45 protein-coding genes and 1 tRNA gene (1 of these 46 only partly in view) are annotated in these 57,671 nt (G+C 65.5%); 33 read left to right on the top strand and 13 right to left on the bottom strand.

Going from position 1 to position 57,671, the window contains the following annotated elements; translation table 11 throughout:
- On the bottom strand, window positions 1-208 hold the start of the coding sequence (locus AC1AYP_RS04505) for a glycoside hydrolase family 3 N-terminal domain-containing protein (protein ID WP_476546887.1). 989 nt of this gene lie to the left of the window's left edge; 208 of the gene's 1,197 nt are visible here — the first part of the coding sequence; it begins with the start codon at window positions 206-208; the stop codon falls past the left edge of the window.
- Between the two features lie 219 nt (window positions 209-427).
- On the opposite strand from AC1AYP_RS04505, the gene AC1AYP_RS04500 reads away from it, so the two are divergent.
- The 4 genes from AC1AYP_RS04500 to mfd all read left to right on the top strand — a co-directional run bounded on the left by AC1AYP_RS04500 (window position 428) and on the right by mfd (window position 8,978).
- A complete protein-coding gene (locus tag AC1AYP_RS04500) occupies window positions 428-3,775 on the top strand; it encodes a UPF0182 family membrane protein (protein WP_476546886.1) in 3,348 nt (1,115 codons plus the stop codon).
- 313 nt (window positions 3,776-4,088) lie between these two features.
- Window positions 4,089-4,673, top strand: coding sequence for an N-acetyltransferase family protein (locus tag AC1AYP_RS04495; protein ID WP_476546884.1), 585 nt, complete (start codon window positions 4,089-4,091; stop codon window positions 4,671-4,673).
- A 101-nt stretch (window positions 4,674-4,774) separates the two neighbouring features.
- Window positions 4,775-5,374, top strand: coding sequence for an aminoacyl-tRNA hydrolase (pth, locus tag AC1AYP_RS04490; protein WP_476546882.1), 600 nt, complete (start codon window positions 4,775-4,777; stop codon window positions 5,372-5,374).
- The gene (gene mfd, locus AC1AYP_RS04485) at window positions 5,364-8,978 is read left to right on the top strand and encodes a transcription-repair coupling factor (RefSeq protein ID WP_476546880.1); all 3,615 of its coding nucleotides are present in this window, start codon (window positions 5,364-5,366) and stop codon (window positions 8,976-8,978) included. The genes pth and mfd overlap by 11 nt, the downstream gene beginning before the upstream one ends.
- A 44-nt stretch (window positions 8,979-9,022) precedes the next feature.
- Here the strand turns inward: mfd and AC1AYP_RS04480 are convergent, their stop codons facing one another.
- Complete coding sequence (locus AC1AYP_RS04480) at window positions 9,023-9,508, bottom strand: N-acetyltransferase family protein (RefSeq protein WP_476546878.1); 486 nt, start codon at window positions 9,506-9,508, stop codon at window positions 9,023-9,025.
- A 205-nt stretch (window positions 9,509-9,713) separates the two neighbouring features.
- On the opposite strand from AC1AYP_RS04480, the gene eno reads away from it, so the two are divergent.
- The 5 genes from eno to AC1AYP_RS04455 all read left to right on the top strand — a co-directional run bounded on the left by eno (window position 9,714) and on the right by AC1AYP_RS04455 (window position 13,512).
- Window positions 9,714-11,012, top strand: coding sequence for a phosphopyruvate hydratase (gene eno, locus AC1AYP_RS04475; protein ID WP_034526353.1), 1,299 nt, complete (start codon window positions 9,714-9,716; stop codon window positions 11,010-11,012).
- A 110-nt stretch (window positions 11,013-11,122) separates the two neighbouring features.
- Window positions 11,123-11,695, top strand: coding sequence for an FtsB family cell division protein (locus tag AC1AYP_RS04470; RefSeq protein WP_476546877.1), 573 nt, complete (start codon window positions 11,123-11,125; stop codon window positions 11,693-11,695).
- Window positions 11,692-12,252 carry a DUF501 domain-containing protein gene (locus AC1AYP_RS04465; RefSeq protein WP_476546875.1) on the top strand — a complete coding sequence of 187 codons (561 nt, stop codon included), beginning with the start codon at window positions 11,692-11,694 and terminating at the stop codon, window positions 12,250-12,252. The genes AC1AYP_RS04470 and AC1AYP_RS04465 overlap by 4 nt, the downstream gene beginning before the upstream one ends.
- Before the next feature lie 94 nt (window positions 12,253-12,346).
- The gene (locus AC1AYP_RS04460; protein WP_476546874.1) at window positions 12,347-13,345 is read left to right on the top strand and encodes a Ppx/GppA phosphatase family protein; all 999 of its coding nucleotides are present in this window, start codon (window positions 12,347-12,349) and stop codon (window positions 13,343-13,345) included.
- A gap of 87 nt (window positions 13,346-13,432) precedes the next feature.
- A tRNA-Leu gene (locus AC1AYP_RS04455) sits at window positions 13,433-13,512 on the top strand.
- A 237-nt stretch (window positions 13,513-13,749) separates the two neighbouring features.
- Here the strand turns inward: AC1AYP_RS04455 and AC1AYP_RS04450 are convergent.
- Window positions 13,750-14,565 (bottom strand): HAD family hydrolase, encoded by an 816-nt coding sequence (locus AC1AYP_RS04450; protein WP_476546872.1) that lies wholly within the window; start codon window positions 14,563-14,565, stop codon window positions 13,750-13,752.
- Between the two features lie 199 nt (window positions 14,566-14,764).
- Between AC1AYP_RS04450 and AC1AYP_RS04445 the strand changes: the two genes are divergently transcribed.
- The 16 genes from AC1AYP_RS04445 (at window position 14,765) to AC1AYP_RS04370 (ending at window position 34,686) form a co-directional block, all read left to right on the top strand.
- On the top strand, window positions 14,765-15,463 hold the full coding sequence (locus AC1AYP_RS04445; RefSeq protein ID WP_476532792.1) for a GntR family transcriptional regulator: 699 nt from the start codon (window positions 14,765-14,767) through the stop codon (window positions 15,461-15,463).
- Between the two features lie 250 nt (window positions 15,464-15,713).
- Window positions 15,714-17,075, top strand: coding sequence for a PTS sugar transporter subunit IIC (locus AC1AYP_RS04440; protein WP_051922756.1), 1,362 nt, complete (start codon window positions 15,714-15,716; stop codon window positions 17,073-17,075).
- A gap of 169 nt (window positions 17,076-17,244) precedes the next feature.
- Window positions 17,245-17,547 (top strand): PTS sugar transporter subunit IIB, encoded by a 303-nt coding sequence (locus tag AC1AYP_RS04435; RefSeq protein WP_476546870.1) that lies wholly within the window; start codon window positions 17,245-17,247, stop codon window positions 17,545-17,547.
- A gap of 57 nt (window positions 17,548-17,604) precedes the next feature.
- A complete protein-coding gene (locus AC1AYP_RS04430; RefSeq protein WP_033889656.1) occupies window positions 17,605-17,931 on the top strand; it encodes a PTS sugar transporter subunit IIA in 327 nt (108 codons plus the stop codon).
- Between the two features lie 32 nt (window positions 17,932-17,963).
- Window positions 17,964-19,400 (top strand): 6-phospho-beta-glucosidase, encoded by a 1,437-nt coding sequence (locus tag AC1AYP_RS04425; protein WP_476502135.1) that lies wholly within the window; start codon window positions 17,964-17,966, stop codon window positions 19,398-19,400.
- Between the two features lie 60 nt (window positions 19,401-19,460).
- Complete coding sequence (locus AC1AYP_RS04420; protein ID WP_100513134.1) at window positions 19,461-19,721, top strand: HPr family phosphocarrier protein; 261 nt, start codon at window positions 19,461-19,463, stop codon at window positions 19,719-19,721.
- Complete coding sequence (ptsP, locus tag AC1AYP_RS04415; RefSeq protein ID WP_476546868.1) at window positions 19,721-21,346, top strand: phosphoenolpyruvate--protein phosphotransferase; 1,626 nt, start codon at window positions 19,721-19,723, stop codon at window positions 21,344-21,346. Before AC1AYP_RS04420 ends, ptsP begins: the two co-directional genes overlap by 1 nt.
- 48 nt (window positions 21,347-21,394) lie before the next feature.
- Window positions 21,395-22,342, top strand: coding sequence for an ROK family glucokinase (locus tag AC1AYP_RS04410; protein ID WP_476502137.1), 948 nt, complete (start codon window positions 21,395-21,397; stop codon window positions 22,340-22,342).
- A gap of 391 nt (window positions 22,343-22,733) precedes the next feature.
- The gene (locus AC1AYP_RS04405) at window positions 22,734-28,187 is read left to right on the top strand and encodes a carbohydrate-binding protein (protein ID WP_476546867.1); all 5,454 of its coding nucleotides are present in this window, start codon (window positions 22,734-22,736) and stop codon (window positions 28,185-28,187) included.
- 131 nt (window positions 28,188-28,318) lie between these two features.
- The gene (locus AC1AYP_RS04400; protein ID WP_476546865.1) at window positions 28,319-30,301 is read left to right on the top strand and encodes a glycoside hydrolase family 3 protein; all 1,983 of its coding nucleotides are present in this window, start codon (window positions 28,319-28,321) and stop codon (window positions 30,299-30,301) included.
- A gap of 117 nt (window positions 30,302-30,418) precedes the next feature.
- Entirely contained in the window at window positions 30,419-30,640 is a 222-nt protein-coding gene (locus tag AC1AYP_RS04395) for a hypothetical protein (RefSeq protein ID WP_476546863.1), read from the top strand.
- A gap of 527 nt (window positions 30,641-31,167) precedes the next feature.
- Window positions 31,168-31,392, top strand: a complete 225-nt coding sequence (locus AC1AYP_RS04390) for a hypothetical protein (RefSeq protein ID WP_476532785.1) — start codon at window positions 31,168-31,170, stop codon at window positions 31,390-31,392.
- Between the two features lie 49 nt (window positions 31,393-31,441).
- Window positions 31,442-32,011: a cadmium transporter gene (locus AC1AYP_RS04385; RefSeq protein WP_476546862.1), complete on the top strand. Its 570-nt coding sequence runs from the start codon at window positions 31,442-31,444 to the stop codon at window positions 32,009-32,011.
- 52 nt (window positions 32,012-32,063) lie between these two features.
- Window positions 32,064-33,524, top strand: coding sequence for an L-serine ammonia-lyase (locus tag AC1AYP_RS04380; protein ID WP_476546860.1), 1,461 nt, complete (start codon window positions 32,064-32,066; stop codon window positions 33,522-33,524).
- Between the two features lie 153 nt (window positions 33,525-33,677).
- On the top strand, window positions 33,678-34,082 hold the full coding sequence (locus AC1AYP_RS04375; RefSeq protein WP_476502144.1) for an FKBP-type peptidyl-prolyl cis-trans isomerase: 405 nt from the start codon (window positions 33,678-33,680) through the stop codon (window positions 34,080-34,082).
- Window positions 34,083-34,203: 121 nt separating this feature from the next.
- Window positions 34,204-34,686: a GreA/GreB family elongation factor gene (locus tag AC1AYP_RS04370; RefSeq protein WP_476502145.1), complete on the top strand. Its 483-nt coding sequence runs from the start codon at window positions 34,204-34,206 to the stop codon at window positions 34,684-34,686.
- 100 nt (window positions 34,687-34,786) lie between these two features.
- Here the strand turns inward: AC1AYP_RS04370 and trhA are convergent, their stop codons facing one another.
- Window positions 34,787-35,683 (bottom strand): PAQR family membrane homeostasis protein TrhA, encoded by an 897-nt coding sequence (gene trhA, locus AC1AYP_RS04365; RefSeq protein ID WP_476546859.1) that lies wholly within the window; start codon window positions 35,681-35,683, stop codon window positions 34,787-34,789.
- 143 nt (window positions 35,684-35,826) lie between these two features.
- Here trhA and AC1AYP_RS04360 point away from each other — a divergent pair, with 143 nt between their 5' ends.
- Window positions 35,827-37,317 (top strand): sensor histidine kinase, encoded by a 1,491-nt coding sequence (locus AC1AYP_RS04360; RefSeq protein WP_476502147.1) that lies wholly within the window; start codon window positions 35,827-35,829, stop codon window positions 37,315-37,317.
- 131 nt (window positions 37,318-37,448) lie between these two features.
- Here AC1AYP_RS04360 and AC1AYP_RS04355 read toward each other — a convergent pair whose 3' ends face one another.
- The 4 genes from AC1AYP_RS04355 to AC1AYP_RS04340 all read right to left on the bottom strand — a co-directional run bounded on the left by AC1AYP_RS04355 (window position 37,449) and on the right by AC1AYP_RS04340 (window position 42,982).
- Window positions 37,449-37,727, bottom strand: a complete 279-nt coding sequence (locus AC1AYP_RS04355) for a WhiB family transcriptional regulator (RefSeq protein WP_034526413.1) — start codon at window positions 37,725-37,727, stop codon at window positions 37,449-37,451.
- Between the two features lie 128 nt (window positions 37,728-37,855).
- Window positions 37,856-39,598 carry an FtsK/SpoIIIE domain-containing protein gene (locus AC1AYP_RS04350; protein ID WP_476547011.1) on the bottom strand — a complete coding sequence of 581 codons (1,743 nt, stop codon included), beginning with the start codon at window positions 39,596-39,598 and terminating at the stop codon, window positions 37,856-37,858.
- A gap of 206 nt (window positions 39,599-39,804) precedes the next feature.
- On the bottom strand, window positions 39,805-41,379 hold the full coding sequence (locus tag AC1AYP_RS04345) for an LCP family protein (RefSeq protein WP_476546857.1): 1,575 nt from the start codon (window positions 41,377-41,379) through the stop codon (window positions 39,805-39,807).
- Between the two features lie 178 nt (window positions 41,380-41,557).
- Complete coding sequence (locus tag AC1AYP_RS04340; protein ID WP_476546856.1) at window positions 41,558-42,982, bottom strand: LCP family protein; 1,425 nt, start codon at window positions 42,980-42,982, stop codon at window positions 41,558-41,560.
- Between the two features lie 242 nt (window positions 42,983-43,224).
- On the opposite strand from AC1AYP_RS04340, the gene AC1AYP_RS04335 reads away from it, so the two are divergent.
- Genes AC1AYP_RS04335 through AC1AYP_RS04325 form a run of 3 tightly spaced genes read left to right on the top strand, consistent with a single transcriptional unit; the run spans window position 43,225 to window position 48,187 of the window.
- Entirely contained in the window at window positions 43,225-43,527 is a 303-nt protein-coding gene (locus tag AC1AYP_RS04335; RefSeq protein WP_476502151.1) for a WhiB family transcriptional regulator, read from the top strand.
- On the top strand, window positions 43,524-46,679 hold the full coding sequence (locus AC1AYP_RS04330) for a glycosyltransferase family 2 protein (protein WP_476546854.1): 3,156 nt from the start codon (window positions 43,524-43,526) through the stop codon (window positions 46,677-46,679). The genes AC1AYP_RS04335 and AC1AYP_RS04330 overlap by 4 nt, the downstream gene beginning before the upstream one ends.
- Window positions 46,676-48,187 carry a DUF5719 family protein gene (locus tag AC1AYP_RS04325; RefSeq protein WP_476532779.1) on the top strand — a complete coding sequence of 504 codons (1,512 nt, stop codon included), beginning with the start codon at window positions 46,676-46,678 and terminating at the stop codon, window positions 48,185-48,187. Before AC1AYP_RS04330 ends, AC1AYP_RS04325 begins: the two co-directional genes overlap by 4 nt.
- Before the next feature lie 18 nt (window positions 48,188-48,205).
- Here the strand turns inward: AC1AYP_RS04325 and AC1AYP_RS04320 are convergent, their stop codons facing one another.
- On the bottom strand, window positions 48,206-48,634 hold the full coding sequence (locus AC1AYP_RS04320; protein ID WP_476502154.1) for a metallopeptidase family protein: 429 nt from the start codon (window positions 48,632-48,634) through the stop codon (window positions 48,206-48,208).
- Window positions 48,635-48,735: 101 nt separating this feature from the next.
- On the opposite strand from AC1AYP_RS04320, the gene AC1AYP_RS04315 reads away from it, so the two are divergent.
- Window positions 48,736-49,545: an HAD-IIB family hydrolase gene (locus AC1AYP_RS04315; RefSeq protein ID WP_476546852.1), complete on the top strand. Its 810-nt coding sequence runs from the start codon at window positions 48,736-48,738 to the stop codon at window positions 49,543-49,545.
- Between the two features lie 10 nt (window positions 49,546-49,555).
- Entirely contained in the window at window positions 49,556-50,314 is a 759-nt protein-coding gene (locus tag AC1AYP_RS04310; protein WP_476546850.1) for a ComF family protein, read from the top strand.
- Here AC1AYP_RS04310 and AC1AYP_RS04305 read toward each other — a convergent pair.
- From AC1AYP_RS04305 to glgB, 3 genes are read right to left on the bottom strand one after another with little or no spacing between them, the layout of a single operon-like run.
- The gene (locus tag AC1AYP_RS04305; protein WP_476547009.1) at window positions 50,283-51,350 is read right to left on the bottom strand and encodes a sensor histidine kinase; all 1,068 of its coding nucleotides are present in this window, start codon (window positions 51,348-51,350) and stop codon (window positions 50,283-50,285) included. The genes AC1AYP_RS04310 and AC1AYP_RS04305 overlap by 32 nt on opposite strands.
- A 39-nt stretch (window positions 51,351-51,389) precedes the next feature.
- Entirely contained in the window at window positions 51,390-52,115 is a 726-nt protein-coding gene (locus tag AC1AYP_RS04300) for a response regulator transcription factor (RefSeq protein ID WP_476502157.1), read from the bottom strand.
- A 50-nt stretch (window positions 52,116-52,165) separates the two neighbouring features.
- The gene (gene glgB / locus AC1AYP_RS04295; RefSeq protein WP_476546848.1) at window positions 52,166-54,397 is read right to left on the bottom strand and encodes a 1,4-alpha-glucan branching protein GlgB; all 2,232 of its coding nucleotides are present in this window, start codon (window positions 54,395-54,397) and stop codon (window positions 52,166-52,168) included.
- A gap of 140 nt (window positions 54,398-54,537) precedes the next feature.
- Between glgB and AC1AYP_RS04290 the strand changes: the two genes are divergently transcribed.
- Together AC1AYP_RS04290 and ispF are read left to right on the top strand one after the other, a co-directional pair.
- The gene (locus AC1AYP_RS04290; protein ID WP_034526438.1) at window positions 54,538-55,134 is read left to right on the top strand and encodes a CarD family transcriptional regulator; all 597 of its coding nucleotides are present in this window, start codon (window positions 54,538-54,540) and stop codon (window positions 55,132-55,134) included.
- 80 nt (window positions 55,135-55,214) lie between these two features.
- Window positions 55,215-55,700 carry a 2-C-methyl-D-erythritol 2,4-cyclodiphosphate synthase gene (gene ispF, locus AC1AYP_RS04285; protein ID WP_476546846.1) on the top strand — a complete coding sequence of 162 codons (486 nt, stop codon included), beginning with the start codon at window positions 55,215-55,217 and terminating at the stop codon, window positions 55,698-55,700.
- Between the two features lie 580 nt (window positions 55,701-56,280).
- Here the strand turns inward: ispF and AC1AYP_RS04280 are convergent.
- Entirely contained in the window at window positions 56,281-57,114 is an 834-nt protein-coding gene (locus AC1AYP_RS04280) for a hypothetical protein (protein WP_476546843.1), read from the bottom strand.
- Window positions 57,115-57,671 lie beyond the last annotated feature (557 nt).

Raw genomic sequence — 57,671 nt, 5'->3', positions numbered from 1 at the left:
GTTCCTCCACATCCATGCCGTCGACGATCCGCCGCGCCCGCATCGACGTCGGATCCCCGGGCGTGGGGACGGCCGAACGCGACACATGCGCGGTCCGGCCCGACGGAGCCGCCAGATGCCGGACGGCACGCACCCGCGGCAGGACCACCAGCACGACGACCAGCACGACCGCGAGCGCCGCGGCGACGGCCGTCACGAGCGTCGGCATCGCGCCTCCGCGCCTCGTCGCACCACCGTCCCGACGATTCCCCGTGAGCACAGACGTCCCCTTTCCATCATTTTCCGTCATCGATATCGGTCATCGGCCACCGGCCATCGGATATCCGATGACCGTCCGTATCCGCGCACGAGAATACACGCCGGCACGGCTCGGCTCCCGGCGAACGGACGCGAATTGACATTCCCCACCTGTTTGTAGGCTGGGAACATGTCATTCGCAGATATATTCGGTATGTTCGACCCCGATTTCGACCCGCGCGGCGATCGCGGGCGGTCCGGTCGGAACGGATCGCGGGCGCGGGCGGAACGCTCCGACGACGATCCGATCATCATCGACGTCGAGACGGACGGCGACGACGCAAGGCCGTCGGGCGCCGGAGCGGGCGCCGGTGCCGCCGGCTCCGGAGCGCGACACGGCGGGGGAGCGGGACGACCCCCGTTCGGCCCCGGATTCCCGCGCATCACGCGCAGACCCTCGCGTCCGGGCAAAGGCCCGCATGGCGGCCCGGACCGCGGCACGAAGATCCTCATCGGCGTGGTCGCGGCGCTCGCCATCCTCGTCGGCCTGTTCTTCGGCCTCGCCCGGTTCCTCACCGACCTCATGTGGTACGGGCAGCTCGGCTTCCAATCCGTCGTCTGGACGCAGCTCGGCGTGAAGGTCGGCCTGTGGGTCGCGTACGCACTGCTCATGGGACTCGTCGGATTCCTGTCCGCATGGCTGGCGATCCGCGCCCGCCCCGACGCGGCCGACGGCTCGCGCGTACGCGTCGACGGCGACGTGGTCGAAGTGAAACAGACCGTCAGCTCGAAGACCGCGCGACGCGTCGCCGCCGTCATCTCCGTGATCGTGGGCGCCGTGTTCGGCGCGCAGTTCAACGCGAACTGGGCCGACGTGCTGCTCATGTTCCACGCGCAGAGCTTCGGCGTCAAGGACCCGCAGTTCGGTCTCGACAACGGCTTCTACGTGTTCGTGCTGCCCGGCCTGAGGCTCGTCATGTCCGCCGTGTCGATGCTGCTGCTCGTCGGCATCGTCTTCTCCGTCGCCACGCACGTGATGATGGGCGGCATCCGCCTGACCATGCCGGTGAACGGCCGTGGCCTGTTCGCCATCACGAAGCGGGCCCGTCGCCAGATCGCCGTGTGGCTCATGCTCAACATGTTCGCGCTCGCCGCGTCCACCGCGCTCGGCGTGTTCGCGCATCTGACCCAGCAGGGTTCGCGCATCACCGGCGCCACGTACACCACCGTCAACGCGACCATCCCGGTCACGTTCATCATGGCCGCGCTCATCGCGATTCTCGGCGTCGTGCTCGGCGTGTGGCTCATGCGCTCGCACGCGCTGGAGGGCGCGCAGCCGCTCGGCGTGCGCGCCTCCGCCGCCTTGAAGGCGTGGCGCACCCCGATCGTCGCCATCGCCGTCGTGGTCGTCGTCTCCATGGTCCTGACCATCGTGTGGCCGGCGGTGCTGCAGCGCTTCCGCGTCAACCCGAACGCGCAGGAGATGGAATCCACGTACATCCAGCGCAACATCGACGCCACGCGCGCCGCCTACGGCCTCGACAAGCTCAAGACCGAGAACTACAAGGCCACGACGAAGGGCGAATCCGGCGCGTTGAGCTCGGAGGGCGAGACCACGGCGCAGATCCGACTGCTCGACCCGCAGGTGGTCTCCCCGACGTTCAAGCAGCTCCAGCAGTCCAAGCAGTACTACACGTTCGCCGACACGCTCGCCGTCGACAAGTACGAGATCGACGGCAAGAGCCAGGATACGGTGATCGCCGCCCGCGAGCTCGACCTCGCCGGCAACGACAACCGCAACTGGGTGAACGACCACACCGTGTACACGCACGGCTACGGCGTCGTCGCCGCCTACGGCAACAAGGTGACCGCCGACGGCCAGCCCGAGTTCTTTGAATCCGGCATCCCCACGCAGGGCAAGCTCACCGAATCCGAGAAGTACGAGCCGCGCATCTATTTCTCGCCGAACATGGGCGAATACTCGATCGTCGGCGCGCCGGAGGGCACCGCCGCATGGGAGTTCGACTACCCGACCGGGTCGAAGGGCGCGACCAACACGTTCAAGGGGAACGGCGGCCCGTCCGTCGGCAACCTGTTCGCGCGTCTCCTGTACGCGATCCGCTTCGGCTCCGACCAGATCCTCTTCTCCGACCGCGTGACCTCCGCCTCGCAGATCCTCTACGACCGTTCGCCGCGCGAACGCGTCGCCAAGGTCGCCCCGTACCTGACGCTCGACGGGCGCGTCTACCCGGCGGTGGTCGACGGCCGCGTCAAGTGGATCGTCGACGGCTACACCACGTCCGACGCCTACCCGTACTCGCAGATGACCGACCTCGGGTCGGCGACCAAGGACTCCACCACCGTCTCGTCGTCCACCGTGACCGGACTCGGCACGCAGCAGGCGAACTACATCCGCAACTCGGTGAAGGCCACCGTCGACGCGTATGACGGTTCCGTCGACCTGTACGTGTGGGACAAGTCCGATCCGGTCATCAAGGCGTGGGAGCAGATCTTCCCCGGCCAGTACCACCAGCTGGGCGAGATCAGCGGCGACCTGATGAGCCACATGCGCTACCCGGAGAACCTGTTCAAGGTGCAGCGCGAACTGCTCGCCAAGTACCACGTGACCTCCGCCAGCCAGTACTATTCGGGCGAGGACTTCTGGCAGACGCCGGTCGACCCGACCGAATCGCAGTCGCAGCAGGACCAGGACATCCTCCAGCCGCCCTACTATCTGACCCTCCAGACCGGCGGCACCAAGGAGCCGGTGTTCTCGCTGACCTCCTCGTACATCCCCGCCGGCACGTCGACGCGCGAGATCCTCACCGGATTCCTCTCCGTCGACTCGGACGCGGGTTCGACGAAGGGCGAGATCGGGGCGAACTACGGCACCCTCAGATTGCAGGAGCTGCCGAAGGATTCGAACGTGCCCGGCCCCGGACAGGCGCAGAACAACTTCAACGCCGACGCCGACGTGTCCAAGGAGCTGAACCTCCTGCAATCCGGCTCCACGAACGTGGTGCGCGGCAACCTGCTCACCCTGCCCTTGGGCGGCGGCCTGGTCTACGTGCAGCCCGTGTACGTGAAGTCCTCGGGCGCCACGTCGTTCCCGCTGCTCAAGAAGGTGCTCGTCGCGTTCGGCGACCAGGTCGGGTTCGCCGACACGCTCGACGAGGCGCTCGATCAGGTGTTCGGCGGCGACTCCGGCGCGTCCGCCGGCGACGCGGCGAACGTCGCGGGCGGTTCGGGCGGTTCCGGCTCGGGTGACTCCGGTTCGGATTCGTCGGGTTCGTCCGGTGACACGTCGAAGGGCGGTGCCGGCGACGGCAAGGATTCCGGTTCGTCCGGTTCGGCGTCGTCCGGTTCTTCCGGTTCGTCCACGGCACGCAGTCCCGAGCTCAAGCAGGCGCTCGATGACGCCGCCCAAGCGATGAAGGACAGCCAGGACGCCATGAAGAACGGCGACTGGACCGCCTACGGCGAAGCCCAGAAGGCCCTTGAGGACGCCCTTAACAAGGCCATCGAACTGGAGCAGTAGTTTCGGGTCGGGGCGTCGGAAACCCCGTATCCGAGGCTCCGATGCATCCCGCTCCAACGCACGGCGCAAGAAATCCCGGGAATCGGCGTGATTCTCCGGGATTTCTTGCATTGACCCATCGTCAGCGCGACTTTTCCCGGACGATAGGGGTGTTTTCCGGGAAATTTTGCGCTGAGTGGGGGCCAGCGCAAGGATTCCCGGGTGACGGGGACATTCCCCGGGATTGTTTGCGCTGGCGACGCGCCAGCGCGACTTTTCCCGGACCGAGCCGGTTTCCTCCGGGATTTCTTGCGCCGGGTGCTAGGCTGTCGGCATGTCCTATCTGTTCCGGGCCGCGACCGCATCCGATCTCCAGGCCATCACCGACATCTACAACGCGTCCGTCGTCGAAGGCGGCGCCACCGCCGACCTCGCGCCCCGCACCCTCGACCAACGCCGCGCATGGGTGGAATCGCACCAGCCGCCCTACGGGGTGTTCGTCGTCGAGGCGACGGACGACGGTGACGATGCCTCCCGTGGCGACGAAGAGGTCGCATGCGACGGTGGTCAGACCGTTCAGAGGGATTGCGACGGCGCCCGTCCCCGCGAGGTCGTCGCCTTCGGCGCGTTGTCCGTGTTCTATGACCGCGCCGGATACGACGGCGTCACCGACCTCGCCTACTACATCGCGCCGCGATGGCGGCACCGCGGCGTCGGCACGTTCCTGCTCGACCATCTGCTCGACGAGGCGAGGGCCCACCGCATGCGCAAGGCCATCGGCATCATCTTCGCCGACAACGCCGGATCGACCGCCCTGATGCGCCGCTTCGGCTTCACCCGGTTCGGGCTCCTCCCCGCCGCCGCCACCGACGCGACCGGCCTCATGCACGACATGTCCTATTGGTACCTCGACCTGTGACCGGCGGGGCGCCGGCTCTTCGCCGACGGCTGCCTTGACTGAGGCGGTGGGTACAATCTGTTCGGTCGAAAACGAGTAAGGCGCAGTAAGGAGCAACGCATATGGCATCGGATTTCTGGCTGATCGCGGGACTGGGCAACCCGGGCAAGAAGTATGAGGACACGCGGCACAACATGGGCTTCATGACCGCCGACGTGCTCGCGGAACGCTGGTCGGTCGCCTTCTCCGACCACAAGGGGCTCGCCATGCTCGGCAAGGGCGCGATGCACCTCGACGGCCGCGCCGTCAAGTTCTTCCTCGCCAAGCCGCTCACCTACATGAACGAATCCGGCAACGCGGTCTCCTCGATCTGCTCCTACTACCAGATCCAGCCCGACCACGTCATCGTCATCCACGACGACATGGACCTCGACTTCGGCCGCATCAAGGTCAAGGCTGGCGGCTCGGCCGGCGGCCACAACGGCATCAAATCCATCGACAAGTCGCTGGGCACGCCGAAGTACGCGCGCGTGCGCATGGGCGTCGGCCACGCGCGCCGCGGCGCCAACGCGCACGACAACACCATCAACTGGGTGCTCGGCGGCTTCGGGCCCGACCAGCGCAAGCAGCTGCCCGAATTCCTCATGGACGGCGCGGACGCCGCCGAGGACATCATCTTCAAGGGACTCGCCAAGACCCAGGAGAAGTTCAATGGCCGCTGACGCCAAGGAGACGCCCGCGTCCGTCACGTCCGAACTCGGCCTCGTCGACGGCTCGCTCGCCGGGCTGCTCGAACGGCTCGCGGACGGCGATCCCGCGTTCCGCAAGGTCGCGTCCGGCGACATCGAACCGCCGGAGGGCGTCGACGACGCGATCGTCGTCGGCATGCCCGAAGGCATGCGCCCGGCGCTCGCCGCCGCCATCGCACAGGGTGTGGGCGGCACAGACGGCACAACAGGCAAGGCCGGCAAGCCGGTCGTGCTCGTCGTCGCCTCCGGGCGCGAGGCCGAGGAGACCGTCGGCGCGCTGCGCTCCTGGTATGACGGGAATCCGGACGACATCGCCCAATTGGAGGCGTGGGAGACGCTGCCGCACGAGCGGCTCAGCCCCCGCGCCGACACGGTCGCCAGCCGCATGGCCGTGTTCCGTCGCCTGAAGCATCCGAGCGACGCCGATCCGATGTTCGGGCGCATCCGCATCCTCGTCATGCCGGTGCGCTCGCTCATCCAGCCGATCGTCGCCGGCCTCGCCGACGTCGAACCGCTCGTGTTCACGCGGGGCGAGGACCTGCCGCTCGACGAGGCGGCGGCCCGTCTCGTCGAGAACGCGTACACGCGCGTCGAGCTCGTTATGGACCGCGGCGAGTTCGCGGTGCGCGGCGGCATCCTCGACGTGTTCCCGCCGACCGCGCCTCACCCGGTGCGCATCGAGTTCTTCGGCGACGAGATCGACGGCATCAGGGAATTCCACGCCTCCGACCAGCGCACCTACGGCGACGGCCTTACGACCATCTGGGCGACGCCATGCCGCGAGCTGCAGCTCACCGACCGGGTGCGCGCCCGCGCGAAATCGCTGATCGGCTCCATCCCGAACGCCGACGACATGCTCGAATCCATCGCGAACGCCGTCCCCGTCGAAGGCATGGAATCGCTGATGCCGGCGCTCATCGACGACATGGAGCCGGTCGCCGGCCTGCTGCCCGGGAACGCCGTCATCCTGCTGAGCGACCCGGAGAAGCTGCGCCGCTCCGCCGAGGACCTCGCCAAGACGGCGAACGAGTTCCTCGCCGCCAGCTGGCACGTCGCCGCGTCCGGCCACGGCGCCGGCGCGCCCATCACCTTCGACCAGGCGAGTTTCATCGACTATGACGAGGCGATATCCGCGCTCGAGAACTCGAAGCACGACGTGATCCGCCTCACCAGCTTCACCGTCGACGGTTCGCGCCCGGGGCGCGTGCAGGTCGACGCGACGAATCCGGGGGAGTACCGCGGCGACGAGTCGAAGGCCGCCGCCGGCATCGAAGGCCTCATCGACGCCGGATTCGACGTCGCCATCACCGCGGCGGCCAAGGGCACGCTCGCACGACTCAAGCGAGCCGTCAACGCGACCGGCATCACGCGGTTCGACGCGATTCGCTCGCAGGCCGTCGACGGTTTCGTCGACAGACAGGCGAAGACCGCCCTGCTCACCGAACGCGACCTTACCGGCCGCACCTCGGCGATGGCGCAGGCGAAGACCCCGAAGCGCCGCCGCAAGGCCATCGACCTGATGGAGCTCAAGGCCGGCGACTACGTGGTGCACGAGCAGCACGGCATCGGACGGTTCGTCGAGATGCGCCAGCGCACCATCGGCACCGGCGCGAACCGCACCACGCGCGAATACCTCGTCATCGAATACGCGCCGAGCAAGCGGGGCGCCCCGACGGACAAGCTGTTCATCCCCACCGACCAGCTCGACCAGGTGAGCAAGTACATCGGCGCCGAAGCGCCCAAGCTCAACAAGCTGGGCGGATCCGACTGGGCGGCCACCAAGGCGAAGGCGCGCAAGCACGTCAAGGAGATCGCCGACGACCTGGTGAAGCTGTATTCGGCCCGCCAGCGCACGCCCGGCTTCGCGTTCAGCCCGGACACCCCGTGGCAGAAGGAGCTGGAGGACGCGTTCCCCTACCAGGAGACCGCCGACCAGCTCACCACCATCGACGAGGTCAAGCACGACATGGAGCAGCCGCGTCCGATGGACCGTCTTATCTGCGGCGACGTGGGCTTCGGCAAGACCGAGATCGCGGTGCGCGCCGCGTTCAAGGCCATCCAGGACGGCAAGCAGGTGGCCGTGCTCGTGCCCACCACGCTGCTCGTCCAGCAGCACTACGAGACGTTCACCGAACGCTACGAGGGCTTCCCGGTCAACGTGGCGGCGATGAGCCGCTTCCAGAAACCCAAGGAGATCAAGGAGACCATCGAGGGGCTGGCGGCCGGCACCGTGGACGTGGTCATCGGCACGCACAAGCTGCTCAACCCGAAGATCAGGTTCAAGGACCTGGGCCTCGTCATCATCGACGAGGAGCAGCGTTTCGGCGTCGAACACAAGGAGACGCTCAAGGCCCTGCGCACCAACGTGGACGTCCTGTCCCTCTCCGCGACGCCGATCCCGCGCACGCTGGAGATGGCCGTCACCGGCATCCGCGAGATGTCGACGCTCGCCACCCCGCCGGAGGACCGTCTGCCGGTGCTCACCTACGTGGGCGCCTACGAGGACGCGCAGGTCACGGCCGCGGTGCGCCGCGAGCTGCTGCGCGGCGGACAGGTGTTCTACGTGCACAACCGCGTGGAGGACATCGCGCACATCGCCGACAGGATCCACACGCTCGTGCCTGAGGCGAAGGTCGGCGTCGCGCACGGCAAGATGGGCGAGAAGCAGCTCGACCAGATCATCCGCGACTTCTGGCACCGCGACATCGACGTGCTCGTGTGCACGACGATCATCGAGACGGGCCTCGATATCTCGAACGCGAACACGCTGATCGTCGACCATGCGGACCGTTTCGGCCTCTCGCAGCTCCACCAGCTGCGCGGACGCGTCGGCCGCGGCCGCGAACGCGCGTACGCGTACTTCCTGTACGATCCGTCCAAGCCGATGACCCAGCAGTCGCACGACAGGCTCGCGACGATCGCGCAGAACACGGCGTTGGGCTCCGGCTTCGACGTGGCGATGAAGGACCTGGAGCTCAGGGGCACCGGCAACCTGCTCGGCGACCAGCAGTCCGGCCACATCGAGGGCGTCGGCTTCGACCTGTACGTGCGCATGGTCTCCGAGGCCGTCGAGAAGTACAAGGAGCCGGACAAGGCCGCCGAACCGGTGAACGTGTCGATCGACCTGCCGGTCGAGGCGTCGATCCCGGTGGACTACATCGACTCGGACAAGCTGCGCCTCGAGGCGTACCGCAAGCTCGCCGCCGCCCGCGACGAGAACGACCTCAAGGACCTCGCCGAGGAGCTCGCCGACCGCTACGGCCCGCTGCCGGAGGAGTTCGAGATGCTGTTCGGCGTGGCGCGCCTCAAGTTCAGGGCCAGGAAGCTCGGCATCTCCGAGATTCTCGCCCAGTCGAACCGTCTGCGCGTCGGCCGCGTCGACCCGCCCGAGTCGATGCTCATGCGCATGTCGCGCATCTACAAGGGATTCCAGTACCGGCCGGTCACGCACCAGATGATCATCCCCACGCCGTTCGGCGGCTCCCTTGGCAAGGGGCCGATGCCCGGCGAGCAGGTGATGGACTGGGTGTCCGACCTGCTCAACGACCTGGCCTACGTGCCGGGCAAACGCCGGTAGCCGGGCGGCGGGGGAGCGGGGCGGGGCGCGGACCCTGCAAGGCCCTACAGGATCGTCTCCATGCCGATCTTGTAGGGCTTGAGACCCATCCGCTCGTAGAACGCCTGCGCGCCGGGATTGCACGACCAGACGTTGAGCGTCACGTTGTAGCAGCCGGCGCCGCGGGCGAAATCGAGCACATGCCGGTAGACGACGGTGCCCACGTGCCGCCCGCGCGCCGCCTCGTCGACGCAGATGTCGTCGATGTAGAGCGTCGTCACGTCGGTGAGCACGTGGTTGCCCGGATGCCGCTCGAACACGCAGAACGCGTAGCCGTAGAGCGTCGCGTCGTCCGCGTCCGAGAACGCGCCGAAGACCGGGCGTTCGTCGTCGGCGAGGATTCCCGCGAGTTCGTCGTCGGTGTATTTCGTCGCGTCCGCCTTGAACAGGTCGGGGCGGCCGGCGTGATGGACGTCCGCCACCTGCCGCAGCAGGCGGTGGAGTTCGGGGATGTCGCGCTCCTCGGCGCGGCGGATGTGCATGTCGTTCATGCGCGCCAGTCTAGTCGGCGGACGTGGCGCCTGTCCGGACCGTGGAACGTCGGCGGGAGTCGAACGGGGCGTGAAACAACGTTGAAATATCGGTGAACAGTGGGATGTGAACGCTCACAACACGCAATGCGCAACCCTTGCGCGTAGTCCATCAATCACACTATTCTTGACGATGTCATCACAACCTAACGTTAAAGGAGTAGTTGTGGCAGCAATTGAAAGCGTCTACGCGCGTCAGATTCTCGATTCCCGCGGCAACCCGACCGTCCAGGTCGTTCTGGACACCGAGGACGGCGCCCGCGGTCTGGGTCTGGTCCCGTCCGGTGCCTCCACCGGTGAGGCCGAGGCCTGGGAGCGTCGCGACGGCGACAAGTCCGTCTACGGCGGCAAGGGCGTTCTGAACGCGGTCAAGGCCGTCAACGAGGAGATCGCTCCGAAGGTCATCGGCATGGATGCCTCCGACCAGCGCGCCCTCGACGACCTGATGATCGAGCTCGACGGCACCCCGAACAAGGGCCGTCTGGGCGCCAACGCCATCCTCGGCGTCTCCCTGGCCGCCCTGTACGCCGCCGCCGAGTCCGCCGACGAGCCGCTGTACCGCTACATCGGCGGCACCAACGGCCACATCCTGCCGGTGCCGAACATGAACATCATGAACGGCGGCGCCCACGCGGACTTCGCCACCGACATCCAGGAGTACATGATCTCCCCGTACGGCTTCGACACCTACTCCGAGGCCCTCCAGGCCGGCGTCGAGGTCTACCACACCCTGAAGAACGTCCTCAAGAAGGAAGGCCTGAACACGGGCCTCGGCGACGAGGGCGGCTTCGCTCCGAAGATGAAGTCCAACAAGGACTCCCTCAACTACATCATGGACGCCATCTCCGCCGCCGGCTACGAGCCGGGCAAGCAGATCGGCATCTCCCTCGACGTCGCCTCCTCCGAGTTCTACAACAAGGAGACCGGCAAGTACCACTTCGAGGGCGACGAGCGCGACTCCCAGTACATGCTCGACTTCTACGAGCAGCTCATCGAGGAGTACCCGATCGTCTCCATCGAGGATCCGTTCAACGAGGAGGGCTGGGAAGACTGGACCGCCATCACCAAGCTGCTCGGCGATCGCCTGCAGTTCGTCGGTGACGACCTGCTCGTGACCAACCCGGCCCGTCTGGCCAAGGCCATCGAGCTCGGCGCCGCCAACTCCCTGCTGGTCAAGCTGAACCAGATCGGCACCGTGACCGAGACCCTCGACGCCATCGAGCTGGCCACCGCCAACGGCTACACCTCCATGGTCTCCCACCGTTCCGGCGAGACCCCGGACACCACCATCTCCGACCTGGCCGTCGCCAAGAACACCCGCCAGATCAAGACCGGTGCCCCGGCCCGTGGCGAGCGCGTCGCCAAGTACAACCGCCTGCTCGAGATCGAGGAGGAGCTCGGCTCCACCGCGAAGTACGCCGGCTACAGCGCCTTCAAGGCCTGCAAGAAGTACATCAACAAGTGAGTTGATGCCGCTTCGCCGGCGTGCTGAGGCGTCGCCCCATACGGGGCGGCCATAGCGTAGCAACGAATGCCCGTCGCGTTCCGTCGAACGCGACGGGTATTTTGTTGCCCATGACCACACGGAACCGGACACCACGCGCGGGGGACGCCAAGTCCGCCGCGAAGGCGAAGAAGAACCGCCGTTCCGGCAACTCCGGCCCGATCGCCTTCTTCGTCTCCCTGTTCATCATCGCGGTCGGCACCATCCAGCTCGTCTCCACGTTCAACACGTACGCGGCCGACCTCGCCCACCTGAACAGCCTCAAACGCGAGGAGGCGTCGCTCGTCGCCCAGAAGCAGGAGCTGGAGAACGACATCTCCCGCTGGAACGACAAGAACTACGTTGCCGCGCAGGCGCGCGAACGCCTCGGCTTCGTCTTCCCCGGCGAGACCGCGGTGCGCGTGCAGAACCCGCAGGCGGTGACCGGCGACGGCAGCGGCGGCGGGACGAAGACCGACGCCGAGACGGACACGTCGAAGCAACTGCCTTGGTACAGTGAGCTCTCGTACGCGTTCAAGAAGGCCGACGAACCGGTGTCCAAGAACTCCACGGGCACGCAGGGGAAGACCGGAACGCAGAAGAACCGGCAGGATTCCGGCTCCACCTCGACGGACACGACCACGACCAAGAAGGACCAACAGTGACCACCACCATCGACCCGACCGCACTGGCCGACCAGATTCTCGACCATCCGGCCACCGAAGCCGACATCGCCATCGTCGAGCACCAGCTCGGACGCTACCCGCGCGGCATGGCCGCCGTCGGCGCACGCTGCGTGTGCGGCCGTCCGCTCGCCGTCGTCACCCGTCCGCTGCTGCCCGGCGGCGTGCCGTTCCCCACCACCTGCTATCTCACCAGTCCGGAGGCCGTCAAGGCCGCCTCGCACGTGGAGGCCGACGGCGTGATGCAGGAGTACAGCCGACTCGTCGCCGAAGACGAGGACGTGAAGGCCGCCTACGTGCGCGCCCACGAGCTGTATCTCGCGTTCCGCCACGAGATCGCCGTCAAGCTCGGCGACACCGAAGAGCACATCGAAGGCACGTCGGCCGGCGGCATGCCCGTGCGCGTCAAGTGCCTGCACGCGCTGATCGCCCAGTCGCTCGTCATGGGCCGCGGCGCCAACCCGATCGGCGACATGGTGCTCGACCGTGTGAAGGACGAGTTCGACCCGGCCGTGTGCCGGTGCAGCGTGCTGGACTGACAAGGCGGACTACCCCTCAGTCCGCTTCGCGGACAGCTCCCCTGGCAAGGGGAGCCAAAGGAGACAGGCGTTCAATGCCAAGGAAAGGAACATCATGGGCAAGGCGGTGACCGTCGCGGGAATCGACTGCGGCACCAATTCCATCCGACTGAAGATCGCGCGCGTCGACGAGCACGGCATGACCGAGATTGTGCCGCGCCAGCTGCGCGTCATCCGGCTCGGCCAGGACGTCGACAAGACGCACCGGTTCGCCGACGAGGCGCTGGAACGCGCCTACGCGGCGGCGCACGAGTTCGCCGGCATCCTCGCCGAGCATCCGGTCGACGGCATCCGCTTCGTCGCCACCTCCGCCACGCGCGACGCCGGGAACCGCGAGGAGTTCGAGGACGGCATCGAGTCGATCCTCGGCGTGCGCCCCGAGGTCATCCCGGGCACGGAGGAGGCCGACCTGAGCTTTCTCGGCGCCACGTCGGTCGTCGACCGCGGCGACCTCAAACCGCCCTATCTGGTCGTCGACCTGGGCGGCGGCTCCACCGAACTCGTCATCGGCGGCGACGGCGAGACCGCGCCCGCCACGCAGGTGCAGGCCGCGTATTCGATGAACATCGGATCGGTGCGCATGACCGAACGGCATCTCAGGACCGATCCGCCCACCGAGGAGGAGATCGCCGAGGCCGTCGAGGACATCGATGCGCATATCGACGAGGCGTTCCGCACCGTGCCCGCCGGCAAGGCGCGCACCATCATCGGCGTGTCCGGCACCGTGACCACGATGACCGCGCTTGCCATCGGACTGAAGGAATACGACCACTCCGTCGTCGACGGCCACCGCCTGTCCATCGCCGACGCGACGGACATCGACGACCTGTTCCTCAGGATGACGCGCGAACAGCGCCGCGTCTACAAGACGATCCATCCCGGACGCATCGACGTGGTGGGCGGCGGCGCCGTCGTCTGGAACCGCGTGCTCGCCAAGGTGAGCGAGGCCGCGCGGCTCGACCACGGCGAGGCCATCGACTCGTACGTGGCGAGCGAGCACGGACTGCTCGACGGCATCGTCCTCGACTACGGACGGCGCCTGCTCGCTGCGTGACGGGATGCGACGCGCAACGTGCGCCGCATCCCGACGCGCGGGCGCGGCGCATAGTACAATGACACGGTCGGCTCCCGCCGACCACAGGCCCCCGTGGCGAAATCGGTAGACGCAGTCGACTTAAAATCGATCGCTTCGGCTTGCGGGTTCGAGTCCCGCCGGGGGCACTTCATCACCCGGCTTCACGAAATATCGTGGGCCGGGTTTTGTATTTTCGACGATAGGCGATGTTGCGATTGCGTTGGAATCATGCGGCTGCTGGGTGGCGGCCCGGGAGCGGCACGGGACACGGCGCAGGAAGCGAAGACGGAGCGCATGGCTCGGGGCCGTGTTCTCACGCCGATGAAGGAGAGTGTGTCGAACAGCCCCTCCTGGAGCATTCTCTTCTGAGGCGGGGTGGCATGTTAACGGAGCAGCCGGTGCAGTACCGCCGCGAGACCGTTGTTGTCGACGTTTGGCGCAATCATGTCGGCGACTGATTTGACGGCTTCGGTGCCGTTGCCCATCGCCACGCCGATGCCGGCAGTCTGTATCATCTCAAGGTCGTTGTCGCTGTCGCCGATGGCGATCGTGTCGGACGGTGGAACTCCGAGCCGTTGAGAGACTTTCATGAGCGCCGTGCCCTTGTCTACTCCGGGGATAAGGATCTCGCCGTTGTCGTCGCTGGAAGCGTTGATTGATCCGTGGATAATGGTCGCGTAGTCAGCGAGCTCGCGACGCACGTCTTCCACGGTAAGACTGCCGTTCTCGGGGACGTAGAACGTTCCTTTGCGGACTGGAGGCAGAGGGGCAGAATGGTTGGTGATGGTGTGCCAGGAGTCGCGCATCTGCGGATGCCGCAGCAGTTTTCGCCAGATGCCGAGCCGGTGCAGGTAGCATTCGGTGGCGTGCATGCCGTCGGGGCAGTGCCAGGCATACGGCATGGCGTGCGCGGTGAAGAACGAGGTCGCCATGCGGACGGATTCAGCGGGCATGCGCTCGTCGATGATGGTCTCACCGTCGAGCTCGGCGCATGCGCCGCCGTCGGATACGATGCCGTCGAACCCAAGTTCGAGCACCGGTGGATCGATGTCCAGCGCCGCACGGCCCGAACAGATGAACAGCCGGTGCCCGGCCTGCTGCGCTCGGCGGCACTGCTCGCGAGCCGATTCGGGAATGCGGTGGCTGCTGTCCAGCAGTGTGCCGTCGATATCAATAAATACTAGTTTGGATATGCTCATGCGCGTGTTCTCCTATGGAATGCCGACATCAGCGTCTGAACTGTAGATGATGTTTCCTAAGAATAATTCATTCGAATGAATCATGCAATTGTGGGTGATGGTGTGTCTGTAATTCGAATGAATATGAGTCATGCGATAATATGGATTATGTGTGCTGCGGCGATGTGGCGCGGCTGAATGATGTGATTTTGGAGGGTGTATGAAATACCGTGAACTGGCGAAGATTCTCAAGGTGGAGATCGACAAGGGCAAATACCGCGACACGGGAAAGCTGCCCACCGAGCCCGAGCTCATGGAGCGGTTCGGCGCGACCCGGTACTGCGTGCGTAACGCCATTGCCATGTTGGTCGAGCTTGGTGATGTGTATCCGGTGCAGGGCAGCGGCATGTTCGTCCGGGAGAACAGGCGTGAGGGCTGCCTCAATATCAACGGCACGAGAGGCATGACTTCGGAGTTTCCCGGCCATTCCGTGTCCTCCAAGCTGATCAAGCTGGAGCAGCGCGAGGCGGGCGCGGATTCCGCGCGCCTCAAGTGCGCCGTCGACGCCAAAGTCTATAGCGTCTCGCGCCTGCGTCTGTTGGATGACGAACCGTTCGCCATCGAGTACGCCCTGTATCTCAAGGAGTTCGTGCCGTATCTCAGCGAGGAGATCGCCAGTGGCTCCATTTACGCGTACATTCGCGAGGATCTGGGGCTGAGTACGGGATTTGCAGACAAGCTGATATGCGCGCGAGAGCTGGATCATGGTCGGGCCGACCTTCTTGGCCTGTCGGCGGGGGATCCCGCCCTGGTGGTCGAGGACGACGCCTATCTGGCCAGCGGCCGCATGTTCAACGCCGGCACGGTCTACTACCACTATAAGAAGGCCACGTTTTTTAATTTCGCCGACCTGAAGTAGTCCCTTATATGCGTGAGGCGGCGTCGCCGGTGGGGGAGGCGCCGCCTCGCGGTATTCCCTCGGGAGGCGACACGCCGTATCCAAAAATCATTCGAATGAATTTGACACAGCCGAATGAAACTCGTATATTGTAGTCAAGTCATTCGGATTACGCCTATTCATCCGAATGACTTGATACTGAACAAGAGGAATCGGACCGGCGACAAGGACACCGGCCCGGGGACGTCAACCAGTCCAAAGGAGGACGAGAATGAAGGAGTTCGGCAACAAACTGCTCAACGGCTTCATGAAATTCGCGACGACCAAGGCGGTCACTGCTCTGAAGGACGGCTTCGTGCTCACGATGCCGGCCACCTTGGTGGGTTCGCTGTTCCTGCTGCTCGCGAACCTGCCGTTCGAGGGCTACACGGACTTCATGAACCACCTGCTGACCGACAAGTGGAACATCGGCCTGAGCCAGGTGTCCGCCGGAACATTCAATATCTTGGCCGTCATCATCGCGGTCGGCATCGGCTACGCCTACGCGCGCAACGAGAAGGAAGACGGCATCTCCTCCGGTCTGCTAGCCTTGGTCGCCTTCTTCATCCTCTCGCCGTCCTCGGTGAGCATCGACCACAGCACCGTCGACGCAATCAAGGAGGGCACCACCGCCTCCGTGTCCGGCGCGATCTCCACCTCATGGACCGGCGGCAACGGCGTGATCACCGCCATCATCGTCGGCCTGCTGTCCGGCCTGGTGTTCGTCAAGTGCATGAAGCACAACCTCAAGATCAAACTGCCCGACTCCGTGCCTGAAGGCGTGTCCAACGCGTTCTCCGCCATGATCCCCGGCTTCTTCGTGGTGCTCGGCTCCGCCGTCATCTACCACCTGTGTCAGCTGTTCGGCGGCGTGAGCTTCACCGAGCTCATCTTCAAGATCCTGCAGACCCCGATGCAGAATCTCACCGACAACTGGGCCGGCGCGATCATCATCACCCTGCTCATCTCCATCCTCTTCTGGTGCGGCATCCACGGCCCGAACGTCGTCATGGGCATCATGGCCCCGCTGCTGACCGCCAACTCCGTGGCCAACCAGGCCCTCATGGATGCCGGCAAGGCCGTGACCACCGCCGACGGCGGCCACATCCTCACCCCGCAGATCGTCGACTGCTTCGTCAAGTTCGGCGGCACCGGCATCACCCTCGGCCTGCTCATCGCCGGCCTGATCGTGGCCAAGTCCAGCCAGATGAAGGAAATGTCGAAGCTGTCCGTCGTGCCCGGCCTGTTCAACATCAACGAGCCGGTCATCTTCGGCCTGCCGATCGTGTTCAACCCGTTCTTCCTGATCCCGTTCATCGTCGTCCCGCTAATCGCCATGATCATCACCTACGGCGCGATGTACATCGGCTTCCTGCCCCCGTTCGGTGCCGTCCAGGTGCCGTGGACCACCCCGGTGATCATCTCCGGCTTCCTGCTGGGCGGCTGGAAGGCAGCGCTCATCCAGCTCATCATCCTCGTGATCTCCGTGGTCGTCTACCTGCCGTTCGTCAAGAAGCAGGACCAGGCATGGGTCGCCGAACAGGCCGCCAACGACGCCGACATCGAGACGGCCGCCGCCGCGGCCAAGGCCTGAGACGCCGCATCGAACGGCCCGACTCTTCCGATCGGCAATGGTCGGATGACATGGGAGCCCGGTACGAGCAACCACCCTTGCCGGGCCCCCTCCTTATCAACACTTAAATAACACCCATAACAACCAACCGCCCCACGATCGGTATGGGGCCCACTGAAAGGAAAACACCATGAAGATCGTACTGTGCTGCAACGCCGGAATGTCCACCAGCATGCTGGTCAAGAAGATGCGCGTCGCCGCCGAGGCCAAGGGCATCGAGGCCGAAATCGACGCCTACCCGATTTCCGAGGTCGAGGAGAAGGCCGCGAACGCCGACGCCGTGCTGCTCGGACCGCAGGTACGCTACGAGCTCGACCACGTCAAGAAGCTGCTGCCCGGCAAGCCGGTCGAGGCCATCAACCCGCAGGACTACGGCATGGTGCGCGGCGACAAGGTGCTCGAACACGCCATCGCCATCGCCGACGCCAAGTAACCCGACACCAACAGACAGACAACCGACAACCAAACGAACGAACCAAGGGTGGTAACAATGGCAGAAGACAACAAGGACTTCGACTGGGAGACCCTCTGCTTCCAGATGATCACGGCCGCGGGAAGCGCCAAATCCGACTACATCGAGGCGTTGCAGGCGGCCAAGGCCGGCAAATACGACAAGGCCGACGAGCTCATCAAGAGCGGCGACCAGAGCTTCGCGACCGGCCACGACCTGCACACCAACCTCGTGCAGCGCGAGGCGTCCGGCGAGAAGATCGAGGTCAGCCTGCTCATGACGCACGTCGAGGACCAGATGATGGCCGCGGAGACCGTCAAACTGCTGGTCAACGAGCTCATCGCGCTGTACAAGAAGATCAACTGACCCACAGGACCTATCAGGAAAAGGAACACAACATGGGTTTCCCAAGCAACTTTCTGTGGGGCGGCGCAGTGGCCGCCCACCAGCTCGAAGGTGCGTGGAACGAAGACGGCAAGGGCGTATCCATCGCCGACGTGATGACCGCGGGCGCGCACGGCGTGCCCCGGCAGATCACCGATAGCGTCGAGACCGGCAAGATCTACCCGAACCACTGGGGCAACGACTACTACCACCGCTTCCGCGGCGACGACTCGCTGTTCCAGGAGATGGGCTTCAAATGCTTCCGCACCTCCATCGCCTGGTCGCGCATCTTCCCTAACGGCGAGGAGGACGAGCCCAACGAGGCGGGTCTGAGGTTCTACGACGACCTGTTCGACGACCTCAAGGCCAAGGGCATGGAACCGGTCGTGACGCTCTCCCACTTCGAGATGCCGTTGAACCTGAGCCTCAAATACGGAGGGTTCACCGACCGCAGGCTCATCGACCTGTTCGTCAAGTTCGCGCTCACCGTCATGGAACGCTACAAGACCAAGGTGAAGTACTGGCTGACCTTCAACGAGGTCAACAACCAGATGAACCTCGACAACCCGATCTTCGCCTACACCGACTCCGGCATCCGCTTCTCCGAGACGGACACGATCCACGAGCGCAAGCGCAAGGTCTGGCAGGCCGTGCACAACGAGTTCGTCGCCAGCGCCCTGGTCGTCAAGCGCGGCCATGAGATCAACCCCGACTTCCAGATCGGATGCATGCTGGCCATCGTGCCAATCTACCCGGCCACCTGCAACCCCGACGACGTGATGCGCGCCGAAGTCGCCATGCGCGACCGGCTCGTGTTCGGCGACGTGTACGTCAACGGCGAATACCCGAACTACGCGAGGAACATGTGGGCCCGCGAGGACATCGCCCCTCACATGGAGCCGGGAGACGAGACGGTCATCGCCGAAGGCACGGTCGACTTCATCTCCATCAGCTATTACATGTCGATGGCCCTGTCCGCCGACGACTCCACCCCCGGCGACTTCGACTCCGGCATCGCCGGCGTGGTGCGCAACACGTATATCCCCGCCACCAAATGGGGCTGGCAGATCGACCCCGTCGGCCTGCGCTACGCGCTGAGCGTCCTGTACGAACGCTACCGCAAGCCGATCTTCATCGTGGAGAACGGCTACGGCGCATACGACACCGTCAACCCGGATGGCACCATCGACGACGACGACCGCATCGACTACCTGCGCGCCCACATCGAACAGGTCGGCAAGGCCATCGACCTCGACGGCGTGGAGGTCATGGGCTACACCGTGTGGGGCTGCATCGACGTGGTCAGCTTCGGCACCGGCGAATTCAAGAAACGCTACGGGCTGATCTACGTCGACGCCGACGACGAAGGCCATGGCACCTTCGAACGCCGCCGCAAGAAATCCTTCGGCTGGTACCAGAAGGTCATCGCCACCAACGGCGAACAGCTGTAAACCACAGCACGTATACAAGGCGCTTCAAGCGCAACACATCAAACGCATAAAGGAATCATCATGTCTCAGGAATTCACGTTCACCGTATCCGACCCCGAGGGCATGCACGCCCGCCCCGCAGGCCTGCTGGTCGCCAAGGCCCAGGAATACCAGTCGAGCATCATCGTCACCCGCGACGGAAAATCCGTGGACGCCAAACGCATCTTCGGCGTCATGGGACTCGGCGTCAAGCAGGGCGACGAGGTCACCGTCAAGGTGCAGGGCAACGACGAGGTCAAGGCCGCCGCCGAATTCGAGCAGTTCCTCAAGGAGAACCTGTGATGAGAACGATACAAGGCGTTGGAGTCTCCGCCGGCATCGCCATCGGCGCGATCCGCGTGCTCGACACCGCCGACCACGCCGTGGAACGCCGCGTGGTCGACGACCCGAAGGCCGAGGTGGAACGCTTCCGTGCGGCCCGTGATACGGCCGTCAACCAGCTCAAGCAGCTCCGTGACAAGACAGCCGCCGAGTTCGGCGAAGGCAAGGCCGAACTGTTCGACACCCACCAGCTCATGCTCCAGGACCCGGACTACGTGGAAAGCATCGAGGACCTGATCACATCGAGCAAGGTGAACGCCGAGTTCGCGGTCAACAGCACCGCCGAACAGTTCGCCGCCATGTTCGCAGCAATGGACAACTCCTACATGCAGGCGCGCGCCGCCGACGTCAAGGACGTCTCCCGCCGCGTGATCAACGTACTCGAAGGCAAACGCGGCGGCGGAGCGCAGGACGGCGACGGCGACAGTCACATCATCCTCGCCGAGGACCTGGCCCCCAGCGAAACCGTGCAGCTCGACCGCGCCAAGGTGCTGGGCTTCGTGACCGCCAAGGGTTCCGCGAACTCGCACACCGCGATCCTGGCCCGCACGATGGGCCTGCCCGCCATCATCGGCATCGGCGACGCCTTCGACCCGGACGACGACGGCCACACCGCCGTGATCGACGGCACCAGCGGCTTGGCGTTCGTCGACCCGGACGAGGCCACGCTGGCCGAATACCAAGGCAAGAAGGCCAAGTACGAGGAACACCTGCGCCTGCTGCAGGAGCTCAAGGGCAAGCCCACCGAGACCAAGTCCGGCCAGCAGGTGCGCCTGTACGCCAACATCGGCCGCCCCTCGGACGTGACCGCCGTACTGGCCAACGACGCCGAGGGTATCGGCCTGTTCCGCAGCGAGTTCCTGTACCTGGAGAGCGAGGACTACCCGACCGAGGAATTCCAGTTCGAAGCCTACAAGGAAGTCGCGCAGAAGATGGGCGACCGTCTGGTCGTCATCCGCACGCTCGACATCGGCGCGGACAAGCAGGTCGGCTACTTCAACCTAGAGCACGAGGACAACCCCGCCCTCGGCTACCGCGCCATCCGCATCTGCCTGACCCGTCCGGAGATCTTCAAGGTGCAATTGCGCGCCCTGCTGCGCGCCTCCGTGTACGGCAACATCGCCATCATGCTGCCCATGATCACCTCGGTCCAGGAGGTGCGCGACGCCAAGAAGATCCTCGACGAGGTCAAGAGCGAGCTGCGCGGCGGGCACATCGACTTCAACGAACACATCCAGGTCGGCATCATGATCGAGACGCCCGCCTCGGTCATCATGGCCGACGAACTGGCCGCCGAAGTCGACTTCTTCTCCATCGGCACCAACGACCTGACCCAGTACACGCTGGCCTGCGACCGGCAGAACCCGAACCTCGGACGCTTCGCAGACCCGCACTCGCCCGCCGTGCTGCGCATGATCCGCATGGCCACCGAGGCCGCGCATCGCCATGACATCTGGTGCGGCATCTGCGGCGAGCTCGGCGCAGACCTGGAACTGACCGACACGTTCCTCGAAATCGGACTCGACGAACTGTCCGTCTCGCCCACCAGCGTCCTGCCCCTGCGCAACGCCATCCGCAACCACTGAGTGGCGGTTAGCTTTCAACAACTATTTCGACAGCAAGGAAAATCAGCCATGGAAACGCTCGGCATTGATATCGGCGGCACAAAGATCGCCGGAGGCATCTGCGACGAGGAAGGCAACATCCGCTGCCTGCAGCGTGTGCCCACACCGGAGGACGCCGCCGACATCAACGCCGTCGTGGCCGACATCTACCAACAGTGCAAAAAAGAGGGCGACATCAAGGCCATCGGTATTTCGGCCGCCGGCAACGTGGCATCCGACCGACGCACCGTCAGCTTCGCGGCGAACCTGCCGGCATGGAACCAGTACCCGCTCGCCGACGCCATCGAAGATCTGATCGGGAACGGGGTCAAGGTGGTTGTCGAGAACGACGCCAACGCCGCCGGATGGGGTGAATACCGCTTCGGCGCCGGCTGTGACTCCCGGGACATGATCATGATCACCGTGGGCACCGGTGTCGGCGGAGCCATCATCGTCGACGGCCATCTGGCCAGGGGCGCGTTCGGCATGGCCGGCGAGATCGGCCACATGGTCATGGTCCCCGATGGCGAGGCCTGCGGATGCGGCCTGTTCGGCTGCGCGGAGCAATACGCCTCCGGTTCGGCGTTGGAACGGTTCGCATGGTCGGCCGCCAGACGCCAACCCAACCAGTCACAGCACCTGCTCGAAACATGCGAATACGACCGCAGTAAACTTATAGGCCCCATGGTGCGTGACGCCGCCCAACAGGGGGACCCCACCGCCACCGAAGCGTTCGAACGCCTAGGCGACTGGCTCGGCCGGCTCATGGCCAATCTGTCCGCCGTACTGGATCCCGACACCTTCGTCATCGGCGGAGGTGTGGCTGAGGTCGGCAGCATGCTGCTCGGCCCCGCCAGCACCGCATTCAACCGATACCTACAGGCCAGCATGTACCGCCAGCACGCCAACATCCTGGAAGCCAAGGCCGGCGGCAAGGCAGGCATTATCGGAGCTGCCGATCTGGCGAGAGTCGACTAGATGACCAATACTCACGGGAACCGTTTTCGGCCGGTACTCTACGATAAGCGTGGAGTACCGGCCGTCTTCATATCCGCAGCCACGACGGTTGTTGTACTCGTGACCTGTATTGTCGGTGCTTGGCATTCCGCGACGCAAACGACCGCGCAACTGCAGTGCCTGCTGTGAAATATTGTCAGTCGCTTGCGCGACATCCGCCCAAATTTCATTCGAATGAATTTTGACATTCTGATTGCTTTGCGATAGGATGGCGGTATTCATGCGAATGTTTTAATTTCATGCGCATGAAATGCGTGTCATGGTGAGGCGGTGAAGCGTATCCACACATTGGAGTGTTTCAACGACGACGTGTTCGATGACTCGCAATGGAAAACAGGAAGTTCGAAGGAGAATGATGAAACAACGAAGGCGAATCGGCCTCGCATTGACGGGACTTACGGTCTCGATGACCATGCTGGTCCCAATGAATGCCGCGTCGGCGGCCGATACTGGCACCGTCATCCGCAACAGCGGAGTCCAGGTCACGATGTCCTCGACGGAACACTCGCAGGAGTCAGGCTGGTTCTGGAACCTGACGGATAAGAACGCATCCAAACCCAACTGGACAGTCAGCAACGCGGTATCGGCCAAGGACGCCATCGACCTGACCAACGTCACCGACACCACCGATGAGAACATCACCGACATCTCAGTGGATGACACGAAAACCTACCAGACCATCACTGGTATCGGTACCTCCGTGGATGGCTCCACTGTGGGCAACTGGTGGAAAATGAGTGAATCCAAACGCGCCGAATTCATCAGGACGCTGCTTGACCCGGTCAACGGCATGGGACTGACCTCGTTCCGCCTGACTATCGGAGCCGCCGACTTCACCGACAAAGACTTCTACACCTACTACGATGCCCCGAATGCCACATTGAACGGCGCGGAACCCAACTGGGACGGCGACGGTGTGACCGGATTCAGCATTCAGAAGGACCGCGACGAACACATCATCGACTTCGTGCATGCGCTCCAATCCGAAGCCAAGAACCTCGGCGTCGACATCAGCTTCTTCGCCTCACCGTGGAGCCCGCCAGGGTGGATGAAGACCCCGACCAGCTCCAGCGCATCCTATGCGGACAATAATCTGCTGCTCAAGGGAGGTGATTTCAACAGCGAACATATCGACGACTACGCCAAGTACCTGGTGCGCTACATCGAGGAATACCAGAAGGAAGGCATCCCAGTCTCCGCACTCACATTGCAGAACGAGCCCTTGCTGGAAATCGATTATCCGAGTTGCCATATGACCGGCACGCAGGAAGCCAAGCTCGCCACCGCCATCAAAAGACAGCTTGCGGCCAGCACCGTGTTGAATGATGCTGAGAAACAGGTTCAGGTCTGGGCGTTCGACCACAACTTCGACGGTGCCGACGCCTACGTAAGCGAAATGAAGCAAAGCCCCGAGGACTGGGCCAACGTGGACGGTATCGCCTTCCATCCTTACGGCGGCAACCCCAGCACGATGGGCGCACTCAGCCAAGCCAACCCGGACAAGTCCATCCACCTGACCGAACGCTCTTGGTGGGGCACCACCGGAGCGAACTGGATGATCGACTGGTTCCGCAACGGCTCTCAGAGCTACAACAGCTGGGTCTCCATGCTCGACAGCGAAGGCAAGACCCACCACTGGGTCGGCACTCCCGATCCCACCACCTTCGTGCAGAACGCGAAGAACCCCGATGACGTGGTCAACACGCCTGAAGTGAACCTCATCAGCCAGTTCAGCCGGTACATTCGTCCGGGCGACGTACGTGTGGACAGCACCGCCGGCTCCCCGGACACGCTCACCAATGTGGCGTTCAAGAACCCCAAGACCGGTGAGGTCTCCATGGTGGTCGTCAATCGAACCGACAAAGAACAGAAATTCAAGGTCGTCAACAATGGTGCACAGTTCGTGTCCAGCGTGCCAGCCAAGAACGTCGCCACCTACCGGTGGCAGCCCATCGACCAGACCAAAGTGAAGGACGTGACCGCCGCCCTGACCTTGGCCGACGCCACCCTCGACGGCGCCGGCACCAAAAATGACACCGCCATCACCGGGCTCGACAAAACCAGCACCGTGGAATACTTGGTGAACGTTCGCAGAGCCGGCACGTACAAGGTGACGTACGCCCTCTCCGCCGCGAGCGGTTCGACACGCAACACGCCAGTCACGCTGTCCTCCGGAGGCAACGAACTCGGCACGGCACACTACTCGTCCGACAACGCCGTCACCTCCACCGCCCAGACCACGGTGACACTCGGCAAAGGCATCCAGATCCTACGTGTGGCCTTCCCCGAAGGCGGCGTGAACTATGCCGGCATCGCCTTCACCAAGACACAGGACACCGTAGGCATTCCCGGACGACTCGACGCGACGAACTACACCGATCGTGACGGAGTACGCATCGCCGACGGCAAGGCTGTCGCGATAGCCGACGGCGATCATCTCGATTACGCAGTGAACGTGCAGAAGACCGGCACCTATGACGTCATGGTCAGCGGCACCGGCGCGAACGTTTCAGGGAACGATGCAGAAGCCGTCCCCGATGCGGGCGATGCCGGCGCGGACTCCAAGACCGAGACAGGCGGCGATTCCACCCGGCAAGAACCCGGTGACGGAACGCCTGATGAGGATTCATCGAAGAACGGCACGAACCAGAAAGACGGCAACGCCGCCAATCCCACCGAGCCGAACACGGGCGATGAGTCTGAAGAACCGTCGCGCGACAACGGCTCCACCGTTCACGAATCCGCATACGTCGCCACAACCACGGATATGGCCACCAAGCATGTACGTACCGTAGCCGACACCAACACGGCCGACGTGAGCCTGTACTCCGTGGACGGCAATGGCACAGAGACCAAGCTCGGCGACTACGCCTACGGAACAAAGGCCGCTGTCCAGCTCGCCAAGGGAACCGCCACCCTGCGCATCAAGCTCGACCACGCCGCGCAATCGTTCTCGGCGATGGTCATCGGCAACGCCATCACGGCCGAACGGGAGCAGCTGACCGAAGGATCGCTCACCGGCAAAAGCGTTACCCTTGCACTGGCCGACGGCCAATTCGTCCAGACGTTTGATCCCGCGAAATGGACGTTCGACGACGCGCCCCACGGCATCGCATACACCGTCGATCGCGTAAACGACACCACGGCGCGCGTCACCTTCACTACGGAATCGGACGTCGACTTCGATAGCGACATGACCGCCACGCTGAACGTGGATGCCAGCCAGTACTCCGGTACGGCAGGCACCGCAATCAGTGCGCCGGTCACGTTCACCGCAGTGAACGATCCCGAATCGCTCTCCGCAGGCGAGATCGGTTACCAGGCCAAATCCGTGGACGTGACCATCACGGGAGGCACCTTCAACGACCACGTCGCCGACGACGGTGTGGTCTCGCTCACCGGCGATATCGCCGCATACGCGACGCTGACAAAAGCCGAACGCAAAGACGCCCACACCATCACCCTGACCCTCGACTGGACCGGGAAAACGCTGTACGGCGGCACCTCCGGCAGCTTGACGGTCGCGGCGAACGGATACGACGACAGCGACGGCCAAGGCGCTTTGTCCGCCGACCTGACCTTCAACGGCACCAACGACATGCCCGCCGGCATCACGGTTGGCGATCAGGAGGTGACGCTTGGCGGCGAGAACGCCAGACCATATCGCGGCGTCGAATCGCTGAGCGACAACCAGAAAAAGGGCGACTATCAGGACTACTACCTGAACGTGACCGAGGAAGGCGACTACACCATCACCTTCGGCGTATGGGACAACGGCGCCGTACCGAACGCCATCAAACTCTCCGGCGGCACCGGTTTCGCCACCGACAACCTCGCCAGCATCTCGCTGCCGAACATGTACAACGGCACCGGCGAATACAAAACGGGCCTGCACCTCAAGGCGGGCGGACAGACGCTGCGCTTCGAGCTCAACGCCGAGGGCGCGAGCCTATGGAACATCCGCATCGCCAAAGCGAACGCAGTGAAGACGAACGCCGATTCCCCGGCTACACTGGCACCCTCAAATGTCATCAACGGTTCCACTGACAAGGCATGGGCCATCCAAGGCTCCAACCCGAGCAACATCGGATGGGGCGAGGCCGACTCCTATCAGGATTACCTGGTGGACGTCGCCAAGACCGGCACGTACGTCGTCACCCTCGACGCGGCCACCGGATCCGACGGCGCCGTTGCACACATACAAACAGTCGATGGCTCCACGGCGACCGATCTAACGCAGCTCAACGTGCCGAACACCGGCTGGGACAATTACAAGACGCAGACCGCCACCGTGCAGCTGACCCAGGGCGAACACCGCATCCGCGTGCTCACCAAGGGGACCAGTCTCAACTACCGCAGCCTGAAGCTCACCCTGTCCAAGGCGATAACGCCCATCGCCGTCGGTGGTGACACCGTCTCCCTGAACGAAGACAAGGCCTCCGACTCCAACGGCAGCCTCAGCAACAACCAGAAGAACGGCAACTATGCGGAATACACGCTGAACGTCGCCGAGGAAGGCGACTATACGCTGACCTACGGCTTTTGGGTGAACGCCAAAGCCGTGCCGAACGCGATCAGGATCTCCGGCTCCGGATTGGAATCGGTATCGGTGAGCTTGCCGAACACCTGGGATGTGGCGAACACCGGAGAAAGACGTACGCGGATCCGCCTCGCCGCAGGCGAGCAGACGCTGCGCGTGGCACTGACCGCCGATGACGCCAGCATCTGGGATCTGCGACTCACCAAAGTCCATGCCACGGACGTCGGCACTGCAACCGGAACCTCCGGCCAGGTGAGACTCGCCACCGATGCGATCATTGGCGGCTCCGACGACAAGGCCTGGGGTCTGCAAGGAACCGGCAACACGCGTAACGTCGGATGGGGCGAGGAAAATTCCTACCAAGAGTTCTCCATCAACGCCAAGCAGGGTGGAACCTACCAGTTCAGCCTCAACGCCGCCACCAACGACCAGAACGCATCGGCCGTGATTGAAGAGGTCGCAGCGGACGGCAAAAGCACCGAGCTGGCCGCGCTGGACGTACCCCAATACGGTTGGGACAGCTACGCCACCACCGCATTGAAGAAGGTCCCGCTCACCGAAGGCGAACATCTGCTCCGCATCGTGGCCAGGGGAGGCGCGGTCAACTACCGGTACGCCAATCTCACGCTCCAAAGCGCAGACCAACCCATGCCGCCGACAGTGGACAAGACCCAGCTCAACAAGCTGATCGAACAGGCCCAGAACCGTAAGCCCGCCGACGGCAAGCAGTTCACCGCCGAATCGAAGGCCGCGCTGGATGAAGCACTATCCAACGCGCTCAAAGTCTCCGCCGACGGCACGGCCGCCCAGCAGACCGTGGACGACGCGGCACGGGTATTGCAGTCCGCGCTCGACGGACTGAAGGAGGAGGACAAGCCCACCAAGCCGACCGTCGACAAGTCCGCGCTCGAAGCACTGGTCGAAAAGGCCGAATCGCTGAAGCCAGATGACGGCAAGCGTTTCACCGCCGCGTCAAAGACGAACCTCGATAAGGCCATCGCCGCCGCGAAGTCCATCCTTGACTCGGATAACGCCACAAAGGAACAGATCGAGGCGGCAAAATCCGCCCTCCAACAGGCCATCGACGGGCTGAAACAGGAAGTCATTCCGTCCAGCGGCAACGGTGCGTCCTCGGATCGCAAGACGAACACAGCGCTGAGCAAGACTGGCGCGGCCATCGGTGTCGCCTTGGCCGTCGCCCTCGCACTCGTTTGCGGTGACGTGACGCTTCTGCTCGCCAAGCGCGCCCGCAGCCGCCGTCGCTGATAGGGAAACGGGCGCCCGGAGACCTGTAAGAATACAGGTCTCCGGGCGTTCCCTTCAGCCGCGGCCATGAGCCGCATCCAACCTCAATATGAATATCCAAACGTTCTATGAATAAGGAACAAGGAACGACCATGCACAACCGTATTCGACGCCGCAATGCAGTGGCGACCACATTGCTTTCGATGGCGATCTCAGCATCACTGGTGTTTGCCGCAGTGCCGATGGCCTCGGCAAACGACGACGGAAACCCGCATCGGAAACCCGCATCTTCACATACGGAACCAGCCGCCACCATGGTGACCGCCCGGAACGATCGCGTCGCACGATTACTGGCCTCGATGTCCTTGGAAGATAAAGTCGGTCAGATGATGCAGCCGGACACCCGGCACATCACGCCGCAGCAGGCCGCTGAATACCATATCGGCTCCATACTGAGCGGCGGCGGTGCCGCCCCGGAATCAGGCAACAGCGCATCCGATTGGGCGAACCGCGCCGATTCCTACCAGCACGCCGTCATCAACGAGACCGGCATCCCGCTGCTGTACGGCGTGGACGCGGTACACGGCCACAACAACGTCGCCGACGCCACACTGTTCCCGCACAACGTCAACCTCGGCCAAACCGGAAACGCCGAACTCGTGAAGCAGATCGGAGCGATCACGGCAAGCGAGGTACGAGCCACCGGCTCCAACTGGGTATTCACGCCCACGCTGGGACTGCCCAAAAACGAACGATGGGGCCGCACCTATGAGGCATACGGCGAGAACGCAGATCTCTCGGCCAAACTCGGCGCCGCCTATATCGAAGGCTCGCAGGCGGGCGAAAGCGGCAGCGGGCTGGCCGGCTCGGACTCCGCCATCGCCACCGCGAAGCATTTCATCGGCGAGGGCATCACCAAAGACGGCGTCAACCAAGGTGACGTGCCTCTCGACTACAACAGCGAAGCATTCCGGAAGATTCTCGACAGCGAACTGCTGGTACCCTACCGGGCGGCCGTCCAGGACGCGAACGTGAGATCGGTGATGGTCTCCTATAACTCCATCGGCGGTGTAAAATGCCACGGCAACGCCGACCTGCTCACCAACGTGTTGAAACGAGGACTCGGATTCACCGGCATCGTCATAACCGACTACAACGGCATCGACCAGATCGAGGGCAACCTGAACTACGCCCAGAAAGTGGCGAAGGCCGTGAACGCCGGCGTAGACATGCTCATGGTGGACGAACACGAGGGAATCCAACCCAAGTGGATCGCGGCACGCCAGGCCGTCATCGACGGCGTGAACTCCGGGGATATCGCCATGGCGCGCGTCGATGATGCGGTGACCCGTATCCTCAACGTGAAGGATGAGATGGGTCTGCTGGAGAACCCACAGCTGGCCTACTCAAATAAGGAACTGCTAGCGCAATTCGGCGGCGAGGCACATCGCGCCGTGGCCCGCGAGGCCGTCGCGCAATCATTGACGCTACTCAAGAACAGGTCGACCGATGATGGCTCCACGTTGATGAACGACTTGCCGTCCATGAAGCGCATCGTCGTGGCGGGGTCGTCCGCCAACGACATCGGCATGCAGTCCGGTGGATGGACGATCACCTGGCAGGGGTCGGCTGGCGACATCACCAGCGGCACCACCATCTATGAGGGCCTCAAGACGGCCGGCAAAGAGAACGGACAAACCGTCGATCTCAAGGAAGACGGTTCATTCACCGGAAACTATGATGCGGCCATCGTCGTCGCCGGGGAGAGCCCATACGCGGAATACGCCGGCGACCGCACCGCGAATCAACTGACATTGCAGCAGAAGGATATCAATACGATCTCCAGCATCCGCAAAACGCATCCGAACCTGCCCATCGTCCTGATACTGACCACGGGCCGAGCACTGACCATCACCGACCAGCTCAAGCAGGTGGATGCGGTGGTCATGGCCGGGTTCCCCGGTTCCGAAGGAGAGGGCGTGGCCGATGTGCTGCTGTCCGCAGATCGGGACTTCAGCGGGCACCTGACGACTACCTGGCCGAAAGACGCCAACAACATCGCCAAGAAATATATCGATTCCAACGCGGTGCTGTTCCCGTACGGAACCGGGCTGGTCAAGAGCCAAGTGAACTAGTCCGCGAAGGAAACTGGTTGGAAGTGCCCGTGCCAAGTGGGCGGGCACTTCCGTGACATCTGGAATAGGAAGCGGGATTGTTTCTTATGCTCCGTCCTTGACCAATATGGGGAAGGCATGAGAGGATTCTGCCAGAGCCAAGGCTCTCTCCAGTTCAATCTTGGATTCTTCCAGCTTCGAAGTCTGCATGACGATTTCCAGAATGGCCTGTTGCAACACGTAAGCATCATGCTGATCGGGAAGGAAATCGAAAGCCAACAGATCAGCAATCCGCTCTCAGGTTCCGTTTCGATGACCCGGCCAAAGGCGTTCCATCGGATTTACGGTATCCGGGGATGAATTCGTTTCGGATAAAATCACCGAATGTAATCTGAAGCGCGGCTTCGGCTTTAGCCCGTTCGGTCGGATGAGCCCATTGCTTGATGCCCTTCTCATGCTTGATGACGAGCTCATGCTCCTCATCAAGTCATCGATATGCCTCCGCTTTGAATTCCGGTTTGAACTGACGTTGTACTTTCTTACTAGGGTCGATCGGGTTCTTATACCGGACCTGCCACGCATACAGTTGTCCGTCAGAATCCAGTCTTGCTATGACCGATCCCCATTTGCTCCGGGTCCGTCCCGCGCGGGTGGAGTTCCTCCTCCTTGTAGCTCTGACTGGCCGATTGGACCTAGGTCTATTGCACACCTCAGGAGTGCTTTTGCCCGTGTCGGCTTGTGCACCTAAAAGTGCGCCTACATGCTTTTCCATTACAAGCTCCTTCGGTGTTCCCACGTTGCTCTACTTCACGTACGTCTCTGCAAGACCAGGAATGATTTAGAGAAAAGAAAAAGCGGGGACCTCCCCGCCAGCACCACAGGAAAAGGTGACTACCTTACTGACGACTGGGTTTACGAATAATGATGGTCAGGAAACCGAATGGCAGGATGTTGCCGGTCAGTGTGAGTACATCTGTCTGGCTGCAAGTATGGAGCTTGGCGGTGTCTGTTGTCTGAAGCTCGATATGCTCGAATCCCTGCGGGGGCACTTCCATCGTCCGCCATCGTTCGTCATCATCCGGAAACAAACCGCCGAAACATACGGCGGCTAGGCTCGTTCCCCGTCCCGACCACAGCACACCCGTGAAGGAGAGGAACGTCATGCCGTCCAGCTGGAGCCACGTCGACAAGGACACCACGACCGGGCTGCCGATCATGCTCGCGCAGAACATCATCGTCGGCGCCGCGCTCACCGTCGGCGCGATCGCCTGCTCGGGCTTCTACCTCACGATGATCGGCAACGTCGCCTCGCTCGTGCCGTGGGCGCTCGTCGTCACGTTCGTCGCCGTCGCCTACACGTACGTCGTCGGCTTCGCGATCCTGTGGTGCGTCGAATCGTTCACCCTGCGCATGCGCGACAAGTTCAAGCCCATCGCCTACGGCGTCATCGGCGCGATCGGCTACGGCATCTGGGGCCTGTTCGTGATGACCTCGGTGATGAACTCGCTCGACCAGCCGCTCAACGGCGTCGTGCTCTCCAACGGGGACGTGGCCGCCGTCGCCGTCAACTACGCGGTGTTCGGCTTCGTCGCCACCATGCTCGGCCAGACGCACGGTCCGAAGCTCGCCGCCAGACACAAGGCCGCGATCGGCCTGCTCGTCGCGCAGATCGCGCTCGCCGCCCTCGGCCTCGTGTGCGCGGTGATGATGTTCTCCGCGCTCGGCAGGTAGCCGGTCGACAGCCCAGATAGTCAGACAGGATAGGCAGACAGGAGGAATTCCCATGTTCAGCGTCCTCGACATGTTCTCCATCGGCGTGGGCCCCAGCTCGTCGCACACCGTGGGGCCGATGTCCGCCGCGCACGCGTTCGTCGTCTCGATGCGCGACGACGGGCTCATCGAACGCACGGACCGGATCAAGGTCACCCTGTACGGCTCGCTCGCGCTCACCGGACTCGGCCACGGCACCGACCGCGCCGTCATGGCCGGACTCGAAGGCAACGTGCCCGCCACCGTCGACACGCAGCACATGCTGCGGATCCGCGAGACCTGCGCGCTCGACGACACGCTCAACCTCGCCGGGGAGAAGCGTATCGGATTCCACTACGACAAGGACATGGTCTTCGAGCAGTGGAAGCGCATGGCGGCGCATCCCAACGGCATGCGGTTCCAGGCGTTCGATGCGGCCGGCAGTCTCGTCGACGAGCAGGTCTGGTATTCGATCGGCGGCGGCTTCATCCGCCAAGGGCACCCGGACGACCTGATGATCGGCATCCACGAGCGGCCGCCGGAGGGCACCGCGTTCGCCGACGAGGACGAGTCCGCGTCCACCGACTTCGGCCCGGACGCGCCCTACCCGTTCTCCTCCTGCGCCGAACTCGTCGACCTGTGCCGCGAACACCATCTGAGCATCGCCGAACTCGTGTGGGCCAACGAGACCGCCACACGCTCCGGCGTGCAGGTGCGCACCGCCATCGACAACGTGTGGCGCGTCATGCGCGAATGCGTGAACCACGGCTGCTCGTCCACCGAGCCCGTGCTGCCCGGTGGCCTCGACGTGCCCCGCCGCGCGCCGAAGATGTACGCGCGTCTCGCCTCCAACGCCGACGTGCTGCGCCGTGACCGGCAGCGCCATGACGCCGTGCTCGAAAGCTCCGACGCCGCGTGGGTGGACCTGTTCGCGCTCGCCGTCTCCGAGGAGAACGCCGGGGGAGGGCGCATCGTGACCGCCCCCACCAACGGCTCGGCCGGCATCATCCCCGCCGTGCTCCACTATTACTGGCATTTCGTCGACGACGCGAACGAGCAGGGCGTCGTGACGTTCCTGCTCACCGCCGGCGCGATCGGCTACCTGTTCAAGCGCAACGCGTCGATCTCCGGCGCGGAGGTCGGTTGCCAGGGCGAGGTGGGTTCCGCCTGCTCGATGGCCGCCGCCGGACTCGCCGCCGTGATGGGCGGCACTCCCGAACAGGTGGAGAACGCGGCCGAGATCGGCATCGAGCATAATCTGGGACTGACCTGCGACCCGGTCGGCGGCCTCGTGCAGATTCCCTGCATCGAACGCAACGCGATGGCGGCGAACACGGCCATCAACGCGGTGCGCATGGCCATGCTCGGCGACGGTTCGCACATCGTGAGCCTCGACCAGGCGATCCGCACGATGAAGGAGACCGGCGAGGACATGATGGCCAAGTACAAGGAGACCTCGAAGGGCGGCCTCGCCGTCAACGTGGTCGAATGCTGAGACGGTCGAACGTCGACCGCCGAAGTGGGCGAATGCCGATTGCCGCGCGCCGGTGGTGCTAGTATGGTCGGCATTGTGTCCGATTGAGGATGATGTTCCGTATGCGGGCGTGCGTCGTGTGGGACGCGCGCCCCGTGAGATAGGAGGCAGCCCATGGCTGATATGCCCACCGTGCAGGCCGAGTTCGGCACCACGCCCGTCATCGAGTTCCCGACCGCCGAGGCGCCGGCCGGTCTCAAGGTCGTCGAGGTCGTGGAGGGCGACGGTCCGATTGTCCGCCGCGGCGACACCGTCACCGTGAACTACCACGGCGTCGTGTGGGGCAAGAGCGAGCCGTTCGACTCCAGCTTCAACCGCCACCAGCCGGCCAGCTTCGGCATCGGCGTCGGCCAGGTCATCAAGGGTTGGGACCAGACCGTGCCGGGCCACAACGTCGGCTCCCGTCTCATCGTCTCCATCCCGCCGGAGTACGGCTACGGTTCGCGCGGCGTCCCGCAGGCCGGCATCGGCGGCGGCGACACGCTCGTGTTCGTGATCGACATCATCTCCACGCGCTGAGTACGGCGGCAGCGGATTCTTCAGGAAGCGCCGGGGATGACCGGCGCTTTCGCATATCCACGACAGACATTCACAGCATCCCCGTGCGCGTGACGCGCGCCGGGGAGGATAAGGAAGCGACATGGCAGAAGACGACAAGGACATCCTGCTTACGCAGGAGGCGTACGACAAGATGAAGGAGGAGCTCGCCTGGCGTGAGGGCGAGTACCGTGACGAGATCCTCGCCAAGGTGTCCGCCGCGCGCGCGGAGGGCGATCTGAGCGAGAACGGCGGCTACCAGGCCGCCCGCGAGGCGCAGCGCGTCAACCAGGGCCGCATCGACGAGCTCACCGTCAAGCTGCGTCACGCGAAGATCCTCACCGCCCCGCCGGCCGGCAAGGTGGGCGACGGCTCCCTCGTCACGCTCGACATCATGGGCCGCGAGAAGGTGTTCGTGCTCGGCACGCGCGACCTGTCGATCGCCACCGACCACGACATCATCAGCCCCGAATCCCCGATCGGCGCCGCCATCAACGGCGCCTCCGCCGGCGACACAGTGAGCTACAAGGCGCCGAACGGCCGCGAGATCTCCGTGACCATCAAGGAGTCCAAGCCGCTCGTGTGAGCGTGATAGCGAAGGCCCTCGGATTCCCGGATCGAATCGATTGGGAATCCGAGGGCCTTCGTGTATCCGGCTGCCGTGTCCGGTGTCGCTCGGATCCGGGTCAGACCCACAACGCCACGATCACCATGTAGATGGCGACCATGTGGCAGGCGTACCCGGCGACGGTGCCGCAATGGAAGATCTCGTGGAAGCCGAACACGCGCGGCCACGGATCCGGCTTGCGCAGCGCGTAGACGATCGCGCCGAGGATGTAGCAGGCGCCGCCCGCGCACAGCAGGATCACGACCGCGGGACCCGCGTACGGCGACCGCCAGAACAGCGCCATGAACGCGAGTCCGTAGATGCCGAAGACGATGTAGACGATCGTGTACAGCCATCGCGGCGCGGAGATCCAGATCACGTGGATGATCATCGCCACGGCCGTGCACGTCCACATCGAGATGATGATGAAGTTGCGCCAGAACGGCTGGAGCGCGAACGAGACCGGCGTGTAGGTGCCGGCGATGAGCAGGAAGATGTTCACATGGTCGATGCGGCGCAGCACGTCGGTGACGTGCGGGCTCCAATCGCCCAGATGGTAGCAGGCGGAGTTCGTGAACAGCACGAGCGAGGCCGTCATGAACACGGCGCACGCCCATTTGAGGCCCGCCCCCTGCGCGAGGCAGATGAGCACGATGCCTGCGGCCAGCGACAGCGGCGAGGCGACCGCGTGGATCCAGCCGCGCATGGCCGGCTTCGGGCGTCCATGCACGTCGAGGCGGATCTTGCGTTCGACCTCGGCCGGCGCGATGCCCTCCAGCTTCAGCGCTTTGGCCTCGCCCTTGGCGATGACGTGCTTGGCCTTCGCCTCCGCTTTGAGCCGGATCTCCTGCGCCTTGAGCTCGGCCTTGCTGCGTGCCGCGTCGGCGCGCGCCTTCAACGCCTGCTCGCGGGCGTCGACGACCGCCTGCCGTTTCTCCCTGAGTTGTTCGTCCGTCAGCTTCCCCGTGTATGCCATGCCGCCTCCGGCCCCTTCATGATTGACGTATCCGGTACTTACGTTACCGTAACCTACGATAGCGTAGGTTACGGCGAAGTCAAGCCTTGCCGGGGCGGAAGGCCGGCGTCGCGAAGGACGCGGCGTTGCGTATGATGGGGGCCATGGCAGATTTCTCCCAGATACTCGCAACGCGGCCGGACCTCGACGACAGGGACAGGGAATGGCTGCACCAGCTCGTCGCCGACTGGCAGGTGATCGCCGACCTGAGCTTCGCCGACCTCCTGCTCATCATGCAGAACGGCGACGGCCGCTACGTCGTGGCCGAACAATGCCGTCCCTCCACCGTGATGACGCTGCGCACCGACGACGTCGTCGGCGACATCATGCCCGAGGCGATGACCGGCGAGCTCGATGCCGCCATGCAGTCGGCCGTCGTGTTCCGGTCCACCGTGCTGAGGACCGTCGGCAAGTCCACCGTGTGCAACGTGTACGCGCCCGTGCGCCACAACGGCAAGACGCTCGGCCTCGTCGTGCGCGAGACCAACATGGCGACGCGCGAATCCAACGGCCGCTACGAGTCCGAAAGCATCAACGCCGGCAAGCAGCTGTACGAGATGATCCCGCGCGGCCAGTTCCCGTACTCCGATTCGGTGATGAGCCAGCGCCATATGGCCCGTGTCGCCGACGGCTTCATCGTGCTCACGATGGACGGCATCGTCCGCTACGCCTCGCCGAACGCGATCAGCTGCTTCCGTCGCCTCGGCCTGCTCACCACCATGCAGGGCCATTACCTGAGCGAGCTCGGCGCCGACCTGCTGCGCGAACAGAACGAGCAGGTCGACGAGCAGCTGCCGCTCGTGCTCAGCGGCAAGGCCGCCGTCGACTCCGAGATCACCACGGACCGTTCCGCCGTGTCGGTGCGCTCGCTGCCCCTGTACGACATGAACGGCCGCACCGGCGGCATCGTCCTGTGCCGCGACGTCACCGAGCTGCGCCGCCGCGAACAGGAGCTGCAGACCAAGGACGCGGCGATCTCCGAGATCCACCACCGCGTGAAGAACAACCTGCAGGCCGTCTCCGCCCTGCTGCGCCTCCAGGCGCGCAAGACCAAGTCGGAGGAGGTCAAGAAGGAGCTCAAGGAGGCGCAGCGCCGCGTGCAGACCATCGCCATGGTGCACGAGGGCCTGAGCCAGACCGTCGACGAGGTCGTCGACTTCGACAAGGTGATCGCCAGCCTGCTCAAGATGGCCGTCGACGTCGCCACGATGCGCGACCAGCACATCGACATCGACTTCGTCGGCAAGTTCGGCATGATGCCCGCCCAGGACGCGACCCCGCTGTCGCTCGTGCTCACCGAGCTGATCACGAATTCCGTCGAGCATGGTTTCGAGGGGCGCAAGGAAGGCCACATCACCATCTCGGTGGGACGTTCCGGCTCGAACCTGAGCGTCATCGTCGAGGACGACGGCACCGGCATCGACACGGAGGCCCAGGGCGGCATGGCGCGTTCCTCCGGCTCGGGCCTGGGCACGCAGATCATCAACACGTTCGTGACGAACGACTTCGGCGGCACCGTGCGCTGGGAGCCGCGTCGCGACGGCGGCACCCGCGTGGTGCTCGACATGAAGCTGCGCGCCGCCCAGACCGAGTGACGTTCGGGCGACGGGCGACGGTCCGGACATATGACGAGGCCCGGCTCCCCACGGGAAGCCGGGCCTCATCATATGCAAGCGGAAAGCCGTGGTTCTCGTATGACGCGGGAACCACGGGGGAGATGCGAATCTCAGATCTGCATCTGCATGGCCTGCGAGCGGCGCAGACGCATCGCCTTGCGCTTGAGCTGGCGACGCTCGTCCTCGCTCAGGCCGCCCCAGACACCATAATCCTGGTTCGTGTCGAGCGCGCACTTGAGGCATGCGTCGATCACCTTGCAGGTGCGGCACACGGCCTTGGCCTCTTCGATCTGCTGGTATGCGGCACCCGTGTTGCCTACCGGGAAGAACAACTCCGGATCCTTGTCGCGGCACGCGGCCTTGGCGCGCCAATCGTAAGCACTGCTCATCGTCGTTACACTCCTGTCCGAGCCCTCTACATCCTGTCTTCATATACATAAGCACGTTCGCACGTCATTTTCAAGACTTTTCGCCAAAGAGATGAAGGAACGCGGCGCACGCCGGCGCGGCGGACCCGTCAGCCGCCGGCCAGCGCGCATTGCACCGGCGCGGCGCGTGCATGGTCGATGAGGACCGCGCGCCCGGGCAGCACCATGTCGTCATGGTCGAACGACGTCCACAGGTCGCCGGGAATGCCGTTCATCTGGTCGGTGGCGCGGTCGCCGGTGGGGAACACCACGCGGATCGCGCAATGCTCCGGGATGCGGATGTGCCGGCTGGTATCGGCCGCGAACACCACGGTGACATGGTGGTCCGTCAGCGCCCCGCGCAGCTCGGCGCACAGCGGGTCATCGCCGAACGGGTCGAACAGGGGGCCGGCGTCATCGACGAGCCAGACGAGCCGGGGACGGGCGGACCGGGGAAGGGCGGGGTCTGTCCCGCGGGCGTCCCCACGCAGCATCCGGCTGTGATGGCCGTCCCCGTCGCGCACGGTGAGGCGCACGGCCGGCGCGTCGGCTCCGGTGTCCGCGAGGAGACGAAGCCGGACCACGTCGAGCAGATTCGTCTTGCCGCGGCCATGTTGCCCGATCACGCCGATGTTGCCGCGGTCCAACGGCAGACGGGCGACGTGGAGCGACACGCCGTCGTCGCGCAGGGCGAACGGCACGCCGTCGTCGCCGGGGGACGCGGTGATCGCATCCACGCGTCGCGGCAGCGGCGCGGTGAAGAGCGCGGGCGGCGGGATCGAACCGTGCAGACGCGCGGCGGCGTCCACCGCGTCCACGATCCGCGGGATGTCCCGCGCGGCGGCGCAACGCCACGGGACGACCGTCTCGCCGTCGCTGCAGTACGCCACGCCGGGCAGCGACGGCGGGATGCGTGCGGCTTTCGTCGAGCCGATGATTTCCGTCGACTGCACGCCGTCGCGCACGCGCAGGCACAGTCCCAGCGACATGTTCGCCTTCATGTCGGCGGACACCTGTCCGGCCGGATGCTGCGTGCAGGCGATCACGTGCATGCCGAGCGCCCTGCCGAGCGAGGCGATGCGCACCAGCCGGTCCACCATGTCCGGCAGCTGGTCCTTCAGCGCGTGGAACTCATCCGCCACGATGACGATGCGGGGCGGCGCGTCGGTCCCCATGGATCCGACGTCCTGCGCGTGCGCGTCCGAGACGAGGCGTTCGCGGCGTCTGAGCTCCGCCTCGATGGCGTGCAGGGCGCGCGTGGCGTGCTTCAGGTCCAGGTCGCAGACGCTGCCGATGCAGTGGGGGAGCCGTTCCAGCTCCTTGAACGCCGTCCCTCCCTTGAAATCCAGGAACACGAACCGCAGGTCATCCGGCGTGTTGCGGCAGGCGAGCGCCAGACACCAGCTCTGCAGCAGCACCGACTTGCCCGAGCCTGTGGTGCCCGCCACCAGCGCGTGCGGCCCCTGCCGTTCCAGATCCAACCGGAACACACCGTCGGCGCATACGCCGACCGGCACGTCCAGCGTGCGCGGTTCCAGCCATCTCCGTGCGATCGTCCGCCAGGGCAGCGCGTCGTCGGACGGAAGCAGCGCGAGCAGGCCTTCCAGCGGCACCGGTTCGAGCAGGTCCAGCTCCGTGCCGTCGTCGATCGCCTCGCGCCGTGCGCGGTCGTCGGCGCCGATGCCCGACGGGTCGCGGTCCCGGTTCCGGTTCCGCGCGTGCTGGACGAGCAGCACGGCGACGCATCCGATGATCGACGGCGCCAGCATCAGTGCGAACATCCAGCGGCGCATGACCAGCAGCACGGCGAGCATGACGATCTGGGCGGCGAGCGGCGCCGCCGTCGCCACCATGGTCAGGCGCTCCTCGCGGCGCGCGGGATCGTCGGCCGCCCTGCCGCGCGATGGGGTTCTCCGTGTCATGCCCCCAGTGTCCGGGAGCGGGCGCGTCGCGTGCAACCTCCACGGGCAATGTGGATGGAGCCCCCGGAAATCTTCACAAATCCGGGGACGAGGGGCGGGGAGAGAGGTGGCAAGGGCGATTCGTCGTGCGGGAACTGTCAGCCGTTCTCCGCCTCCGCGAGGGTGCCGACCGTTCCGGCCTTGTGCGTGCCTCCCGCGAGTTCGGAGAACAGTTCGAGGTTCTTCGAGTCGTCCAGCAGGACCGATGATCCGACGCCGTCGACCTGATAGTCGGGGTCGGTCCAATAGACGCTGCCGGTCACGCCGTCGGAGCCCGTGGCCGCCTTGAACGTCAGCGCCATGTCGATCAGCGTGGCGGGGGAGGTCTTCGAATCGAAGGTCACCGCGGCGAGGCCCGCGTCCGCGACCTTCATCGCCTTGGCGGGATTGCCCAGCACCTCCTTGGAGGAGATCTTCGAGACGATCGCCGAGATCACCTGACGTTGGCGTTGGGCGCGTCCGAAGTCGCCGTTCGCGTCCGAGTAGCGCATGCGGGAGAACGCGAGCGCCGTCGTGCCGTCCGCCACATGACATCCGGCCTGCCAGTTCAGTCCGGAGTACGGATCCTGGACCGTCTCGTCGTAGCACAGGTTCACGCCGCCGGCCGCGTCGACCACGGTCGTGAGGCCTCCGAACTTGATCTTGGCGATGTGGTCGATCTTCTGCCCGGTGATCTGCTCGACGGTGCTCACGAGCGCCTGGTTGCCGCTGAGCTGCGCGACGGCGTTGATCTTCATGTAGGTGCCGTCCACCTGGGTGAGCGAGTCGCGCGGGATGGAGATGAGCGAGCTGGGTCCGTTCTTCGGTTTGATGAGCACCAGGATCGTGTCCGTGCGGAAGCCCGGCGTGTCGTCGGCGCTGCCGCCGGCGGTGCCGTCGCGCTCGTCGGAGCCGAGGATCAGCCATGTCGTCGCCGACGTGTTCGCGGCCGAGGTGAGCCACCCGTCCTCCTTGGCGAGGCGGGAGTCCACCCAATGCCATGCGCCGAATACGGAGAGGATGAGCGCGATGACGAGCGCGGCGAGCGCGCCGAGGACGATGTGCGGGGCGCGGTGGCGTCGGCGGCGCATGGTCCGCATGGCCCGTGCGGTCCCCGCGTGCTGCAGACCGTCGCGGTCTCCCGCGTCCCGTCTCATGGACGAGGGGCGATCCGTTCGTGCGGCGCGTGCCGCGCCCTCGCCCGGTCGGCGTGTGCCGGCGACACTGCTGGAACCCGTCGACCGGCGTGCGGCGCGTGTCGGCGCGGGGGAGAAGCTGCGCGGGGACTGCTCATGATCGTGGCCGGAGGCGGCGGCCGATGACGTCGATCGCGGCGCGGCCGTCGACCGCGGGACCCGTGACGGCGCGGCCGACGACCCGAGCGAGGACACGGACGCCGATGCGCTGGAACGCGGGGTGAACGAGGCGGGGGCCGGATACTGGGACTGCCGGGGCTGCGCATGACGCGCCTCGGCGCGCGACGGGACCGGCGTGAAGCTCGGCGGCGTGCCGCCGGACGAGGCCGGTGCGAACGACGCGGCCGGCGTGAACGAGGCGGCGGCCGGAGGCGTGAACGACGCGGGCTTGGCGGCGAATCCCGGGACGCCTTCGGCCGCCGGGCGGCGGCGGGCGGCGGCGGGGATGAAGCTCGGAGGAACCCCTTGGGAACGTGAGCCCTCGTCTTCCTGCGTCATGCCGCCTCCCCGTGCCTGATCGGATGATTGTTGTCTGAACCTATGACACTGTTACACATCGTGGCGCGGATGGGGGCCGGGCGTCTGGTATTTTCTCATTTCCGGCACATGCGAAAGGCCCCGCGACGCGCATCGCGCCGCGGGGCCTTTCGCCGGAACACGCCGGTTCCGGCGTGGACTACTGCTTGACGGGGCAGGCCACGTTGTTGAGGTAGGCCTCGGAGACGCCGATCACCTGGCCGCTGGCCGCGTCCTTGATGATGCCGGTCTCCGTGTCGATGACGCCGCCGGTGGCGGTGTCGATGTACTGGCCCGAGGCGTCCTGCTCGACGCCGTCGGCGACCTTCGTGTTGGCGGACTGGGTCTGCTCGGTGCCCTGCTGCTCGGTGCCCTGCTGGTCCGTGGAGCCCTGAGCGGCCGCGCCCTGGTCGGCGGACGATCCGTTGGACTGACCGGACTGGCCGGAGTCCGTGGAGGTCTCCGTGGTCTGGGAGACGAACGGCTCGCCGTTGCGCATCTTGGCCCACAGCGCGTCCGCGTCGTCGCCCCACACCACGCGGTTGGCGTCGGTCGGGGCCTCGACGACGGGCACGGTGCGCGTGTAGAAGTTGGAGACCTTGAGGTCCTTGAGGCTCATGGCGAGACCGGCGAGCGTCGTCGTGTTCGCCAGTCCCTTGGAGATGTTGAGGGACTTCAGCGCGGCCTTCGCGAGCTGGTAGAGCTGCCCGGACTGGGTGAGCATGTTCTTCTGCAGCGCCTGGTTGAGCAGCTGCTTGACGAGGTACTGCTGGCGGGTGGTGCGCTGCACGTCGGAGCCGTCGCCGGCGCCGTGGCGCATGCGGGCGTACTGGGTCGCGGCCAGTCCGTCGAGATGCTGCCAGCCCTTGTTCAGGTACGTGCCCGTGTAGTCGTCGGAGATGTCCGAGGGGATGCACAGGTCCACGCCGTCGACCGCGTCGATCATGCTCTTGAGGCCGTTGAAGTCGACGACGATGAAGTTCTGGATGTTGAGGCCGGTCAGCGAGTTCACCGCGTTCATCGTGCAGCTGGCCGCCGAGGCGAGGTCGCCGCCCTGGCTGTAGCCGGAGGCGAAGATCGAGTTGAACATCACGTTGTACTGGGCGCCCACCGTGCCGTTCGAGGTCTCGCAGCTCGGCACGTCGACGAGCGAGTCGCGTGGGATGGACACGAGATTGATGTACTTGCGGTCCGCCGAGATCTGCATGACCATCGTCGTGTCCGCGTTGTGCGTGCCGTCCAGGTCGCCGCCGGAGCCGCCGATGGCGCTGTTGCCGCCGTCGCGCGTGTCCTGACCCAGGATGAGGATCTCCAGCGACTTGCCGGCGTTCGGATCGACGACGGAGTTCGACGCGGAGTTCCCGTTCTGCGGGATCACGCCGACCGCCTGGTCGGCGATCGTGCCGTTGATGTCCAGCAGCGTCGCGCCGGCCGCGGTGCCCGCGAACACGAGCACCGCCACGACCACGCAGATCACGGTGTCGCGCAGCTTGTGCTGGATGCGGAACGCCACGCTATGACGGGGGGAGCGGTCTCCCCATCCGTTCACGTTGGGGATATCGTTGCCGGATCTCTTCGAGCCCACGGACGCAAACCTTCCTGTCGGAGACAAAAATCCTCTCGATTGTACGGCATGCGGACGAAAAGCATCCTGAAGACGGAGAGGGACGGGCGCCGTTCCGTTGGAAAACCAAGGGAACGGGCTTATACCACATCGGACGTCCGAACTGTGGCATTGACACGGCTCCACTTGACAAAAGCCAAACCGCATGTGTGTAATCTAGACACGAAGGAACAGGCTCGAATCAGGCAAGGGAGGTCATGCACATGTGGGGCATTGCCGAAGATTCCGCCGACGAGCCGCTGGAGGAGCTGTTATGGGGGTTGTTCTCCCCGGACGGCGATGTGTCATGGCAGCGCAAGGCGCTGTGCTCGCAGACCGATCCGGAGGCGTTCTTCCCGGAGAAGGGTGGGTCGACGCGCGACGCGAAACGCGTGTGCGCGCAGTGCGAAGTGCGCCGGCAGTGCCTCGAATGGGCCATCGAGCATGATGAGCGGTTCGGCATCTGGGGCGGCATGAGCGAGAGGGAACGCCGACGGTACAAGAAAACACGCAAGGAGCAGGCGTGACTGCAGACATCGAACAATTTCCCACCACGGGCGGCGTGCGCCGGATCCTGTCCGACGCATTGGCCGCCCGTCCGCGTTCACGGGCGCGCGGCGTCGAGACCGGCGTCGCCGCCGTCGTGACCGTCGAGGACGATCTGAGATTCCTTCCGGTCACGCTCGAATCGCTGCTCGGACAGACCGTGCTGCCCGGCGCGATCGTCGTGGCCGACTGCACCGGCGACACCGCGCAGCCGCTGCGCACCTCGTTCGACGTGACCGTGACGCCCACCGACCCGCTGCTGGGCCGTGAACCGCGCACCCTGTCGGTCGACGTGTGGCTGGTGCGCGCCCAAGGGGCCTCGTCCTTCGGCGCCGCGGTCGCCAAGGCCATGGACTACGCCGGCCTGGACGGCACGGCACGCGCCCTGTGGCTGCTGCACGACGACTCCCGTCCCGCCGACGCCCACTGTCTGGAACGCCTCGTCGAGGCGTGGCGCAATACGCCGGGCGCCTCCCTGCTCGGCGCGAAGCAGCTCGACTGGGAGGGCACGCGGCTGCATGGCGTGGGCGCCTACGCGACCGGCCACGTCGTCAACACGCTGGTCGTCGACGACGAACCCGACCAGGAGCAGTACGACGCCCGCGCCGACGTCTTCGCCGTGTCGCTGGCCGGCGCGCTCGTACCCATGGAGACCTATCGCGCGTTCGGCGGGACCGACCCGTGGTTCACCACCTACGCCGAGGGAACCGACCTATGCCGCAGGATCTGCCGTGGTGGCGGACGCGTGGTCGTCGTCCCCCGCGCGCGCATCGCCCATCGCCGAGCCCGCTTCGAAGGCGTGCGCACGCACGGCGGCGAAGGATTGGACCCGGAGGACGCGGTCAATCCGTCCATGCGCGTGATGACCGCATGGCGCCGCTACCGGTGCACGGACATCGCCATGCCCCGCTGGCCCCTCGTCTGGCTCGTCTCGCTCGTCGCCGCCATCGGGCTCGCACTGGCCCGTCTCGTCGCCAAGCAGCCCTATGAGGCATGGTGCGAGCTGTGCATGCCCTGGCGTGCGCTCGCATCCCTGCCCGGGGCGTTGCGGGCGCGCCGGGCGGTCGCACGTCAGACGAAGGTGGACCGGCGGCGACTGGCGCTGCTCACCGCCACGCGCGGCCAGCTCACGCAGTGGAGGGAACGTTCGCACGCCCTCGCCGACCAGCGCGGCACCGTGCTGCTGGGGCCGCTGGTGCGCGCGCATCTGCGCATGCGCGCCGTGCGCCGCTGGGGGCTCGCCGCCGCGATGGCCGCGGCCGCGTTCGTCGCGGTGCTCGCGCTCGACTGGTCATTGTTCCGCACGGCGCTGTCCGGCGGATCGCTCGTCTCGGCGCAATGGCTGCCCACCGGCGCCTCCCTCGCCCAGCTCGCATCGGCCGCCACCACGCAGTGGACGTGGGGCGTCGGCGTGGGCGTCGCCGCCCCACCGGCCCCGTGGCTGTGGGTGCTGCTGCTCGTCTCCCTCCTCACCGGCGGGCATGTGGCCGCCGCGACGGTCCTCATGTTCTTCCTCGCCGCGCCGTGCGCCGCATTGTCGTTCTGGGCGCTCGCCGGCGTATTCACCCGTTCCGACGCGGTGCGCGTCATCTCGGGATTGCTGTGGGTCTCCCTCGGCCTCGCCATGGGACTGTTCTCGACCGCCGACCTGCCGATGCTCACCGTGATGGTGTTCATGCCCGCGGCGTTCGCGTTCACGTTCCGCGCGGTGGGGCTCTACCATACCGAGGATCCGGTCCGTCCGCGCCCCTCGGTGCAGGCGTCCGCCGCCGCCTCGCTGTGCTACATGCCGGTCGTGGCCGCCGAGCCCCAGCTGCTGCTGCCCCTCGTCGTCACGTTCCTCGTCTTCCTCGTCTTCGTGCCCCGGCATCGCGCCATGCTGCTGCTCATGCCGCTGCCCGCCGCGCTGCTCGCGGCGCCGACGCTCGTCGCGTCCGTGCGTTACGCCTCCCGCGGCGAATGGCGTCAGCTGTTCGGCGACATGACCGTCCCCGTCGCGTCGGCCAACGGCCGTCCGGCGGCGCTCAACCTGACCGAGGTGGTCATCCGCGCGTTCGGATTCGACGAGACAGGCGGCTTCACGCAGTTCCTCATCTCCGGATTCGGCATCGCCACCCTGTGCATGCTGCTCGCCGTGACCGTGCTGGCCGTCGTCTCGCTGGTCCTGCCGTTCGCCCTGCGCGCCTCGCGCATGATGTGGGTGACGATCGTCGCGGGCGGCGCGCTGAGCCTCGGCTCGGCACGGGTCGCCATCGCGTTGGACGCCGACGGCGCCGTGGCCGGATCGGTGCTTCCCGGACTTCTGCTCGCCATGCTCGGCGCGCTGTCGTGCGTATGCCTGATGGCCGGCGGCGCCGTCCGCCGCTTCGTCGCCCTGCGCGCTCCGGGCGGCCGGTCGGATTCCGGCGCCGCCTCCGGACGCGCATGGCACCGGGCCGTGATCGCGGGACGTGTGCTGCTGTGTGTCGCATTGTCCGTGGGCGTGGTCGCCTGGACCGGATTCTCCACGGCCCGTCACGTCGAGGGGTCCGTCGCCGTCTCGGGCTCCGGATTGCCGATGGTGGCGACGGACATGCTCGAAGGCCAGCCCGGCCAACGCATCCTCGCCCTCGAGGCCGACTCCCGTTCCAACGTCTCCTACGCGGTCATGGACACCTCGGTGGGCGATCTCGTCGATTCCTCGCCCGCATGGCGTGCCCGCCAGGCCGCCGGCCAGACGGACGACGCCGATGGGCGCATCGGCGAGCTGTCCGCGAGGCTCCTGTCGAACAGCGACGACGCGGCCATCTCCGCGCTCGTGGGTCTCGGGTTCGGCGGCGTGTTCGTCGTCTCCGGACAATCCGGATCCGACCAGCTCGCCACGAACATCACCGCGTCCGACGGCACCCAGTCCGTCGTGACCTCCGACTCGGGCACCTACTATCGTCTGACCGCGGCCGAGGGCACCGGCGTCGGCGTCGACGCCACGCGTGAACGCGCCATGGCGCACAGTCCGTGGCGCTACGTCTGGCTGGTCCTGCTGGGCGTGACATGCCTGCTGTACGTGCTCGTCGCCGCGCCACGGCGACGGCGCGGGCAGCCGGTCGACGAGGACGGACGCGCCGAACGCGAAGAGGAGGGCGAAACCGCATGAACAGGCAGGGAACACCGATGCGCGTGCTGCGCGTCATCGTGGCGGTCGTCACCAGCGTGCTGCTCATCGCGGCGTTCGCCGTGCTGGCCGTCGTCAGAATGCCCGACGTGATGGTGGATTCCGCCTCGGGTACGCTCGGATCGTCGCACCGCATCGTCCAGGAGCGTCTTCAGGCGTATTGCCCGGCCCGCATGGAACTGCCCGACTCCACCGATTGGGGGGACAGCGAGTACCGTGCATCCGCCGGCGACATGACGACCTCCACCGCGCTCGCCGCGTTCGGCTCCGTGTACGCCTCCACGTCCACGCCGCTCGACCTGACCGGCGACGCGAAGACCGTCTCGCTCAAGGCTCCGGACAAGCCGGTCAGCCGTGACGCGATGGTGTCGAGGGACGACGGCGGCTACTCCCGCCTGCTCGACACGAACCTGCTCAAGGCCGGCGACGGTTCCGGCCACGCCGGCGTCACCGTGTCGCACGCCGCGGACGGCGACCTGCGCGGCATCTCCGCCGCCACCTGCGTCACCCCAGCGATGAGCCAGTCGTTCCTGCTCACATCCACGGCCACCGGCACGCGGCAGCAGCTCGTGCTCGCCAATCCCTCGTCCAAGGCGACCACCGTGTCCATCACGGTGGTGGGCAGCAAGGCCTCGGGACGGCTCGGCCTGTCCACGGCGGGCAGCGCCACCGTCGCCGCCGAGGGGGAGACCGTCGTCGACCTGTCGGCGGCCGCTTCCGGACAGGACGGCGTCTACGTCACCGTGGACAGCGGCGCCACGCCGGTGGGCGCCGTCGTGCGCACCACGGCGAGCAGCGGATTGACGCCGAAGGGCTCCGATTTCGCGATGCCCGCCGCGGACGCCACGGCCACGAGCGTGATTCCCGGCGTGGCCGAGGGCGACCGCGTGAGCCTCTACCTGTACGGCAAGAGCGCCGGCGAGGTCTCCCTTTCCTGGGCCACCGAGAACGGTGCGAAGGACATCCGCAAGGAGCAGGTGAAGGCGGACCGCGTCGCCGTCATCGATCTGGGCAAGGCGCCCAAGGGCGCGCGCGGAATCGTCGTCTCCGGCGGCGGGAAGGCCTTCGTCGCCTCGGCCAAGGCCACGAGATCCGGCTCCGACGGACAGGAGGACTTCGCGTTGCTCCAGGCCTCGGCCCCCGCAGTCTCCTCCGGCATGGCGATCGCGGACGGCGTCGATACGACGCTCACGTTCGTCAACGCCGGCGACGATGACGCCACCGTCAAGCTCACGTTCATGGACGACACCGGCAAGGCCGGCGACGAACGCGAGGTGACCGTCAAGGCGCATGACGCGACCACCGTGAAAGGGGAGGGCGTCGCCGCCATCGTCTCGGACGAGGCCAAGGCCGTCTCGTGGGGCGCGCGCATCGGCGGCGGCGGACTCGACTCCGACAAGACCGCCGGGCTGTCGGTGGTCGCGCCCACCACGCTCGCGGTGCGCGAGGAGCTCGTCAGGGCGACGCCCGACGCGTCGATCGTGCGCTGAACCGTGCGGCCGCCGGGCTCACCACTCGAAATCCGGGTCGAGCTCCTCGGGGCGGCGGCCGTACAGTTCGCCCAGACGGATGACGAGCTCGTCGCGGATCGCCCACTGGAGCTCCTCGCGGCCCCGCGTATGCGACTGCAACGGCATGCGGTACAGCACGATGCGCGCGGGCATGCCGTGGTCGGCGGGGAACAGGCGGGAGTTGATGCTCGGCTCCGACTCCCACGGCGCCGGATCGGAGGGCGGCACGTCCTCCACCGCGAACTGCACCGGCTTGACCAGCTGCGGCCACGCCTCGGCCAGACGGCGGATATGCGCGGCCACCAGATCGTCGAACATGCCCGAACGGGTGCGATACCGTGGCAGACGTGTGCCGAACATCGGCGTGCGGACGCCGCGGCCGTGACGATTGCGGTATACTCGTTCATTCCAAGGGGCTTCAAGCATGGCACCCACTGTAGGCCATGCCGGCGGCAACCGCGATGGGGCGGCCTCCGACGTGGGATACTGGACATACGACGGCTGCGCGCAGCGGACAGGAGGCGACGATGATCAGGCCATGGGACGAATGGGACCTCGACGTGCTTTGCGCGCGTGTGCGGCTGATCGGATTCGATCTGGACAACACGCTCGCCAATTCGAGGAAACCCATGAAGCCGGCCATGGCCCATCGGTTCAGCGAGCTCACGCGGCGCATCGACGTCGCCGTCATCACCGGCGGCCGCTATGAGCTCGTCGTCAGCCAGATCCTCGACGTGCTCGAACCGCAGGCGGATCTGCGGCGGCTCCATCTCATGCCCACCTCCGGCACCTGCTATCGGCGCTGGGAAGGCGGCGGCTGGAAGCAGGTGTTCAGCCACGACCTCGATGCGGACCAGCGCGCCCGCGCCCGCGCGAGCCTGGAACGCCGCGCGCGCGAGCAGGGCGTCTGGTTCGAGACGGTGTGGGGCGAACGCATCGAGGACCGCGGCTCCCAGATCACCCTGTCCGTGCTCGGCCAGCAGGCGCCGCTGGAGGCCAAGCAGGCGTTCGATCCGACCAACGAGGTGAAGGCGCGTCTCGCCGCGGCCGTCGCCGCCGACCTGCCCGATCTCAAGGTCCACGCGGGCGGCTACACGAGCATCGACGTGGCCGACCGGGGCATCGACAAGGCGTTCGCGGTGCGCGAGCTCGCCCGCCATCTCGGCGTCGAGGTGGACCGGATCGCGTTCGTCGGCGACCGCATGGAGCCCGGCGGCAACGACTATCCGGCGGTGCAGGCCGGGGCGATGGGCATCGCCGTCTCCAGCCCGGCCGACACCGTCGAACTCATCGACGGCCTGCTGGAGCGCCTGCCGATGCCCGCCGCGGGACGGTAGGAGGCGTATCATGCGCGCCGGCACCGTGGCCTCGGACATGATGGGCCTGCTGCTGCCGCGCGGCTGTGCGGGATGCGACATGCCCGACGAGGTGCTGTGCCCCGCATGCCGGACCCTGTTCTCGCAGGTGGTGATCGTGCCGTCGGAGGCGACGCACGTGCCGGCATACGCGTGTTCGGTGTACGAGGGGGCGGCGAGACGCGCCGTGCTGGCATGGAAGGATCATGGCGACGAGGAGTGCGATCGTCCGTTCTCCCAGGCGTTGTGCACGCTCGCCTCGCGCGTCCCGGACGCGATCGGCATCACGACGTCCGACGGCACGGCGGCGAGCGACATGGTGACGAGAGGCGTGGACGCCGGTCATGGCGATGACGACGGGCTGCTCATCGTGCCGGCACCGTCATCGGCGCGTTCGGCGAGGCGCCGCGGCAGGCGGCATATGATGCCGCCCGCGCGCGCACTCGCCTCATGGTGCCGTGCGCGGGGCGTCCGTGCGCACGCCGGCAACGTGCTGACGTCGCGCGTCACGGGAGGCAAGTCGGTGGAGACGAAGGGCAGGAGCGGACGCGCGGCGAGGGTGGGCGGTTCCGTCATCACGGTGCCGCGGCCCCGGCGCGTCGACGGGCGGCGCGTGGTCCTCGTCGACGACATCGTCACCACCGGCGCGACGATGCGCGCCTGCGTGGCCGCGCTGGAGGCGGCGGGCGCGCAGGTCGTCGCCTGTCTCGCCCTGACCGCTACGCCACGGTATGATGCTTCGGCAACGTGATCTCGAAGTCGGCGCCGCGCATGTCGTCGACGACGCGCACGTCGCCGCCGTGCAGCTGCGCCGCCCAGCGCGCGATCGACAGGCCGAGTCCGGTGCCGCCCGATTCGGTGCCCGGACCGGACTTGCCTTTGACGAAGCGGCGGAAGATGTCCGAACGGGCCTCGGGGGCGATCTGCGAGCCGAAGTTCACGACGTTCGTCACCACGGTGTCGTGCGTCTCGTCCTCATGCACTTCGACGAGCACGCTCGTCCCGTCGGGGGAGTGCTTCAACGCGTTGCCGATGATGTTGGTGAACAATTGGCGCAGACGGTCCTGGTCGCCCTCCATCATGATGCCCTCGGCGGCCTGCATGCGGATGTCGTGCGCATGGCCGCCGTCGGCGATCTCCAACGGTTCGATCGTGTCGTCGAGGAATTCGCGGAAATCGAAGCGTTCGATCTCGAGGCTCGCGGCGCCGGCCTCCATGCGGCTCAGGTCGAGCAGGAACGCGATGAGATTGCTCAGCCGCTGCGTCTGGTCGAGGATGCCCTCCAGATTCGCGGGCGTCGGTTCGGTGACGCCGTCGGCCATGTTCTCCACCTGCGCCTGCAGTGCGGAGACGGGCGTGCGCAGCTCGTGGCTGACGTTGGCGATCATGTCGCGGCGCATCTGGTCGGCGTGCTGGAGCTCCGCGGCCATCTCGTTGAACGAACGCGCGAGCTGCCCGACCTCGTCGTGGCTGGACTCGTCCATCGGCACGCGCACCGTGTAGTCGCCGTCGGCCATCGCCTCGGCGGCGTCGCGCAGCTGGCGCAGACGCGCGGTGAGACCGCGTGAGAAGAAATACGTGATGCCGAGCGCCACCACGAGGGTGAACGGCATGGCGAGCCAGCCGCTCCAGCCGAATTTGAGCAGGAACCAGCACATCGTGAACGCGATCGCCGTGGCGAAGACGAGCAGCGCGCACAATTCGAGCTTGAGCGAGGAGAATACGCCGAGCGGGCGCATGCGTTCACGGCATGCGCCCGCCCGGCGGGAGTCGATGGACTTGGTCATCGGCGTCATCGGTCGTCCCATGTTCCGGTCGTCTCCGGCTCACTCGCCCGATGGGGGCTCGAACGCGTATCCGACGCCGTGCACCGTGCGGATCATGTCCGGTCCCAGCTTGTGGCGCAGCGCCTTCACATGGCTGTCGACCGTGCGGGTGCCGGACGCGTCCACCCAGTCCCACACCTCCTCGAGCAGCTTCTCGCGGGTGAGCACGGACTTGGGTTTGCGCGCCAGCGTGGCGAGCAGATCGAACTCGGTGGGGGTGAGGTGTACGTACTCGCCGTTCACGCTCACCGTGCGCTGCGCCGGGTCGATGACCAGTGTGCCGAAGTCGAGGATCTTCTCGTTCTCGGCGTTCTTGGCGATGACCTTCGCGCGCTCGACGCGGCGCAGCAGCGCCTTGCAGCGGGCGATGAGCTCGCGCATCGAGAACGGCTTGGTCATGTAGTCGTCGGCTCCCGCCCCCAGACCGATCACCTTGTCCGCCTCGTCGTCGCGGGCGGTGAGGATGAGCACCGGCACCGGACGGGCGGCCACGATGCGTTTCGTCGCCTCGAGGCCGTCCATCACCGGCAGCATGATGTCCATGATCACCAGATCCGGCTTCAACTGCGTGGCCGCCTGCACGGCGCTGGCGCCGTCGCCGGCCACACGCGCCGTCCACCCCTCGGCGGTGATGCGCTGCGCGATGGCCGTGGCCAGCGTCGGTTCGTCCTCCACGACCAGCACCGTGCGCGGTGTGGTCTGTTGGCGTGCCGTGGTATTGAGCATGGTTGTTCTTGCCGCCTTTCAGCCGGTAGGTAGGGGGTGTTCGCCTTTCGTCACTCTTCCGGCTTCAAGAATACAGCGCCGAGCGCCGGAATGGTGAGTTTCGCCGAGGCCGGACGCGAATGGTATTCGCCGGCGTCCGCCTCGAACGTGCCGTTCTTGATGTCGGAGCCGCCGTACTTCTTGGCGTCGGTGGTGAACACCTCGGTCCACTTGCCCTCCTTCGGCAGCGGCACCTGGTAGTCGGACCACGCCTCGCCGGAGAAGTTCACGACCACGACGACGGTCTCACCCTTGGAGCCGATGCGCATGAAGCTCAGCGTGTTGTGGTCGGCGTCGTCGCTGGTGAGCCACTGGAAGCCGTCGGGCGTGAAGTCCTGGCTCCAGATGGCCGGCGTCTCCTTGTACAGCTTGTTGAGGTCGGCGACCATGGACTGCACCTCGCGGTGGTCCTCCCAGTCGAGGCACGCCCAGTCGATCGAGTTGTTGTGGTCCCACTCGCCCCACTGCGCGAGCTCGTTGCCCATGAACGTGAGCTTCTTGCCCGGATGCGCCCACTGGTAGGCGAACAGGGCGCGCACGCCGGCGTACTTCTGCCAGCCGTCGCCCGGCATCTTGCCGTACAGGGAACCCTTGCCGTACACGACCTCGTCGTGGCTCAGCGGCAGCACGTAGTGTTCCGAGTAGGCGTACACCATCGAGAAGGTGATCTCGTTGTGGTGCCACTTGCGGTTGATGGGCTCCTCGTGCAGGTACTCGAGCGTGTCGTGCATCCAGCCCATGTTCCACTTGAGACCGAAGCCGACGCCGCCCTGGTCGGTGGGGGCGGTGATGCCCGCGTACGCGGTGGACTCCTCGGCGATCATCATGATGCCCGGGTTGTTCTTGTACGCGGTGGCGTTCGCCTCCTTGAGGAAGTCGATGGCCTCGAGGTTCTCGCGGCCGCCGTAGATGTTCGGATGCCACTGGCCGGTCTCGCGGCTGTAGTCGAGGTACAGCATCGAGCTGACCGCGTCGACGCGCAGGCCGTCGATGTGGTATTCGCCGAGCCAGAAGCAGGCGTTGGCGACGAGGAAGTTGCGCACCTCGTGACGGCCGAAGTTGAAGATGTACGTGCCCCAGTCCGGGTGCTCGCCGCGGGTCGGGTCCGGGTCCTCGTACAGCGGCGTGCCGTCGAAGCGGCCGAGCGCGAACGCGTCCTTCGGGAAGTGCGCGGGCACCCAGTCCATGATCACGCCGATGCCGGCCTCGTGCAGACGGTCGACGAGGTACTTGAAGTCGTCCGGGCCGCCGAGACGGGAGTCGACCGCGTAGTAGCCGGTGACCTGGTAGCCCCAGGAGCCGGTGAACGGGTATTCGGCGAGCGGCATGAACTCGACGTGGGTGAAGCCCATCTTCTCGATGTACGGCACGAGCTTGTCGGCCAGCTCGCGGTAGCTGTTCACGTCCTTGCGCCAGCTCAGCGCGTTCATCTCGTAGATGGCGACCGGCCTGTCCATCGGGTTGGTCTTGGCGCGCTTCTCCATCCACTCGTCGTCCTGCCACTCGTGCGTCGACTCGACGACGACGGAGGCGTTCGCCGGCGGCACCTCGTGGGAGCGCTCCATCGGGTCGGCCTTGTCGACCCACTCGTAGTTGGCGTTGAGAATCTGGTACTTGTACACCTCGCCCGCGCCGATGCCGGGGATGAAGATCTCCCACACGCCGGAGGAGCCGAGCGCACGCATCGCGTGGCGGCGACCGTCCCACGAGTTGAAGTTGCCGATGACGCGCACGGCGTGCGCGTTCGGCGCCCACACGGCGAAGGAGACGCCGGTCACGTCGCCCATCGGGTCGGAGTAGCGGCGCACGTGCGCGCCCAGCGCCTCCCACAGGCGTTCATGGCGGCCCTCGCCGAACAGGTAGGTGTCCATCTCGCCGACGGTGGGCAGGTAGCGGTACGGGTCGTCCTCGACGAACGGCTCGCCGCCCTCGTAGGAGACCTTCACGCGGTAGTCGGGCACGCTGTAGCCGTGCTCGGTCCTGGCGGAGGGCACGACGGCGATGAACACGCCGTTGTATTCATGCTCGGCCGGGTATTCGCCGTCCTGCGTGACGATGGCGACGGTCTTCGCCATCGGGCGCAGCACGCGGATCGTGGTCTGGTCGGCATGCGGGTAGTTCGCCATGTGCGCGCCGAGGATGGCGTGCGGGTTGTAGAACTCGGCGTTGCTGACTTTGTCGAGGTCACCCTGGTTGACGGGAACGGCGACGGTATCTTCATTGATGTTCGTGTTTGTAGCCATGCCCATAGTGTACGGCTACAAACGTTATCATCGCGGCTTTGGCGCGTCGCGCGAGCCGCGGTCGGCGACCTGCCGGCGTGTCCGGGGGTGATGGCATACTTTTTCAGGTTTTTTGTGGGTCTGCTTTCAGCGGAGGTTTCATGGGTTACAAGGTCGGCGATATGGTCGTCTATCCGCGCCACGGCGCGGCGAGGGTCGAGGCGGTCACCGAGCGGACCGTGAGGGGGGTCACCCGCGAGTACCTGCAGCTGTCGGTGCTGTCCTCCGACGGCCTGGTGATCAACGTCCCGGTCGACAATGCGAAGAAGGTCGGCGTGCGCGACATCGTCGACGCGAACGAGGTGGCGAAGGTGTTCGAGATCCTGCGCACCCCGATCGTCGAGAAGGAGATGAACTGGTCGCGGCGCTACAAGCTGAACGTCGAGAAGATCGCGACCGGCGACGTCAACAAGATCGCCGAGGTCGTGCGCGACCTCGCCCAGCGCGACGTCGACGAGCACGGACTGTCCGCCGGCGAGAAGCGCATGCTCACCAAGGCGCGTTCCATCCTCACCTCGGAAATCGCCCTGTCCGAGAAGATCGACGAGGAGGAGGCGCAGCGCCTGCTCGATGTGAACCTCGGCTACAGCGAGCCGAAGCCCGGTGATGAGAAGCATCACACCGAGGCGCCCGAGGAGGCCGCCTCCGACACGATGGCGCGTCTCGACGCCGAGAAGAAGAAGAGCCGCAAGCGCTGAGCCGCGGCTTGACGCGATTCGACGATCGACATCCGCAAGGCCCCCGCCAATGGGGGCCTTCGCATATCGGGAGGAGCACTATGCGTATAGGACAGGGATTCGACGCCCATCGTTTCGCCTCCGAAGACGACTCCCGCGAATTGTGGCTCGCGGGGCTTCGCTGGGACGGCGAGGGCAGCGGCATCGAGGGCGACTCCGATGGTGACGTGGCCGTGCACGCGTTGATCGACGCGTTGCTGGCGGCCGCCGGACTGGGTGACATCGGCGCGCTGTTCGGCGTCGGCGCGGAGGCGCACGGCGCCGGCATGCACGGCGCGGACATGCTGCGCGAGACCGTCGCGTATCTTCGGGAACGCGGCTTCGCGCCGACGTCGGCATCGGTCGCCATCATCGGCAACCGGCCGAAGATCGGGCGTCGCCGTGATGAGGCCGCCGCCGCGCTTGCCGAGGCCGTGGGATGCCCGGTGTCCGTCACCGCCACCACCACCGACCATATGGGCTTCACCGGCCGCGGCGAAGGCCTCGCCGCCATCGCCACGGCCCTGGTCGGGGAGACCGGACGCTGATTCCGTTCGCGGCTCTGTTCGCCGGCTCCGAGGAGAAGCGCCGGCGCGTCGCCGAGATGCCGTCGCGAATGACATCGTCGCCGAGACGCCTTCTCGGGCTGCCGTCGCACCATCGGCCCATCGCCGAGGTGTTGCCGGCCCATCGTCGAGGCGCTGCCAGACTGCCGCCGAGGTGTTGCCAGACCATCACCCATCACCGAGCCATCACCGGATTGCCGCCGAGGTATTGTCAGATGATTGCCGAAGCATTGCCGTGCTGCCGTCGTATCGTCGTACCGTCGTCGAAGTGACACCGGATTCCGATGAGACGTCCCGTCGCGATATCCGTTTCCCCTCTCCCGGCGCAACTATTCCCGGGAATCGTCCCTTTTGTCCGGGATTTCTTGCACTGACCATATCTCAGCGCAAGAAATCCCGGATGATGCGCCTCGTTTCCGGGAAACCTTGCGCTGGGGAGCGGCTCAGCGCAACCATTCCCGGATGATGCGGTCATTATCCGGGAATCCTTGCGCTGCCCTTGGTCTCCGTACAAGGGATTCCGGGCGGGATGATTTTCGGATCGGTTCCGGTGGATGATACGTCAACGGATTTTCGGTACGCCGGCATCGGTGAGTTTGGCATCCAGCCTCGCGGAGTTCTTCACATCCTCGAAGAACAGATGCACGATGGCGGTGATTCCCTGCTCTCGGAGAGAGCTTTCCCGCCGGCGCTCGTAATCCAGCTTCGCCTGTAGACTCGCGCGATTCGGATTGCTGACGTCGGCGTATTTCGCCATGCCGTCGTATTCGGCGACGATGACGCGTCCGTCGGCGAGCCGCCAGCAGAAATCGACGCGATACGGCATGGTCGGTATGTCCGGGTTGAAGAACTCGGTTTGGCACGTCGGGCCTGCATACCCGAGCTCGAGGATATGGGCGTAGGCCCAGGATTCGCCTCCGTTCTCCCGTAGCGGGGCGGCGTGTCTCAGGAGTTTCGCCACCGCCGTCTCATCGCAGTTGATTCGAATCATCAGTGTTTCGACGTCGGCGATTGTGACGTGGCCGTTCCGCAGTGCGGAGTCGTAGATGGCCAGGGCATCGACGAACGGTAGGATGGCGCAGTCGATGAGCGTGCGGGCGGGGGAGGTGACCGATATCCCGCGGAACAGGCGACGGGGAACGGCGTGCATGTAAAGCGGTCTCAGCTGCTTGGCCGCGCCGTGCCCGGAGCCTTTCGTCGACGTGATGCTCACCGTTCCGTCATGCAGCGCGTAGGAATGCTGGTATCCGTAGACGCATGCGGCGCTGAGTCCCGCGAACGTCCACCGCGGATGAACCTTTGCCAACGCGCGGATCATATGCAGCGATTGTTCCTCGGGATCGAGGGCATCCCAATACAACACATCTGCGAAAAGATTCGGATATGGCGAGACCACTTCCAACGCCTTCACCCGCCTGCGCAGGGCGTGATAGACGGCGCCGCCGTCGCCTATCGCGCAGCGTCGTTCCCGTTCGGCGATTCGCAGCAGTGCGGTGACTCCTTTGTGCTCTTTTATGGTTCGACGCTATGTGCAGCCGGATCCCGGAGACAAGCCGAATCGGGCAATGTGGATAACACCCCTCACTTCGGGCGTGTCGCGTGCGGTTTTTTCGGGGAACCGTCATCAACGCGTGAACTGGACGGATCCAGTTGTTCGTTGTCCGTTTTTGTCTGACGACGCCGGGGAGCCTTGTCGTCCCCGGCGCACAAGAAACCCCGGGAAACACGGCCTACGTCCGGGATTTCTTGCACTGATGAAGTCCCAGCGCAAGGAATCCCGGATGATGCGCCTCGTTTCCGGGATTCCTTGCGCTGGGGAGCGGCTTGGTGCAACTATTCCCGGGGCATGCGGCTGATAGCCGGGAATGGTTGTGCCGGGATATGGGGAGATCGAGGGAAGCCAGGATACGGGGAGGCCAAGGGAATCCGGGATACGGGGGAAACCAAGGAAAC

Source organism: Bifidobacterium sp. LH_424 (assembly GCF_056356895.1).
Note: the sequence above shows the minus strand (reverse complement) of the source record. Positions and strands in the feature narration are given on the sequence as shown.

Coding starts and splice junctions, on each gene's coding strand:
- ptsP (WP_476546868.1), top strand. CDS start 19,721: ATGAGAACGATACAAGGCGTTGGAGTCTCCGCCGGCATCGCCATCGGC.
- pth (WP_476546882.1), top strand. CDS start 4,775: ATGGCATCGGATTTCTGGCTGATCGCGGGACTGGGCAACCCGGGCAAG.
- AC1AYP_RS04380 (WP_476546860.1), top strand. CDS start 32,064: ATGTTCAGCGTCCTCGACATGTTCTCCATCGGCGTGGGCCCCAGCTCG.
- AC1AYP_RS04320 (WP_476502154.1), bottom strand. CDS start 48,634: ATGCTTGAAGCCCCTTGGAATGAACGAGTATACCGCAATCGTCACGGC.
- AC1AYP_RS04495 (WP_476546884.1), top strand. CDS start 4,089: ATGTCCTATCTGTTCCGGGCCGCGACCGCATCCGATCTCCAGGCCATC.
- AC1AYP_RS04460 (WP_476546874.1), top strand. CDS start 12,347: ATGGGCAAGGCGGTGACCGTCGCGGGAATCGACTGCGGCACCAATTCC.
- AC1AYP_RS04350 (WP_476547011.1), bottom strand. CDS start 39,598: ATGGTGGCGACGGCGGCGCCGCTCGCCGCCCAGATCGTCATGCTCGCC.
- AC1AYP_RS04410 (WP_476502137.1), top strand. CDS start 21,395: ATGGAAACGCTCGGCATTGATATCGGCGGCACAAAGATCGCCGGAGGC.
- AC1AYP_RS04315 (WP_476546852.1), top strand. CDS start 48,736: ATGATCAGGCCATGGGACGAATGGGACCTCGACGTGCTTTGCGCGCGT.
- AC1AYP_RS04400 (WP_476546865.1), top strand. CDS start 28,319: ATGCACAACCGTATTCGACGCCGCAATGCAGTGGCGACCACATTGCTT.
- AC1AYP_RS04445 (WP_476532792.1), top strand. CDS start 14,765: ATGAAATACCGTGAACTGGCGAAGATTCTCAAGGTGGAGATCGACAAG.
- AC1AYP_RS04335 (WP_476502151.1), top strand. CDS start 43,225: ATGTGGGGCATTGCCGAAGATTCCGCCGACGAGCCGCTGGAGGAGCTG.
- AC1AYP_RS04385 (WP_476546862.1), top strand. CDS start 31,442: ATGCCGTCCAGCTGGAGCCACGTCGACAAGGACACCACGACCGGGCTG.
- AC1AYP_RS04420 (WP_100513134.1), top strand. CDS start 19,461: ATGTCTCAGGAATTCACGTTCACCGTATCCGACCCCGAGGGCATGCAC.
- AC1AYP_RS04355 (WP_034526413.1), bottom strand. CDS start 37,727: ATGAGCAGTGCTTACGATTGGCGCGCCAAGGCCGCGTGCCGCGACAAG.
- AC1AYP_RS04310 (WP_476546850.1), top strand. CDS start 49,556: ATGCGCGCCGGCACCGTGGCCTCGGACATGATGGGCCTGCTGCTGCCG.
- AC1AYP_RS04405 (WP_476546867.1), top strand. CDS start 22,734: ATGATGAAACAACGAAGGCGAATCGGCCTCGCATTGACGGGACTTACG.
- AC1AYP_RS04370 (WP_476502145.1), top strand. CDS start 34,204: ATGGCAGAAGACGACAAGGACATCCTGCTTACGCAGGAGGCGTACGAC.
- AC1AYP_RS04430 (WP_033889656.1), top strand. CDS start 17,605: ATGGCAGAAGACAACAAGGACTTCGACTGGGAGACCCTCTGCTTCCAG.
- AC1AYP_RS04325 (WP_476532779.1), top strand. CDS start 46,676: ATGAACAGGCAGGGAACACCGATGCGCGTGCTGCGCGTCATCGTGGCG.
- AC1AYP_RS04470 (WP_476546877.1), top strand. CDS start 11,123: ATGACCACACGGAACCGGACACCACGCGCGGGGGACGCCAAGTCCGCC.
- glgB (WP_476546848.1), bottom strand. CDS start 54,397: ATGGCTACAAACACGAACATCAATGAAGATACCGTCGCCGTTCCCGTC.
- AC1AYP_RS04480 (WP_476546878.1), bottom strand. CDS start 9,508: ATGAACGACATGCACATCCGCCGCGCCGAGGAGCGCGACATCCCCGAA.
- AC1AYP_RS04305 (WP_476547009.1), bottom strand. CDS start 51,350: ATGACCAAGTCCATCGACTCCCGCCGGGCGGGCGCATGCCGTGAACGC.
- AC1AYP_RS04360 (WP_476502147.1), top strand. CDS start 35,827: ATGGCAGATTTCTCCCAGATACTCGCAACGCGGCCGGACCTCGACGAC.
- mfd (WP_476546880.1), top strand. CDS start 5,364: ATGGCCGCTGACGCCAAGGAGACGCCCGCGTCCGTCACGTCCGAACTC.
- trhA (WP_476546859.1), bottom strand. CDS start 35,683: ATGGCATACACGGGGAAGCTGACGGACGAACAACTCAGGGAGAAACGG.
- AC1AYP_RS04500 (WP_476546886.1), top strand. CDS start 428: ATGTCATTCGCAGATATATTCGGTATGTTCGACCCCGATTTCGACCCG.
- AC1AYP_RS04425 (WP_476502135.1), top strand. CDS start 17,964: ATGGGTTTCCCAAGCAACTTTCTGTGGGGCGGCGCAGTGGCCGCCCAC.
- AC1AYP_RS04375 (WP_476502144.1), top strand. CDS start 33,678: ATGGCTGATATGCCCACCGTGCAGGCCGAGTTCGGCACCACGCCCGTC.
- AC1AYP_RS04435 (WP_476546870.1), top strand. CDS start 17,245: ATGAAGATCGTACTGTGCTGCAACGCCGGAATGTCCACCAGCATGCTG.
- AC1AYP_RS04290 (WP_034526438.1), top strand. CDS start 54,538: ATGGGTTACAAGGTCGGCGATATGGTCGTCTATCCGCGCCACGGCGCG.
- AC1AYP_RS04345 (WP_476546857.1), bottom strand. CDS start 41,379: ATGACGCAGGAAGACGAGGGCTCACGTTCCCAAGGGGTTCCTCCGAGC.
- AC1AYP_RS04450 (WP_476546872.1), bottom strand. CDS start 14,565: ATGAGCATATCCAAACTAGTATTTATTGATATCGACGGCACACTGCTG.
- AC1AYP_RS04395 (WP_476546863.1), top strand. CDS start 30,419: ATGAGAGGATTCTGCCAGAGCCAAGGCTCTCTCCAGTTCAATCTTGGA.
- AC1AYP_RS04440 (WP_051922756.1), top strand. CDS start 15,714: ATGAAGGAGTTCGGCAACAAACTGCTCAACGGCTTCATGAAATTCGCG.
- AC1AYP_RS04300 (WP_476502157.1), bottom strand. CDS start 52,115: ATGCTCAATACCACGGCACGCCAACAGACCACACCGCGCACGGTGCTG.
- ispF (WP_476546846.1), top strand. CDS start 55,215: ATGCGTATAGGACAGGGATTCGACGCCCATCGTTTCGCCTCCGAAGAC.